Origin of the sequence: Streptomyces guryensis (assembly GCF_021261325.1) — a bacterium.
In the GTDB taxonomy this organism is placed as follows: domain Bacteria; phylum Actinomycetota; class Actinomycetes; order Streptomycetales; family Streptomycetaceae; genus Streptomyces; species Streptomyces guryensis.
On sequence record NZ_JAJSBI010000037.1, the window covers coordinates 1 to 57,114 of the forward strand.

Genomic DNA, 57,114 nt, shown 5'->3' on the forward strand with positions numbered 1-57,114 from the left:
AGCGCGGCCGGCGGCCTGCCGCCGGAAGAGTTCGAACGGACCGTCACCGCAGCACGCAAGAAGAGCGACCAGAGGTGCCAGGCCGCATAGGAGAGGTCTCTACGAAACCAGGGGATTGACAGGGAGACCGGCGGCGTGCAGGTGCAGCAACTTGCATGTCCAGCCGGCACCCCAGTCCTGGCCGGTACCCCCACCCGGAACAGCCAGGAAACCACGGTGAAAGTGACCCTAAAGAACGCAGACGAGGCAACGGTGGTCAGCGCAGTCGGCGGACGGGTCGATGCCTTGCAGGCGTCGAAGAACACAGTCGTGATCGCGGTGAACTTCGGGGAGGACAGCGATCTCATCGAGCTGGACCGGAGAAGCGGGCGTGAACTGCGGCGCGTGACGGTCAAAGGCATGGACAGCTCGTCCCTGCTGCGGCACACGCGGGATGGCTGGGTGATGGTCTCGGACAACACTGCAGCCGTGGTGGACCTGAACAAGGGGACGTCCCGGACGTTCGATCTGCCGGGGACGCTGACGAGCTTCTGAGCCCGTGTGAAAGGGGCCTCCACGCGGCGTCCGGTGCGCAGGCCCCTCTCATTGCGCGAGTCGGGATGCGTGAGCGATGCGTGAGCGGATGATCCGGCAGAGACCATCTCGGTGTGGACGAAGCACGGGGCAGCACCTGCCCTGACCAGTGGTTCCGGACACCGACACAGCGTCCGGAACCACCCAACAAGATCCCGCCAGGACTTTTAATCTGTTGGTTGTGGGTTCGAGTCCCACGCGGCCTACGGGAAACGCCCCTTGACCTGGTGATGACACCCGGTCAGGGGGCGTTGCTGTGTGGCGGGAGGGATGGCTGCCTGGATTCAGGTGAGTGATTCCGGCTGCTTCGTTGTCACGCGGCCAGAGGTGGCGCCGCCTCTGCCTGAGCAGGAGGGGTGAGGAGTGGGAAGGCGCAGTCCTCGGGGCGCCGGCCCAACCGCTGCACTGTGACCGCTGCGAGCAGCGCCACACCGGGGCCGGTCACCGGCGAGCGTTCCATTCCCACGTGGAAGATCCCGTTCTCGTCGGGCTCGGCGTCCACGCGGTCGAGGCTGGCGGACAGGGCGGCGCCACACGGATCCCGACTCCGGCTGGCAGCCGCTTCCCCTCCTCGTACTCTGCTGAGCATGGCGATACTCAACGATGTGGAGTTCGTCCGGCGGCAGGTGGAGCTGCCGGAGGGCACGCTGCCGGTGTACCGGGCGGAGCGTACGGCCAGGCATCACCGGGGCCTGGTCCGAGAGCGAGTCGGTGGCGTATGACCAGGCGGAGGCCGGGCGGATTGCCGAGCAGTCGATCCGCAAGGAGGCCGCAGCGGCCCCGCCCGGGCCCGCCTCCTGATCACCGCCTGCCGGCCCGCATTGATCATCCGTACGTGCGCCGCGCTGGCCGCCCGTCTCGCTCCCCGCCTCGCGCTGCTGGTGGCCCTGGCTGGCGCCGCGATGGAACTGCTACACCTCAAGAGCCCCAAGGCGGTCCGCTACACTCTGCTGCTCGCCGGAGACCTCGGCCATGGCCTGCAACACCAGCCGTCGCGCCAGTCCCCGCCCTACGCGGCTGACGCCGAGGTCTTCCTACTCATTCGCTGGGCAACCGGAACTCCCGCAGGAAAACGTGTAGCTGTTGGTCGGTATGCCCCAGAAGGAGACGTCTTCCTGCCAGACCATGTCGTCGTCGCCATGACCCCCGAGCCACGTGAAGCGGTGAACATAGGTCCCGTCGTTGACGGTGAAGCTGGTGGTGCCAAACAGCCGGGCGTCGCATATCCCGTCCGGCGAACAGGGCCTCACGCTCGATGCGGTCAGCGCCGCGGCCGGCGCGCTGCCGGCGGCCACGGAGGTGAGCGCGATAAGGCAGAGCGCACCCGCGGCCATAGTCCGTCTGATGAATGTCATGTTCTCGAATTCCTTTCGATCAAGGACGAATCCGTCAGGCCCCCTCACGCCGATAAGGGGGGTGCAGAATCGGGGGCGCCTGCGTTGAACCGACCGGATGGCGGTCCACGATGGGTGCCGAGCCGCTGGCCGTAGCCGCCCGTGGCATGGTGTTCAGGTGGCGTCCGGCGGGCGGGACGCCAGGCGAGATAGGGCCGAGCGCCCCAGATGAGGACCGCCTCCGCGATGAGCAGCCCGAGGTGGTCCCCGGCGTGATCGAGCTGTTCGGCGGCGTACCGGCAGTGCGTGCAGCTCGCGATGTGATGCTGGAGATCGGGCACCAGGTGGGTGCCTCCGCGCTGGACTGAGACCTCCAATAGCCGGCTGAACCGCAGACACGTCTCGTCCGGAGCGAGGTCACGGTGCGCCGCGACGCACGCCTGCCGGAAAAGGGCACGGGAGGACTCCAGCCTGATGGCAGCCGTCTCCGGGGCGAGTCCGAGGAGGGCGGTCGGCACCTCCACTCCCTCCGCATCGACCTCGACATGCCACAGCAGGCACCGAGCGGGCTCCACCAGCCGCTGGAAGGCCTGGTAGGCCAGTCGGCGGTTTTCCGGGATGGACGGACGGGCACCCGCATGCCCGTAACGGGAGCGGAGATCCGGGTGGAGACATGCGCCGCGCCTTGGGTCTTGCGCCCAGTCCGCGGCCACGCGGTGGACGGTGGCCAGCAGTTCGGGCCGCCAGGCGGCCGTGGGCCCGGCCAGTCGAAGGGTGTCGACGAAAACTCGGGTGAACGCCGCCGCTGCGAGGACGCCCGCGGCGGCACCCGGCACTGTGCACAACTCGGCGTACTCGAACACCGGCCGCCAGTGGCGGACCAGCAGTTCCTCGTAGGGCCAGGGCGCCTGCTTCCTTCCCGCGGCACCTCTCAACTGACGCGACAGGTCCTCGTCCGAGTGGTCGACACGATGGATGGATTGGGGCGTGTTCAGATTCGGCACGTCCGTCACCGGGTGTTCCTTTCACGCTCAGGGTCACGCGCGGCGGCCACGCGAGATTCCTCCGTTCCGGCTGCCACAGGGCCAATCCCCGCCCATGCCCGGTGCCATCGCGCCCTCGCCGTCGCCGACGGCGGCGCGTTCACTCGACGACGTGCTCAGCCCGTCGCGCCGCTACCGGACGCGGTACTCCCGGTAGTGCCTTCCGAGCTGTAGACGGACACGTAGTCCACGAGCATGGGCACGCCGGACTTGGTGGCCGAATTCGGGGTTGCGTGACCGGCAACGGGGTCGGGGAAGGCGCCGCCCATGGCCAAATTGAGGAGCAGGTAGTGGCCGTGACCGGTCGCCGCATTCCAGGTGGCCGCGTCCATCTGCGATTCCTTCACGGAGTGGTACTGCACCCCGTCGACGTACCAGCGCAGTTCCTGCGGGGAGGTGCTGCGGTCCCACTCGAAGGCGTAGGTGTGGAAGTTGCCCGCGCAGGACGTGCCGGGGCAGGAACGACTGGCGCCGAGGCCGGTGGTCTCGTTGCAGGCGCCGCCGGGGTCGGTGCCGCAGTGGAGGGTTCCGGACACCTTGTTGACTCCGCCTGCGTTCTCCATGACGTCGAACTCCCCGATGCCCGGCCAGTTGGTGAAGTTCCCCCGGAAGGGTGCCCCCAGAGTCCAGAAGGCCGGCCAGTACCCTTCGGCTGCAGCACCGTTGACGCGGGGTACCTGGATACGGCCCTCAATGCGCAGCTTGCCTCCGGCCGGTGGTTCGAAGTCGCTGCGCTTGGTCTCGATCCTGCCGGAGGTCCAGTTGCCGTTGGCGTCCTCAACCGGCGTGATCTTGAGATGCCCCTTGCCGTCCTGCTGCAGGTTGGCGGTGTGTGAGGTATACGTCTCGACCTCGTTGGTGCCCCAGTGAGCGGCGCCGCCGGGGTAGCTGGTCCCCGTGTCGATGTTCCAGTTTGCGCTGGAGGGCAGGGTGCCGGCCGCACCGGAGAAGCCGTCGCTCCAGACGCGGTGCCATCTGTGGGGGGTTGACGGCTCGTCGGCACTGGCAATGCCGTACAGGCCGGCGCCGAGCAGGGCGAGACCGCTCAGTGCCCCGAGCGCGGCCTTGAGCGGCCTGGAGGGACGGCGGGCGTGCTGACGGTTGGTGAAGCGCTTGCGGTGTATCAAGAGATGGCCTCCACGAGAGGGAACGGGAGGTAGCGGCTCCGGGACCAGGAGACAACGGCTCCCACGGAAGAGTGCTTGCGTCGCTGTGGTGCGTCACTGTGGCTCGTTTTCGCGGAACGCGTCAACAGTTATGGCTGAGAGCGCTCACAAATACACAACATGTTCATCTCGTGAAGGTGAGTTGACCAAGCCTCATGAATTGACAGTCTGTCGCGGTGAAGCGCTTCTGAACTGGTCGAACAGGACAGGAACCCACGGATGCAGGCGGGATCCATCGACCATCGATTCGGGACGAAACCTTGACCTGTCCAGTCAGGCAACGACAGAATATGGCTCCTCTTGAGAGCGTTTTCACGTTGAACGCGATGGGACGACAGGCTCTGATGCGTGGTCGTGCGGCCAGCAGCCGACCGTCAGATGGGTTGATGTCTGTTGTTTCTCGGCGGTGGGGCCGAGCGCCAGGCGTTGTGTTCCAGACGCATGAAGAGGACGGATCGGATGGGCAGTGCTGTCCAGAACAACGGTCAGCTGGTGGGCGGACGGTTGGTCAGGGTGCCGCAGGCGCATGAAGGGCTGTCCTCGAGGGCTCCGACCCACGGCAGGGACGAGGCCAACATCGCCCAGCAGATCAAGATCTACGCCTACAACTCCCAGAACTCCACACCGGACGTGCAGGCGCAGGTCAAGGCGGCCAACACCACATTGGCTGACACGACCACCCGGCTCCCACCCGAGGCGAAACTCGGGCCCTTGGCTCACCCTCCACCATCCATAGAAAACGCAACGGTCCGCCGACTCAGTCGGCGGACCGTTGAGCAAGATCGCGGGTTAGGCGTCTTCGAGGACCTCCGCGAATGCGATCACTACGCCCCCGGTGGCGTGCTCGCGTGTAGCGGCGACAAGGGAACCCGCCTCTGCGGCGGCGGCGCTGGCCGCCGCGTAGTCGGCAAAGTACAGGTCCAGCAGCCGGTACGCCGGTGTCGGGCTGCCGTCTTCCTTCGGCCAGACCTTCGACGTCTGCAGCCGAGTCAGACCGGGGAGTTTCCGCGCCAGCGCGAGTTGCTCGGGGTAAGCCGTCTCGAACGCGTCCGGGTCGGTGGGGTTGGAATAGATGAAGCTGATCTTGGTCGGCTTGCCCTGCTCAGTCACGGATGGCCTCCCGGTTGTCATTCTTCGTTGATGCAAATGAGCGGACCCGATCCGGTCGATGGTGTGGGCCGAACGTCCGGTGGCGCGGCTGCCTCACCAACGGACGTGGTGGACAGCGCCCCAGCGTGGGCCCGGGCCCATACGACTCACTCGCTGTTTGTCGAGCCTAGGCAGCGGAACGGGAGGCGGCCATGATCGTTCCGCCGGTAGATTTTGCCGATCGTCCAGCGTCGCAGGTCGATTTACTCCGGCCGCAGCACGGGGTTGCCGATCCTCCTGGGCTTGAGGACGCGGCGCTCGGTCTTGACGTGAATGGTCAGCCGTACGACTTGCTCTCGGAGCTGCTGCGGACCGTCCGTCTGAGCGGAGAACGGATCGCTGCCTACGGTCCGCTGCGCACGTTCTCGGTCGGCTTCTCCGGTACCGGCACCCTGCACATCGTTGACGAGGGCGAGGTCCTGCTTCGGATCGACGGCGCTCCGCATGTCGAGCGCGCGAGTCACGGCGATGTCATCCTGCTCCCGCGCGGCGATCCACACCGCATCAGCGATGCAGGCGAGCGCGCACATGCGAGCGTCGGCGCATCCGGGCACGACGCACCCCTTCCCCAGCCAGCGCGCTGGCTCTGTGGAACCTTCACGATCGGCGACCCGCAGGCGAGCCACCTGCTTGCGAGCCTCCCGGCCGTGATCATTCTGCGCGGCGCCCGCGGCCCAGCGCTCGAAGGACTCGAAGTGGCGCGCAGGATGCTCCTCCTCGAGATGCAATCGCCCTCTCAGGGATCGGCGGTGATGGTGGCTCGCATTCTCGATCTGCTCTTCATTCAGATTCTGCGCGCCTGGGCTGCTGGCACGGGCGCCGAACCGAACTGGCTCGCCGGCGCCCTCGACCCCGAGATCGGTCCGGCCTTGAGCGCTATCCATCGCGACCCCGGCCACCGCTGGACAGTCGAGGAGCTGGCCCGAGCGTGTTGCCTTTCCCGGTCAGCGTTCGCTGCCCGGTTCGTCGCTCGGGTGGGAAAGCCGCCAGCCACCTACCTCGCGCATGTACGCCTCGACGCCGCCGCCGACCTGCTGCGCGACACCTCCCTTCCAGCCGGGTTCATCGGGGAGAACGTCGGATACACGTCGGAGGCTGCATTCAGCCGCGCGTTCAAGCACCGCTACGGCAAACCACCGGCTCTCTGGCGACGAGACACACCAGCAAGACACTCGTGAGCGGTCCGTGCGCCGCGAGGGCGCCCTCGGGGCGATATCTGGCCCAGCGGTTTCGCAATGTGGCTGTCCGAGGGCTGATCAAGAACGCGGAAAATGCTCCTGACCTGACCTCCCAATGAGGTTGTCAAGCCGCAGCTGTAGCGGGGACTGCAGGGTCGTAGCGTCGTCCGTCACGGATCACGGCCCACAGCACGTTGACGCGTCGGCGAGCCAGGGCGAGGACGGCCAGGGTGTGCCGCTTGCCTTCTGTCGACGGTCAGCCGCCAATTCCCCACCGTGAACGTCACGTTATAGGCCAGGGGAACGGTGACGTCGGGACCGTCGTGGAGATGGGGACGATCCCGGCGAGGCTGGCCAGCCGGTCCGGCGTGCCGAAGCGGCTGAGGTCGCCGGCGGTGGCGGCCAGGAACTCGGCGCCCAGCGGCGGTCCGATGCCGGGCATGCTGCCGATCACCTCGGCAAGGTCGTGAGCGCGGAATCGGGCCTCGATGAGCTTGTCGGTCTCGGCGATCTCCTCGCTCAGGTCCAGGACTTCCTTCGCCAGGGCGTGGATCACCTGGGCTGTGATCTTCTCACCGGGGAGGGCGGTGTGCTGGCGTTCGGCGGCGTCCAGCGCAGCCGCGGCCAGGGCTTCGGCGCCGCGGACCTTACGGTTGCGCAGCGAGGTTTCCACGCTTGCGGCCGATTTGGCGCAGGGCGGCCGGGTTCTGGTAGCCGCTCAACAGGATCGGCGGGCCGAGATTGCCCAGCTCCAGCGCCCGTTCCACGGCGGGGAAGATGCTGGCAAGTTGGCCGCGCAGACAGTTGATCTTCCGGGTGCGTTCGCCGACGAGGTCGGCCCGTCGGCTGGTCAGGATCCGTAGTTCGACGACCTGTTCGTCCTCTGTCCGCAGCACGGTCAGGTCGCGGCGCGTCCGGGCCTGGTCGACGATGACGGTGGCATCTGTGGCGTCGGTCTTGCCGGTGCCGCGATAGCCGGCGGAGGCCCGGCTGACCGCGAGGCCGGGTATGCAGACGAGCTGCCGGCCGTGGTTGGGCAGGATGTTGATCCACAGGGCGGCCATGCCGTCCGCGACGTCGACCGCCCAGACGGCGTCCTTGCCCAGGGCCAGGACGTTGGCGGCTCGGTGCCTGCTGTGGCATGTCGAGGTCGATGCGGAGGGAGTGGAGGTGCCGACCGCCCTCCTCGGACTCGCCCCGGAGACGGCTGCCATCAGGCTGGAGTCCTCCCGTGCCCTCTTCCGGCAGGCGTGCGTCGCGGCGCACCGTGACCTCGCTCCGGACGAGACGTGTCTGCGGTTCAGCCGGCTATTGGAGGTCTCAGTCCAGCGCGGAGGCACCCACCTGGTGCCCGATCTCCAGCATCACATCGCGAGCTGCACGCACTGCCGGTACGCCGCCGAACAGCTCGATCACGCCGGGGACCACCTCGGGCTGCTCATCGCGGAGGCGGTCCTCATCTGGGGCGCTCGGCCCTATCTCGCCTGGCGTCCCGCCCGCCGGACGCCACCTGAACACCATGCCACGGGCGGCTACGGCGGTTTCTTACGGCGTCTACGGCTCCTCGGGCCGACGCCCCCGGGCGCTCAGCGGCATCGGCGGTCCGGCTGGTTCGACGGGGGCGCCGCTGAATCGGTGTTCCCCTGATCGGCATCGTCAGGGGAACCCGACGAACTCTGCCGTCCTGACCGACGACCTTCGTGCCAGTGCCCGGCAGCAGCCGACCGGACAGGCACCGCGCCGCAGCACAGGTTGCTTGGCCCATCCCACTACCGCGGGTGCCGACGGGCGGATCTTCCCCCGGGGGTGCCGCGCGGTTCGTGCGGGCACCATCTCCCGGGAGTTGGTCAACCGTTGTAGACCTCGTCGAGGCGACTGATCCGGCCCTTTTCGTCGGTCTGGTAAGTGAAGACGGCAAGGGTACCCTGGTGCCCGTCGAGCCAGGTGAGCAGCCGCTGGAGCGAGATGGGTTGCCCGGTGTTCCCGCTCACGACCGGGGTGGTGGCACTGATCTGTGCGTCCTCCCAAATGACGACGGTCTGTTCCGGTCCGGTGGTGGTGAAACGGGCGGCGTCCAGGTTGCTCTTGTCGGCGCAGACGTACTGCCCGGGCCTGACGATCAGCTCGACGGCGTCCTGGTGGGTGTCATGCCCGCTGAGGGAGACGTAACGGCTCGTACGGGGTCGTCCTGGGCAGGAGCTCGCACCGGGCGCCGAGCCTCGGACCGTAGCCCCACTGGACCTTGAGGCGGCGCCGGCCGCGCCTTTCGAGACCACGGTGATGTTGTGAGTCATGCGGGGCGCTGCGGCCGCGTTGCGCTGGTTCCCGGCGGTGCAGCCCGCCAGCGAACCGACGAGCACGGCCGCAGCCGCTGCGGTTCCGACTGAAAGCATGTTTCGCTGGCTCAACTGTTCCCCCTCAGGGCAATAAGGCGATGGCGTTGATCGAAATGCGCCCACAGTCCACGCGGTTCCCCGGACGCTTGGTGCGAGCCTTGGCTACCGCGCGGATGCGCCACTGATCACCGGTTCCTTCATAACTCCCGGCGGACGCCCCAGACTTCTGTAAGCCCCACTGTTGCGTTGGCCCGCTCGTCTCCTGCGTGCACAACGTGGCCGCGCCGGATCCTGAGAGCGCTCTCACAGATTACATGACCATGGCTCTTTATGGGCCAGGGCAGAGGGCCCGTCGGCGGAGGCGCCCCGATCACGGAGGAGATACTGTTCCGACTCGCGGTAGGTTCGCCGTCTTGCCGCCCCAACTGAACGAGCGGGCAGCGGCGTTCTGGCGGTGGCGCCGAGGCACGGCTACTCGGCCATGGCGGGGTGCGCGCCACTGCCGCGCGGTGTTCTCATGCTCATGCCTCCGGTCCGGATTTGAACGTCGCCGACGCACCCAGAACACCATTCCGGCCGGTTCAGCAGCGGCTTCTCACGTCACACAGCGCGGGTCGGTAGAGCGTTCGCCGAGCACCACTCGATCGTCTTCAGCAGGCCCTCGCGTAGGTTGACCTCAGGCTTCCAGTCCAGGATCGCCTGGGCGCGGGAGATGTCCGGCTTGCGCTGAGTCGGGTCGTCAGCCGGCAGTTCCGAGTACGCGAGATGCACCTGGGTGCCGGTCAGGTCGCCGACGATGCGCGCCAGTTCCAGGACGGTGATCTCCTCCTGGCTGCCAAGGTTCACCGGGCCGAACTCCCCTCTGAGATCGGCCAGCGCCAGAATGCCACGGACCAAGTCGCCGACGTAGCAGAAGCTGCGGGTCTGCGCCCCGGTGCCGTACAAGGTCAGCGGGGTGCCGCTCAACGCCTGGTGCACGAAGTTCGGCACCACGCGGCCGTCGGTCGCGTGCTGGCGCGGGCCGTAGGTGTTGAAGATACGCACGACGCCGACATCGAGCAGGCCGAGTCGGTGGTATGCGCCGAGCAACGCCTCCGCGTAGCGCTTCGACTCGTCGTACACGCTGCGCGGGCCGATCGGGTTGACGTTGCCCCAGTACTCCTCATGCTGAGGATGCACCAGCGGCTCGCCGTAGACCTCGCTGGTCGAGGCCTGGATCAGACGTGCGCCCTTTGCGATGGCCATCTCGGCGACATTACGCATGCCTGTCGCGCCGACCTCGAGGGTCTCCAGTGGGCGCTCAAGGAACTTCTGCGGCGACGCAGGGCTCGCGAAGTTCAGCACCAAGTCGACCTGGCCGTTGACGGTCCATTTACCGCATATGTCGGCCTCGATGAACTCGAAGCGAGGCTCGTCCTGCAGCCGCGTGATGTTGTCCATGAACCCGGAGGACAGGTCGTCCACGACCACGACCGACCAACCGCGACCGAGAGCCGCGTCCACCAAATGCGATCCGACGAAACCCGCACCACCGGTGATAACAGCGCGCATGACGCGCACCAACTCCTCTCCCAGGAATGAAGCCATGAATGGATGAAACAAGCCTTGTACTGGGGCCTGTTGCGAAAGCGACGCCTGCCGTGCGACGCCCCGGCACGCTCTCCCGATCTCTTCGAGCAGCCGACCTTCAAAAGCACGAACCGGGCGCCGCGCGGCCGCCCTTCGGTCGACGCCTCTTTCGCAACACGCCACTCGGCGCATGTCGGGACACCTGTTCAGCGCTGCCTAGATCCGGCGGCCGAGGCGTCCTGTTCCTCACTCGGCAACCAGCACAGTGCCGGGTTGCCGAGTGAGCTGATGCCGGGCGAGGATCCGGGCGCGTTCCCCCGCGGTGGGCTGCCGGAAGTACAAGAGCTCATGGGCTGCGTCGATGCACTGCACCGCACCGGACAGCTCGGCGTGCGTGCTGGCGTCGATCACCAGAAGATCTGTGGTGGCGGCCATTGATGGCAGGCGGTCCAGCATGGTGGTGGCATTCGCGTCATCCGCTTCGAGCAGGTGGTACGTGATGGGCCGCGGCAGCCGCCCCACCAGTGCCCTGGCGGCGTACTCGAAGCGTTGCATGCAGTGCTCCCAAGCCAGTTCCGGGCGCCCGAGGACGGACTGGATCACGATCTCTGGAGCGTTGGCGTGCTTGTCCGAGAAGCGCCGCAGGTTGCGGCGCCACTCGGCGAACATCCGGGTGGTCACCGTTTGCGCACGCTGGTGGTAGACGACGGCGGCAGGGTTGTAGGCGAATGCCAGGCCCCGTCGGCGCAGGCGGTAGCCGAGTTCGGTGTCCTCAAGCCCCCAACCGCGGAAGGACTCGTCGAATCCGCCGACGGCCAGGAGGTGTTCACGACGGACCGAGGCGTTGCAGCTGTAGAGGTGGTGCCAGCATGTCGCCAGGTTGTTCAGGTTGGCCGAGAAGTGGGCGTACACCGCCTCGCGGCTGTCCTCCGCGACGACCGGCGGCAGCGCCTGCATGGTGAAGCGGCGGGCGAGCAGATCCCGGTCGAGCGGGCCCGCGGTCAGTTCGTCGCGTCGGCCGACGACCACAAGATCAGGGCTGAGTTCGTGATAGCGGACGTGCTCGGCCACCAGACCGGGCGTGATGAGCTGGTCGGCGTCGATCATCAGGATGACGTCCCCGGTCGCCTGCTCGACGCCGGCGTTGCGGGCCGCGCTCCGGCTCGACGCCGCCGTGCGTGGAAGAGCGATCCAGCGCATGTCGAACCGCGCCGGGAACGACGCGAGCATCTGGGCCGTGCCGTCGTCGGAGCCGTCGTCCACGATGACGACCTCGTAGGAGTGCGGGGGTGCAAGCTGCATGTGCGCGAGGGTGAGCAGGCAGAGCTCAAGTGCTTGCCGCGAGTTGTAGGCAGGAATGACGATGCTGATCTTCATCGGGCTCTCCGGGAGGCGGCGGGGCTGTCACGCCATGGCGTGGTAGCCGCCGTCGACGTGAATGACGCTGCCGGTAGTGGCGCAGAACTGCGACGACAGCAACGCCACGCACGCCGTGGCGACCGGGCGGGGGTCGGTGGGATCCCATCCCAGCGGGGCGCGCTGCTGCCAGGCAGCCTCCGCCGCCTGTTCGCCCGGGACAGCTGATCCGGCCGCCGTCCGCAGCGGGCCGGCTGACACCAGGTTGATCCGGATTCCGCGGGGCCCGTACTCGGCCGCGAGGGCGCGAGCCGTCGCTCCGAGCCCGGCCTTCGCCACGCCCATCCACCCGTACCCCGGTGACACCCGGGCGGCGTCGAAGTCCAGGCCCACGACCGAGGCTCCCGCCGGCATCAGCGGACGCACCGCCTCGGTGAGCGCTGCCAGGGAGTACGCGGACACCCGCAGGGTCGTGGCCACGTCGGACCATGGTGCGGCGAGGAAACCCGCACCTAGGCAGCTCGCCGGCGCGAAGGCGATCGCATGCACGAGCCCGTCGACGCGGTCGAGGTGCTCGCTCACCCGCCCGGCCAGCGACCTCAGGTCGGACTCGTCGGTCACGTCGAGGTCCACCACGGGTGCGGGCTCGGGCAGCCGCGCACTGAGCCGGCGCACCAGCGTCGGCCGACCATACGCGGTGAGCACGATACGGGCCCCCTGTAGTTGTGCCTCCCGTGCGACGGCGTACGCGATCGACCGGAGCGTGATGACCCCCGTGATCAGCAGCTGCTTTCCGGCCAGCAGCCCCCCGTCAGCCATCGGCGGGCTCGGCGCTGGGCGGCGTGAACGGACGCGCGGCCACGGTCAGAACGTGGTCGATCGACGTGCGCGGCAGGTCCAGCTGTACGAGCCGGCGCTCAAGTTCTCTGGTGAGCTCCCGCGCGGTCCGGCGGGCGTGTGGCGTCTCCCTGGTTCCCCGCTGTTCGATGTGGACAGCAAGCGGCGCACAGTGCTCCAGGACGTCCATCACCTCGTCGTGGCATCCCTCGCGCAGACCCTGGCGAAGTGCGTGCATGCCGTAGCTGACATGCCGGGACTCATCGCGCGCCATGGCGATGAACCCGGCCTGCAGGCCTGGCAGGACCTGCCGGTGCCGCAGCCCTTTGATCAGGTTGCGTTGCGCGTTGAGCGCGAGCACGCCCTCGGTGATCAGGTGGAAATGGGTCACCGCCCGCACCCAGCGGCTGTAGTCGGACGGTTTGTCGGCCAGCTCCCGGATGAGATCCGCCTCCACGACGCTGAGCTCACGGTGGGCCGCCGTCATTTCGGCCCAGATGAGCGGCAGCATGGAGCGCAGATCGGGCTCCATGCCCAGCAGGTCGACGGCGATCTTGGCGAGCAGGACGGTGTGCCGGGACTCGTCGGCGACCTGGGTGCCCAGGTAGATCAGATTCTGTTCGTCGGGACAGCCGCCCAGGATGGGCCCGAGCAGGTCCAGGCCGGTGTACTCACCCACCACGAACGTGTTGACGAGTTCCCGGATCTTGTCGCGGATCATCGGCGGCAGCGCCTCGAACTCCTCTCGGTCGGCCGCCAACGGAACGGACTCGGCCTCCCACTGCTGGGTCTCCCAGCGGCGGTACAGTGCCATGGGCCCAAGCCGCTGATCGAAGATCGACTCGGCGTGGTTGGCGACCTCACCGAGCGGCACCTCTGGCAGGCGGGTCAGGTCGGCCGAGTCCATGAGAAGCGTGCTCCATCGGCTGCTCATCGGGCGATTTCCTCCCGTACAGTGAACTGCTGCGGCAGCTCGGCGGTGTTGACAAGGTCAGCGTTGGGGGCGAGGAGAAACTCGCCGTCGGCAGCAGGAACGAAGCCGGCCCGCACGAAGACGTCCTGGGCGGCATGGTTGCGATCGGTACGCGCGACGCTTCCGGTCACGGTCGTTCCGGCGGTGCGCCGGTTCACGCAGGTGGCCAGGAATCCCGGCCCGACGTCGAGGCCGATGACGCGGCAGCTGACCGCCAGCGCCACGACCGTCGCGTCGGCGACCAGGCAGGCGCCGACCGTCCCGTACTCAGCGAAGCAGTCGGTCACCGCCATGAGGTACAACTCGGCGCCGTCGCCGATCATCTTGGCAAGCTCCGCCTCGGTGGTACGCCACGCCGTGGTGTTGAACTGGTTGGTTCGATTGAGCAGTTCGACGGCGCGTGGCAAGTCGTCAGCGACGGCGAGCCAGACCGTGACGGCGATGTCGAGTTCGCGGAGGAAGTCGTTGCCGCTCTCTTCGATCAGCTCGGCCCGGCGCAACATGGCCCGCGTCGTCCGGGTGCGTTGCTCCGCCTCGTGCGTGGCAGCAGCCGTTTCGAGGCCGGGCTCGGTCAGCAGGAACTCACGGAACTGAGACACTGCCAGCTCCGGAACCCGCACGCCCGGCAGATGCCGCCGAACCTCCGCCCGCTCCACCGGGTTGTCGTCCAGGAAGAGCGTGGCGGATGGCGCCACGCCCAGCCGCGTACAGATGTCGGCGATGTTGGCCGACTTCGCCGCCCAGTTGATCCGGTGGATCACGAAGTCGTCGGGTGTGAGCACCTGACCCGACGGCGCCGACGCCCATGCCTGCAAGGTCGCCGCCTCAGTGCCCTTGCTGCACGTGGCCAGCAGGACCCCGCGGCGGCGCAGGACCCGCAGCGCCTGGTGCAATCCGAGATGGATCCAGCGGCTGGTGACATCGCTCTGCACCCAGGAAAACCCGTCGTCGGCTGCGATGCCCGGCCACAGGGTGTGGTCGAGGTCCACGACCACGCACTTGATCCGGTTCAGGCCATGATGGGCCAGATAGCCCGCGACGTACTCGTCGGCCAAGGCGTCGCCGAGGGCCGCGAGCTGGTTGGGTTCCTCCACCGCCGGATCGGGGCGACCGCCGTGATGACCGAAGGGGAACATCAAGTCGTCGAAGAGGTGCGCGGCGCCATGCCGCGCGGTGATCCGTTCCTCGTCCAACACGAACAGCGACGGATACCGGCGCACCTGCTCGTCCACGTGCCGGTTGAGCTCGGCCACGATCTCGCGGTGGCTCATCTCCTGGCGGAAGTCGTAGCGTCCGAACGGTGACACGGCTAGCGGTGCCACGTTGTGCACCATGCCGAATCGCGTGCCGAGCGACTCCGCGAACTCGGCGATCGCCGAGGTGAGTGCCCGCTTGGTCACAGCCAGCCGGCGCCGTCGCTCGGCCGCTGTGACGAAGACACCGTCGTCCCACAGGCCCGTGAGGAACGGCTGCACCGTTGGCTGGAGCACGGCGAGATCAGGCTCGTGCCGTGCGACGAGCTCCCGCAACCGTCCCCGGACGGACGGCCATTCGTGGGTCGGCGTGATCGCCAGCCCGCGCCGCAGGCCTGCACGTACCAGCGCGTCCACTGCGAACTGCGCGACACACCCACCGATGAGCATCGCCCGGACCGGCCGCAGCCGCTGCTCGCCCGGCGTCAGGTCGGCGGCCGTGATCGCAGTCGGCCGCCAGTAGGAGGCGAGCTCGCCGTCCGCGATGACATCCGGCAGGCCGGCCACCGGATCGGCCGGCCCGTCGCGATCGGTGAGGAAGCCACGCTGGAGCAGGAAGGCGATGAACGTGGGGGCCGCGTCGCGGTGCGCCGGGTCCACCGCGTCGGTGAGGTCCTGCCGGGCGTGCCGACCGGTAGCGGCCCGTTTGCACAGGCCCACCCACTCGGCAGCGATGGTGATGCGCTGCAACTGCACCACGTCGATGAGCACGTGGTGATCGAATACCTGGATCAGCCGGACACCGTCGCCCAGCCGAAGCGGTACGTCCCCCATAATCACTCCTTCATCGCCCGGCGTTCGCGCCGGTGATCGTCGAAAGGTTTCGTTCCCTCCGGCTACAGCGCGGTCACGTCGATCTCATCCGTGAAGGTCACCGCCTCGGCGAGTCTGCGGTCGTGGGTGACCAGCAGGACGGTGCCCGGATAGGTCGCCAGCGCCTGCTCCAACTGCTCGATCGCCTCGATGTCGAGATGGTTGGTGGGCTCGTCGAGGATCAGGCAGTTGGACTGCCGGGCCTGGAACAGAGCCAGTCCTGTCCGGGTCCGTTCGCCCGGGCTCAGCGAGTCGGCCGGGCGCAGGACCACGTCGGCGCCGACGCGGAATTTGGCCAGCAGGGTGCGCGCCTCCTCCGCCGACTGCCCGCTCCGCCGGCGGAAGACGTCGAGCAGCGGCTCGGAACCGCGCAACGCGGCCCTCGTCTGTTCCAGCTCGCCGACGATCACTCCGGGGCCGACATAGCGGCTACCCTCCACGAGCGGCAACCGGCCCAGCAGCGCCTGGATCAGGGTGGACTTGCCGGATCCGTTCGGTCCGTTGATCCGGATGCGGTCACCGGCCGCGATCGTGAGGCCGAAGGGTCCCAGCCGCACGTCGCCGCGGGCGATCACGGCATCGCGCAGCGAGAAGACGATGCGCGAGCCCAGTTCCGCGGCGGCGATGGACAGCCGCAGCTCCCACGGCTCGCGAGGCTCCTCGACCACCTCCATTCGCTCAGCTGCCTCCTTGGTGGCACCGGCCTTGGCGTCGACACCTTGCGCCGAGGTCCTGTTCATGTGCCGGATGAACTTGTCCCGCTCGCCCCCGCCGCCCGCGCTCCGCCGCTGGCCTGCCTCCGCCCACTCGCGCATCCGCCGGACCCGCTCCTGCATCGCCTGTCGGCGAGTGGCGTACTTGGCGTAGTCATGCTCGGCACGGTGGCGGTCGTTGGCACGTTCGGCGAGGTACGCCGCCCAGCCGCCCGTGTACAGCCGCCCGGTGCGGGTGAACTCGTCGATCTCGAAGACGCGGGTGGCAATCCGTTCCGCGAACGCCCGGTCGTGCGACACCGCGATGATCCCGCCGCGAAAGCCGGCGACGTAGTGCTCCATCGCCGCGAGTCCCGGTGCGTCCAGATCGTTGGTGGTCTCGTCGAGCAGCAGCAGGTCGACGCGCATCAACAGCACCACCGCGAGACGCAGACGTGCCTGCTGGCCGCCGGACAGGGCGTCGCCGCCCCGGGAGAGGACCATGTCCGGGAGGCCGAGCCGCGCGCAGACCTTCTCGCACCGCTCCTCGAAGTCGGCGCCACCGGCGGCCAGCCAAGCGTCGAGCGTCCGGGCGTACGCGTCGCCCGCTCCCTGCTCACCGGCGGCGAGGGCCTCGGCCGCCGCCTCCATCGCCGCGGCGGCGCCCGCGACGCCGGTGCGCCGGGCCAGGTACCCGGCGAGGGTCTCACCGGCCATGACCTCGGTCTCCTGGGGCACGTAACCGACCGACGGTCGGGTCACCTCACCCGCGTCGGGCTCGATCTCGCCGGCCAGAGCCTTGAGCAGGGTGGACTTGCCGACACCATTCGGCCCGACGATCAGCATCCGATCGCCCGGCCCGACGGCCAGGTCGATACCGTCCAGAACCGGCACCAGGCCGAAGGTCACGGACAGCCCGCGCGCGGTGAGGAAGCCGCTCATCGCACCACCGGGGCCAGCGGCGCGTACGTTTCCTGGTTGGACTTGCCGCCCATGAAGTAATTCACCGTGACCTGCTCGGTGCACACCACCTCGACGTTGTTCTTGAGCAGCAGATAGTTGAGCAGAGCGTCATCGCCGAGGCCGATCTTCTGCTTCCACCGGGAGAACTCCTCCGGGAACGGAATGCGTTCGAACAGTCGGCGGCGCACCATGAGCTCGTTCGTGTCGACGCGTCCCAGCAACACGCCGTTGAAGTGGACGCGGTCCCGCAGCACGTTGGATCCGGGCACGACGACGCCGGCGTCGACGAGCAGTGCATACGACTTGGCGCCGACCTTCTCGTCGTCGTTCCAGGGATCGACACCCTCGGGTATGTAGAACGGTGACCCGTCGTCGTTGAGCAAACGCCGCCACCCGTGCGCCATTTCGGCGGTCGGGACCGCCTCCAGTGCTGCCACCAGAGAGCTGAGGTGGCCGGTGTCCCAGGTGTTGTCGTCGTCCAGGTGGGCGATCAGGTCAATGTCCGTGGCGGCCGCACCGAGGTTACGGAGCCGCGCGACCCGCGCCCATTGGTAGTCGTGCTGCACCCGCGGATGCGACCGGGGGGTGGCGTTGATGACCGTGACGTGCGGGAACGCTTGGGTGAGCCGCGCGGCGAAACCGTCATCCGCCAGCACGGGGCAGTTGTCGCCGACGATGATGTGCTGGATCGTGACGTCGCGCTGCGCGGCGGCCGATGCCACGGCGCGCCACAACAGTTCCGGGCGGTTGCGGGTCGGGGTGACAACCACGACGTCGGGTGTGCTCATGCGTGCCGCCCGCCCGTCGGCACCGCGGCACCCAGCCGGTCCGCCAGGACTGCGGCCAGGCGGCGGGACAGCGCCATGGTGGTCAGCGAGGGATTCGCCGCGCCGATGCGAGGGAACGTCGCCGGACCACCCGCGTACAGGCCGGGGATTCGGGCGAATTCATGGTTCTCGGTCAGCACGCCGCCCAGGGGCAGCGTCCCACCGTCGTGGTCTTCGGCGCCCAGAGCACTGGACCAGGTCTGGGGTCGGCCGACCGGGTACTTCTCGCGGTTGCGTGGCAGCACGGCGACGTTGGTGGCGAGCGGGTCGTCGTACTCGCCGAACGACAGGTCACCGTTGAGGCCGAAGGCTGTGGCGATGGCCGACCATACTCCGGTGAGTACCTCCCGTTGCGCGGCGACGACCGCCCGGCCGTCCGCCGATACGCTCGCGTGGACCCGAGTGGGCCACGGAAAGCCGTCCGACGGCAGGCATGCGACGTAGCTGTCCGGGTCGGGAGACAACTCGCCGTTGATCTTCACATCCAGCACGAGCTCCTCCCGCGACACCCGCCACAGCGACACGAAGAGATTGCAGCGCGCCTCAGGAACCGGCACGTAGTAGGAGCCGGGCCGGAGTGGCAGGGGCCGCGGCACTGCGCCGGCGTCTATGCGCACGAAAAAGCCCTGGGCAAGATGGTCGGCGAGGCCACCCAACCGCGGCTCGGCACCTGTCTGCGTGCTCAGAGCCTGGATCGCGAGCCGGCTGTTCTCCACCGTGCCGGCACACAGGACGACCGCCTCGGCAGCCACTTCCGTCGGCTGCCCGGTGTGCGCGTCGGCCACCACCGCGCCAGCTGCCCGGCCGCCGCGGAAAGACACGTTCCGCACCTGGCTGTCGACCAGGAAGCGCACGGACCCGGGTATCTCACCAACGACGCCGGTAACCGGGTCGCGCCAGTGATCGAGCGGTGAGTACGCCGACCAGCGACCCGGCACCTCCGGGTGCGTACGGGAGGCGCGGGGTGTTGCTCGCAACGTGTATCCGCCCAGGTGCCGGACCGGGCCGGGAGACGCAACCGTCCCGTCCGACCAGGTGAGCCCGAGCTCTGTGGTCACTCGTTCGTAGAGCGACGGGCCGCCATGCCATGAGGAGCAGAGGTCCTCGACGACCGCCGCCGGCCAGTGCTCGAGGTCCAGCGCCCAGGACTCGAGAGGCAGGGTTACGCCGTACCAGTAGAGGGACCGGCCGCCGACCCGCGCGCGGATGCCGGCGTTTCCGGAGAAGTGCCGGTGACTGCCGGACTCCCAGGGGCGCTGGTGATATCGATCCCGCCCGGGATTGAGCCACAGGTCGACGGCGGTGTCCGGGTCGTGGACGATGTTGGTATGCCGTAGATCACCGGCGGGTCCGCCCTCGATCACGAGGATATCGTCCACGCCGTGCCCGGCGAGGTGGCGGGCCGTCTCAAGTCCGGCGAAACCGGCACCGACGATCACTACGCGGGCCCGTGACGGCGCCGGACCGGCTTCGATCAGGCTGTGTCTCGCGCGGTCATCGGTCATGGTCCTCTGTCCTTCTCGCGGTCGGATGCGTCTCACACCGCATGGGCGGCGCTGGTCGCTGGCGGCGGTCATGTCGGTTTGTGTCCCGGCGCCACCACGTGGGCGGTGATGCCGTCTGGTGCCGACTCCCTGGTGAGCGAACGGGCATAGACCGATCAACCCTCCTCTGGCGGCCGCGTAGTCGAGCCCGACCTCCTGCCATGGCGAGGGAGGAGAGGAACAAGCGCCGGGCGCCGACCCTGGCCGGGGCGGTACGCCGGGCCCCCGGCACACACCGGTCGGGTTTGTGTCCCGATCAGCCGGAACGGATTCAACCTGCGGCGTCGGCGGCCGGCACCGCTCCTTGCGGACGGGCGGCCGTGGTGCGTTCCGGCCGCGGGGTGAAGAAGCTGCGGGTCAGCAGCAGGATCGGCAACGCCATCACGCCAGCGATGACCGCGACCGAGACACCCAGCCGACCCGGTGCGACCAGCAACCCGGCCACGGTGGCTCCGAGCAGGACGAAAACGTCGTTGGTCGGCAGCAGCATCGAGTAGTAATGCGTCAGTTCGCGCTCGGTAAATCGTGCCTGGACCTCGGCCATGTAGACCGCCGTCGCCACGGATTCCAGAATGCCTCCGGCCACCAGCAGACCTATGGCGAGCGCCGGCGCGTGGGCAAGAAGCAGAAGCAACCAGCACACCGCTTCGAGCACGTTGCCGAGAATGTACATCAGGCCCGGACTGAACCGCGTGAGCCGCCCGGCCAGAATACCTCCGACCGCACCACCAAGACCCATCGCGGCGATCAGATATCCCAGCATTCCGTCGATCTGCGGGAACCGGATGCGGGCGAAAGCGGGAACGAAGACGGAATTCATGCCGACGACGAAGACATAGGTGAATGCCGTGAGCGTGAGGCCGAAGACCATCCCATCGCCACGGATGATGGCGAGAAGGTCCCGAGGATTGTCCAGAAACAATCGGCGCAGGATCCCCAGGGGAGACTTTGGCATTCTGGGCGCCGCCGCGCCGGCCACCGAAGTGGGCTTGTCCTTGGGACCGGGAAACGGCCCCACCAGTAGTCCAGACGCGATGAGCGCCGTGGCCGCCTCGGCGAAGAACAACATGGAAATGGTCCCGAAGGCGAGGGTCGGGCCGACCACCACCGGGCCCAACAGGGAGGCTGCCCGCTGGGCCGTGACGATCAACCCGTTCGATGCGAGTTCGCGGCCGTCCGGGGTCACCCGAGTTCGCAGCGCCAGCCGGGCCGGCGCCAGAAACATCGTGGTGAGGCCGATCAGGAACGACAGGACCTGGATCTGCCACAGCGCGCCGGTGAACGGGATCGCGATGGCGATGAGGGCACTCACGACCGAGGCCAGGACGGACACGGCGCGGGGGTCCCGACGCCGGACCACTTCGGACACGACCGTGCCGAGCACGATGTTCGGGATGAGCCGGATCCCGAGCGTGAGCCCGAAGTCGAGTCCCAGGCCGAACCGGTCCAGCAGGAAGATGGGCAGGGCGACGCCGGTTATTGCGGTGCCGAGCTGACTGATCGCGATGCTGACGACCAAGCGGGAGAGGCCGGGCTCGCGCCAGAGGGGCGACTTCGCACGGCTCGCTGACTCAGCGCTCATGCGGACAACTCCGCAGCCAGAGGCGGTGAGAGCGCTCTCATTACGGGCCGGATGAGCATGTGAAGTCCTTTCCACCGTTGAAGCGATCAGGCGCAGGAGCGATGATCCTGCACTGACGGCAGCCGAACCGCCACTGTCCGCCACACCTCAGCGCTCGGCGCCGCATTCGTGGCGCGGCACCTTCTCGAGCGGCCTTGAGACGCCGCGTATCTAGGCCCCTGGTTCGCACGCTGCGGACGCTCACAGGCCGGAACATCGAGAGGTGCTTGCAGGCACGGCCTGTATCTCTACTGGGCCGAGACGCCTCTCGTCAAGATCCGAGAGCGCTCTCAGGCGGAGCCTTGACGTGAACCCACAGTGCTGCGTACAACTGTTCCCAGCCAAGGCGCGACCGCCCGGAAGCGGTCCCAGCGCGAGACCTGACGTGTGTCCGGCGAACTACGCAGCACTTTTCAAAAACTGGCGAGTTTCAGTGCCGCCGACAGGGGATGATCGACGTCTTGGTTTTCTGCGTCGGGGTCAACAGGCTGTCCCGAGTCAGCGGTGCAGGGTCCTCCCACACGAGTCCCCAGCCGGATTTTATTGCCGGGGATTTGAAGTCTCCACACGTTCATTGCTTTCGAGGGTGTCGACGGCGTACTTCCTTGGCCGGACGTCCCACAGCCACTCCCTGATGGAGCGTTCACGGGATGCCGTGGAGGACGGCGCGTTGATCAACTACCATGCGCTCGGCCCTGTTACGGATGGCATTTGCTCTGCCTCCGGAGAAGCGAATGACCAATCTTCCGGCGACCTTTCGGATACATGCCAGCTTCACCGGTCTCTTCTGTCCTCACCGTCAGAACTACGGGGAATCACAATGAACTCCCGCCATACCCGTGCGTCCAACTTCCTCCTGTTCACTCACCGCGACGCCGGCGACGATCGTAATGCAGCCAAATACTGCCAAGACCTCATCGACACGATGCTACGGCGGCAGGACGAGCTCATCGGCGCACTGACCGACATCGCCACCCACGACAGCGCCTCCGACGAATTGCACCGCTCGATCCAGGCCCTCGCCGGGGCCCGCTGGGAACTGGCGCGGAACCGGCCGGAAACGCTTGACCTGCTCGGGGTGTTCTTGCCGTCGAACAACATCCTGTACTCGTACACGCTCATGTGCCTCATCCCGGCCCTGTACTGCCGGCGCATCGAGATCCGGCCGTCCAGCCGCGTGAAGGGCGTCATCGAGACCGTGCACGAGATCCTCGCACCGGTTGTCCGGGAGCGTGGGAGAGGCCAGTTGGCGCTCACGCGCGCATCCCAGCGCGACTTCGTGCGGTCGTGCGGCGAGGCCGACGGCGTCATCTTCACCGGCCGGTACGAGAACGGTCTCGAGATCGCGTCCCGGGTGTCCAGCCGGACCAGGCTGCTGCTGTTCGGATCGGGCCCCAACCCCTTCGTCGTGGGCCCCGAGGCGAGCGCCGACGCAGCCGTCCACGACCTCCTGCGCAGCCGGCTCTACAACTCCGGTCAGGACTGCCTGTGTCCCGACGCGATGTTCGTGCACCGGGACCGGCTCAGCGAGGTGGTGACGCATCTGGGCGAGCGCCTGGCGGAGATACCCATCGCCGACCGGCGCGATCCAGAGGCACGGGTGACGCCGCTCGTCTACGACGACGCCGTCCAGGGCGCCGCGGCGTTCCTCGACCGGCACCGCGACCTGGTCCGGTTCGGCGGGACGGTCGACGTGGCGGCCCGAACGGTCGCACCCTCGATCGTGGTCGCCGACTTGCACCCGGGTCTGCGACCGCCGGAGTTCTTCTCGCCGGTGTTCCTGGTGTGCGCCTACGACGACGCCGCACAGATCACTCAGTGGGCCACCGCCCCGGAGGAGCTGGCCCGCGGCATGTACATGTCCGTGTATGGCGAGCCGGAACTCCAGTCCCCCGTGATCGGCACCAGCATCGTGTGCCGGGACTGCACCACGTTCGACATCGAGGACGGCAACCGGCCGTTCGGCGGCTATGGCGCCCACGCCAGCAGCGTGCACGAACACGGACGGCTGGCCGCCCGCCCGCTGCTGGTCTCGGCGGAGTTCGGCACCGGTCGTCCAGGGCGGGCCCTCGCCACGGCGGGGACGACCGCGGCGAGGGAATCGGCATGATCGGAACGCGCTGCACGGCCGTGCTGGCCGCGCGCTCCGCGGGATCGGCATCGCCGCGTCTCGCCGCTCTCCACCCCGACATCCCGATGCGCGCCCTCACCCCGGTGCCGGCGCGGCAGGTCGTCCGGCAGGTGATGAGGGAGGCCCTCGACCACATCGTCGGCCCGGACCGGCGCCGGGTGCCCGCCTTCGTCGCCGCAGCGCCGTACGTCACGTACACGGCGACGTATTTCGCCGAGCGTCACGAGGATCCGGCCCGACGCCTACGCCCGTCGCATTCGATCCAGATGGAGTGCTCGCGCCTTGTCCAGGGCCTGGACGACGATCTCGACCAGGCGAACCGCTGGGCGGGTGACCTCTTCATCCTCTGCACCCCAGAGTTGGACGTGCGGCAGTCGGTCCAGGGGGCCGAAGCCGCGCTCGCCGTCGGAGCCCAGGCAGCGCTGGTCTGCGACATCACGGTTACTCCCCCCTGGGATCCGGACCGCAAGCCGGCCGCCCTGTCCGCTGCCGCGATGCTGCTGGTGCGCGCAACGGCTGGCGCCGCGACGGGCGACCTTGCGCTGTGGCCACCGGCCGCGGCGGCACATCAGACCACGGCCGCCGAAACACCCGCTTGAGACCCCCCTGTGGGCGTCGGGCCTTCAACCTCCGCCCGGGACCCGGTCTCATGACAGTCCTCGACGGACAAGGACTCAATCATTCCCGGAACGGGACCTCTGATGAAGGAAGGCAGTGCCATCAGCACCCTGGGATCGGTCACCAACCCCGGTACTGCGAGCCCCGAGGCCGCGACGGCGACCTGCTGGCCGGTAGCGGCCCGGACGCTGCGGGACGCCGGCTGCGAGGTCGTGATCGGACTGCCCGCGGACGAGCCGGGTCTGCTCGACGCGGCAGCTTCAACCGACGGCCTCACCGCGGTCCCGGTGCGCGATCAGCGGGTCGGCGCCTGCGCCGCCGTGGCGGCCGCGATGCTGACCCGCCGTCCGGTCGTTCTCGCGCTCACCACCGGACCGGCTTTCACCAACGCTCTCACGGGCCTGCTCGAGGGCATGTCGCTGGGGGCGCCGGTCATCGTTGTGACTGTTCGTATCGCCGCGAATGAGATCGGCAGGGGAGGGTTCCAGGAGACCGATCACCGCTCGCTGGCCCAGTCGGTGGTCAAGGACCATCTCGTCGTCGCCACCGGAGACACCCTGCAGTGGGCGCTCCGCCGAGCGGCCCACCTCGCTGTGAACGGCAAGCCGGGACCGGTGCTGGTCGAGATCAGTGCCGAGACCGCAACGTCGACCGACGCTGTCGCTTGCGCGCCGTACGCCGCCCCGGTGAGGGCGTTGCGGTCCCACCCCGATCCCGCCGATGTCGCCGAAGCGCTGGCCGTGATGGCGCAGGCACGCCGGCCTCTGGTACTCGCCGGCGGAGGTGTCCGCGCGGCGGACGCAGCGGCATCGCTGCGCATGCTGGCGACGGAGTGGGGCGCGGCCACCGCCACGACGGCCTCCGGGCGCGGCACCTTCGACGAACTGGATCCGCACTGCTTCGGCCTCGTCGGCCTGTACGCCACTCCGCCGCTGACCACCGCGCTCGCCGACGTCGACGTCGTGCTGGCCATCGGCACGGCGCTGGAGGAGACCGTCCGCATGGGATGGGACCTCGATCGCGTCCGGCTCATCCACGCCGACGTCGACGCATCGACGTTCCACCGGGCCGTACCCGCCGAGATCACGCTGCTGGGCGACGCCAGGCTCACCACCGAGGCTCTGCGGGCGGCGTGGGCCAGGCAGGGCGACGACATCGCGGGGCAGGACGGTCGTACCGGGTGGCGGAGGACGGTGGCCGCTGCGCGGCGAGCGCTGGATGCCGACGCAAAGGCGGTGACGTTCGCTGAGTCACCTACCCGGGCCGTCCTGCGTGTCCTTCCGGACCTGTTCCCCGACGCCGTGCTGGTGCAGGAGAACGGGCTGCACGACATCTGGGGCTACCACATCTCGGCTCTGACCCTGCCCGCCGACTTTCCCATCGTCGGCCCGGGCGAGCAGACCATGATGGGTTTCGGCCTCCCGGCAGCCGTCGGTGTGGCCGCCACGCGGCCGGGCCGCCCGGTCGTGCTCGTCTGCGGTGACGGCGCGTTCGCCATGAGCGCGAATACGCTGCCGACCGCCGCCGAACTCGGGTGCCCGCTGGTGATGGTGGTCTTCGACAACAACGGATTCGGCTGGCCACGATTCCTGCGGCGGCAGGACGGACATCCCTCCGCCCAGGTCGACTTCCGTACTTGTCTGCCCATGGCTGCCCTGGTGGAGGCCATCGGCGGGATCACTGCGACCGTCACCGACGAGGAATCCCTGCGCTCGGTCATGGAGCGTGCCCGCACCGCGGTTGACGCCGGGCGACCGGCGCTCGTGGTCGTGCCGGTGGACGACGACGACGTTCCGGTGGGCATCCGCCGGATCTTCGGTATGGAGGGAGCGGAATCATGCTGACCGGATCGCTCGACATCGACGGCATACCCGTCGATGCGGCGTCCCTGCGGCGTACTTTCGACGACGTCGAGCGGTGCTGTGCGAATCTCGGTGCCGGTCCCGGTCACGCGGTCGTGACGGCCTGCCGCACGGGACTCGGGGTCCTGGCGACTGTTGTGGCCGCGCGCCGCCTTGGGGCGGCCGTCGCCTTTGCACCGCCCGCCGCGGACCGCGGCCTGACAGCTCGGCTGGAGGAGGTCAGCGCCGCCCAGGTCGTCGAGCGCGGCGGCACACTGGAGGTGCTGCCCCGAGCCCGCGCCGGAGAAGCCGTCCTGCCACCCGGAGCCGCCGCGGTGTTCCCGACGTCGGGAAGCACGGGACGGCCTCGCCTCGTGGTGCTGTCGCACGCCGGCCTGGCGTACCAGTCAGGTGAGACAGCGTCCCGACTGGGCCTGAGCGAGGCGGACTCCTTGCTCGTGCCGCTTCCGCTGGCCCACGCGTACGGCATGGGCATCGTCATGATGTGGCTGGAGAGAGGCGGCAGGCTCCTGCTGGAGACGTCGTTCTCGGCGGCCGACGTCACCGGCCGGCTGCTGAGCCGCGACGTCACGACGCTGGACGGCGTCCCGTCCATGTACTCCATTCTGCTCAAGACCGCCACCCGCGAGCCTGAGGTCGCGGCACGACTGCGACGGTTGCGCATCCGCGGGATCGGTGGCGATGTGCTGCATCCTGCCATGGCCGCACGCTTCTCCGCGCTCGGCGCCGACCTGCACGACGGTTACGGGCTGACTGAGGCCGGGCCGAACGTTGCGATCAGCGCACCCGGCGCCATGCGCCCCGGGACCGTCGGCACGCCTCTGTCTGGGACCGAGGTACGCCGCGACGCGGCAACCGGGGAACTGCTGATCCGTACACCGAGCCTCATGCTGGGCTATCTCGGTGAGCCGGACGCCACGGCGGCGGCGTTGACCGCCGACGGCTGGCTGCGCTCCGGGGACGTGGGCGAGGTCGAGCCCGACGGTCACGTGCGGGTGCTGGGACGCCTGAAGGAGGTGCTCATCGTAGACGGCGAGACACATGCGCCCACTCTGATAGAGGACGTCTTCCGCGCGTTGCCCGGTGTGGCCGAGGCCTGCGTCCTCGGTGTTCGCTCCGCGGACGACGCCTCGGGCCGGGGCGATCGCATTGTGGCGTTCGTCGAGCTGGCCGATCCGGTCTCCGTGACCGACCTGCGTACTCTCTGCCGTCGGGATCTCCCACCGCGGCTGCGGCCGCGCGACATCCATGTCGACGTTCCGCTGCCCCGGACCGGCACCGGGAAGGTCGACCGTACGGCGCTGCGCCGGTGGGTAACTCGGGAAACATCGGCCCGCCATGCCTGAGTACCTTGGCGAGACCGGGCTCGTCGTAACGGGGATGGGCCTGGTCACTGCATTCGGCTGCGGCGTGGAACGCTACTGGGCAGAACTCGTGAGCGGTGCTTCGGCACTCGAGGAAGCGACACCGGCCGTGGGCCCGCTCATCGCCGCTGCGCCCGGCCCGAGCGCTCAGCCGGACGATCCCGAACGGCAGCCGTGGCTGGTACGTCGCGCCCTGGCGGAAGCGCTCGCTGACGCCGGTCACACCGCCATGCCGCCCAGGGCGGTCGTCGTCCTGGTCGGGCAGACCCCGGCGTTGGACCAGGTGACGCCGCGCCGGCTGTCTTTCCTGGGTGCCGATCCGCTCGCCTCGGCGGTGCGCGATGCCGCGGAGCCGATCTTCGTGTCGCATGCCTGCGCGTCGGTGCTGTTCGGGATCGCCCTCGGTGGCAGGTGGCTGCGGGCCGGCTTGGCCGACACCGCGATCGTGCTGGGCGGCTGGACCGCCGGGGAGTACAGCGTCGCTTCGATGGAGGTGGTGAAGGCGCTCAGCCCCGACGTGGCCCGGCCGTTCGACCGGGATCGCCGCGGCACCACGCTCGGCGAGGGCAGCGGGGCGATCCTGCTCGAACGGGCGGCGGACGCTCGCCGGCGCGGTGCCGTACCGCGGGCCGCGGTCGGCGGCCTGGCCTGCCGGATCGCCGGCAGCGAGGCCGCGGCCTCCGACGCCGGGTCGGCGACCGCCGTGATGAGCGAGGCGCTGCACCTGGCCGGATCACCGCGTGCGGACCACATCCACGCCCACGCCGCCGGAACATTTCAAGGCGACGACGCCGAACTTTCCGCGATGGACCAACTCGCCCGCGACGGCGCGTGGCCCGGCACAACGGTGAGCAGCCACAAGGGAGCCGTCGGCCACCTGATGCACTGCTCCGGCTTCCCGGCGACCGCGGCTGCAGTCCGGACCCTGGAGACCGGCACCGTTCCGGGAACCGCCGGGCTGCGGCACCCGGTGCAGCGCGGTGCCCTAACGGTACTGACCGCCTCCGAACAGCTCGCGGCGGTCAGCAACGTGCTTGTGAACAGCTTCGGATTCGGCGGCAACACCGCCGCCATGGTCCTCACCCAACCCTAGCCATCACCAAGCACCGGCTGCCCATGGGCCGTTGCCGCGGGCCAGCCGTGCCAAACCTGAGACTCGAAACCCGAGGAACCCGTATGTCCCTCTTCCCCGGCCTTCCCCTCGTCACTGTGGTGACCCCGACCAGGAACCGCCCCGCCGAGCTTGCCCGGGCGATGGCCTCCGTCGCGGGCCAGCGCGGCATACGCGTCGAGCACCTGGTGATCGGCGACGATTGCCCGGCGCTGGCAGATCCGTCGATCGTCCGAGACCTCTCAGAGCGGTTTCCCTACGCCGTCATCAAAAACGTCACCGGCGCCGAGCACGCCGGCCTGCCACGCGACTACCTGCCGGCGCGGCTCGCTGCCCTGCGCAACACGGGCATAGCCGCTGCGAACGGCGACTGGATCGCCCAGCTCGACGACGACAATGAGTTTGAACCTGATCATCTGAGCTCACTGCTGGAATGCCTGGCCGCCAGCCCGGGCGTCGAGATTGCGCACAGTTGGCGCCGGCTCTTCTCGCCGGACGGCTCTCCCTACGAGGTCGCCGGAGAGAACCCGTGGCATCCCGATCCGGAGCTGCGGGCTTCCTCGTACGCGCGCTTGGTCGAGCTTGGGGTCTTCCGGCCGGGCTCCTCGGTGGTACGCGACGCCCTGCGCGCAGGCGGCGAGGAATTCAACGGCGTGGACACCAGCGAGCTCCTTGTAAGCCGCGAAATGCACGAGAGATTCCCCTTCCCGACCACGTACTCGCGATGGTGGAGGAAACTCGAATGGACAGAGGACTACGCGTGGTGCGTGCTGCTGGATCGCGCGAAGGTGCCAATGGTCTGCAGCGAGAAGCCAACCCTCCGGTACTTCATGGGCGGGTACTCGAACGCCTCGGTGACGCGGTGAGCACCTCCGCGACGCAGGACATCCCCGCTCCCGTCTTCCGCACCGCGACAACCCTCCTCGCAGACCTCAAGCAGGACGACACCACCGCGGTCGGCATCCTGGCCCGGCACCTGCAGCATCTGGACGTTGTCGATCCCGCGCTCAACACCGTCGTTCTGACCGACCGGCCGGGCGCAACGGGGAGCGCTCACCGTGCCGACGAGGAACGCCGCCGCGGGGTGCGCAGGCCGCTGCTCGGTGTCCCGGTCACCGTCAAGGAACACATCGCGGTGACCGGGCTGCCGGCGACCTCCGGCGACCCGGGACGGGCCGACCTGCGCCCCCCGGACGCACCGTGCGTGTCTCGGCTACGAGAGGCCGGCGCTGTCGTCGTCGGAAAGACCAACCAGTCGGCACATGGCAGGGACTGGCAGACCTACAACGCGGTCTACGGGATCACGAACAACCCGTGGGACCTCACCCGGACGCCGGGCGGCAGCAGCGGAGGCGGGGCCGCCGCAGTGGCAGCCGGCATCGTGCCCATCGATCTGGGTACGGACACAGCCGGATCGCTACGCCTGCCCGCGGCCTTCTGCGGCGTCTACGCCCACCGGCCGACGGAGGGCAGCGTGGCCGGACTGAGACCGGCACCGGCACGTCCCCTCCCGCTGCCGCGTATGACGGAGGTCGGCCCGATCGCTCGCAGCGCCGACGATCTACGCATGGTGCTGGACGTACTCGCCCCGGCGGTCCCCGGCACGCACCGCGAGGCGAGCAACCTGCGCGGTTTGCGCGTGGCGCTGCTGAGCCCGCCGCGCTGGTTCGACATGCACCCCGATGTCGAGAGCGCCTACCACAGGCTCGCCGACGTCCTCGCATCGCACGTCCGCGCGCTGACCTGGTGCACACCCGACCTGCCAGGCGGCCTGACCGCCCAGCACGACACCTTCCTGGCTGTGCTCGCCGCGCAGGGCGCCCGTCTGACCCCCCAGGAGGAGCGGGAGGCGTTCGCGGCGGCGTTGAGCTCCAGCGGCGATCCCCGCGACGACGCCTGGGCATCTGGCCTGTTCCCCACCTCCGGCACCCGGGCATGCTGGGCGAGGCACCGCCACCAGTTGCGGCTCGCCTGGGACGACTTCTTCGACACCTGGGACCTGCTGATTGCACCGGTCACATCGGTCGTGGCGTTCCGGCACGACCCCGGCAAGGCAGCCGACTGGTTCTCCACCCTGGACCTCGGCGGACGGACCGGCCGCTACAACGACCTGTTCTTCCCGGCATCCCTGGCTGCGCTGCCCGGCCTGCCGGCCACAGTCTTCCCTGCAGGCACGTCCCCGGAAGGGCTGCCCGTGGGCCTTCAGGTCCTCGCCCGGCCCGGGGACGACCGCCTCAGCATCGGCTTCGCCGGTCTGCTGGCAGACCTCATAGGCGGATACCGGCCTCCCCCAGCACTCGAAGGAGGACAGGGGCACCGCACCCCTCGTGAACCCAAGCGGCGGATGGTGTGTTCCGCTCGTTCGACGAGTCGCTCGAAGCCGTCGTGGTGATCGCCGTCGCCGACGGCGGCGAGTTCCGAAGATCACCCGCCGGGCACCCCTCGGGACCGGCACCGCCGCCGCGGCGCTGTCGGTGTTCGACACCGGCGTGGCACGTGCGGCCACCAGCGCCGTGGGAGCAACTGCGCCGGGAGACGCCCGCACTGCGGATACGCCGTCCTCGACGCGGCCGTGGCCGGCTGCCCCGGCCACGGCACGACCCGGCCGGCGCAGAGCTACACCGACCAGGCAGCTTGTTCAGCACCGCGTTCACCTATGACTGGTTCGAGGGCAGCTCCCACCTCGCGCCGGCCCTGGGGGAACGACTCAGTACGGACACCCATCTTGATCGCGCCGGCCTCGCCGCCCGGCGGCGGCCGGGTTGGGCCGCGCTCGGTGCCGTCACACCGTCATCGCCGATCAGCTCTGACAGGGGTGGCCGTCGACGGTGATGTACTCGGGCGCCGAGTTGTAGGTGCTCGAGGTGCCTAGGTAGCCCAGCGAGAGGGTGTCGCCGGCTGCGACGGTGCCGTCGTAGTCGGCGGGGGTGATCAGGACCGTATCGCCGTCCTGCGCGAATTCTCCGTTCCACATCTGTGTCACGCGCTGACCGTCCGTATACGTCCACCGGACCGTCCAGTCGGTCATCGTTGACCGCGGCGTGATCCGGACTTCGGCCTGGAAGCCTCCGGGCCACTGTTTCACCAACGTGTAAATCGCCGTGCAGTAGGCGCCCGGTTCCTCCGTCGAGCCGGCCGAAAGCGACGGCGACACGCCGCTCGTGACGGGCATGGGAGCGGCGTGTGTCGCCGACGCGGTCGCGCGTCTGATCGGGGGTGTCTGCGGCGCGACGGCGCTGACGGCTTCCCCTGTCGCCCCCTGGTCCGACCCGGGCGTCGATTCCCACGGCATGCTGCTGAGGACGCTGACCATCCCGATCGTGGCCAGCAGGACTGCGGCGCTCGCCCAGACCGGCCGTCCCCGCAGGGAGACCTGCCACCCCGTCGCCCTGTGCCGCCGCTCCATGGACGCCGGCCCGCCTTGGTGCCGCCTCGCCGCGATCTTGCGTCGTTCCAGGTACGCTTCCCCGCCCCAGCCCAGGACGGCAGTGACCAGCACGCCGGGCAGGTCGTCGGACACCCTCAGGCACACAGCGGTCTCGGCGCACCGCGCGCACCCTGCCAGATGCTGCTGCAGGTCGTCCGGGGACCGCTCGTGCGGCGACCGCGTCACCGCCTCCAGCAGGCCCACGTAGCCACGGCACCGGCCGTCCGATTCCACCACTTCGACCGCGCGCGCCCACAGGCAGCGCTGACGGAATGCGGCTTTGACCCGGGCAACCTCCCGCTCCCTGTTCGGCGCCCACGTGCTGGCTCCGGCGTCACCGCGGATATTCAGGCCCTCGACCAGCGCGGCCCAGAGCAGCTCCGCGTCCGCCGGCGCCATCCGCTGCAACGCCTGCAGTGCCAGCGGTTGCTGTTCCGGGGCGCGGGACTGCTGCGCCGACCGCTCGCACAGCCAGCCGCTCAGCTCCGTGCTGAGCCACGCGCCCTGCCCCTGCGTCAGCCACCCGTCCGCCGTCTCGAGCACCGCCATGAGCAGCAGGGGCAACCACGGCAGGTGCTCGCCCTGACGCCGCCATTCGACAGCCAGCGAGAACGCCTCGTCCGCCAGTTGCTCGGCCTCCGCGAGACCCGCCGTGCACAAGCGGGCGTAGCACAGGACCGCTTCCCGGTAACCCTCCAGGCATGCTCCTTCCAACCCGTCCTCGGGTGCGGACATCTGCGGCGGCGCCGGAGGCGACGAATGGTCGGCCATGAAAGTACTCATTCCGAATCTCCCCACGCGTTACGGGGATGACGCTCGTACGGGTTGAGGGACGCCGTCGGAAGGGAGCATCCCTGAACGGCTACGGGCCGGTGGCCCTGGCCCCGCGGCTGCCGGCGAGGTGACGCGGCCGGTGTCAGCCGGTGGCGCTCGAGACAGGCACGTACTCCACCTTCATGGGGGTGCCTGAGACGGTGCCGGAGGTGGGGGTGGCCGCGCCGCTGGAAAGCTGGTCGGGGAAGCTGCCGCCCATAGCGGGGTTCAGCAGGATGAAGTCGCCGTGGTTGGCCGCCGGGTTCCAGGTGGCGGCATCCATCTGGTCGGAGGTCACGGACTGGTAGAGCACACCGTCGACGTACCAGCGCCGCTGCTGGGGGCTGCCTGGTGTGCTCCCACTCGAAGCTGTAGATGTGGAAGTTGCCGGCGCAGGCCGTGTTCAGGCAGGCATGGCCCGCGCGCAGAGGCCGCTCGTCTCTTTGCATGAGTCCGCCGGGGTCGATACCGCAGTGCGGGGTGCCGGACAACTTCGGTCATTCGGCGGGCGGGACGCCACGCGAGATATGACCCGGGCACCCCAAGTGAGAACCGCCTCGGCGATCAGTACACCAAGGCGGTCCCCGGGGTGATCGAACTGCTCGGCGCGTACTCGAACACCGCGGCCCCTTGGCACGGGCCGGCAGTTCCTCGTAGGACCACCGGGCCGGCTTCTTTCCCAGGCCATTTCTCAACTGACCCGACAGGAACTCGTCCGAGTGGTCGATGCGATGGAGGAATCGGGGGGTGTTTCTTTTCGGCGCATCCCACACCGCGTGTTCCTTTCACGTTGGTGTCATGTGCGGCGGCCCGGCGGTAGTCCTTCCGTTCCCGCTGCCCCAGGGCCTTGCGCGAAGCCCCCGTCCGGGGCGTTCTCAGCCCGGCCAGGAACGTAACCAGGCCTGGCCGGGCTGCGGTTCGCGCCGCGTGCTCAGCCCGCCGGGCTGCTGCTGGACGTGGTGCTGGTAGTGCCGCCGTCCGAGCTGGAGACGGACACGTAGTCCACGAGCATGGGCACGCCCGACTTGGTGGCCGAGCTGGGGGTGGCGTGTCCGGCCACGGGGTCGGGGAAGGCGCCGCCCATGGCCAGGTTCAGCAGCAGGTAGTGGCCATGGGCGGTTGCTGCGGCCCAGGTCGCCTCATCGACCTGCGATTCGTTCACGGAGTGATATTGCACCCCGTCGACGTACCAGCGCAGTTCCTGCGGGGAGACGCTGCGGTCCCACTCGAAGGCATAGGTGTGGAAGTTGCCCGCGCAGGCGGAGTCAGGGCAGGAGTGGCTTTCGCCCAGGCCAGTCGTCTCGTTGCAGGGGCCGCCGGGGTCCGTGCCGCAATGCAGGGTGCCGGACACCTTGTCGGCTCCATTGGCGTTCTCCATGATGTCGAACTCCCCGATGCCGGGCCAGTTGGCGAAGTTCCCGCGGAACGCGCCACCCAGAGTCCAGAACGCCGGCCAGTACCCGTCCGCTGCATCGCCCGTGACGGCTGGAATCTGGATCCGGCTTTCGACGCGCAGCTTGCCCCCGGCAGGCGGTTCGAAGTCGCTGCGCTTGGTCTCGATCCGGCCGGAGGTCCAGTTTCCCTCCGCGTCCTCGATCGGGGTGATCTCGAGGTTTCCGTTGCCGTCCTGCTGAAGGTTCGCCGTGTTCGACGTGTACGTCTCGACCTCGCCGGTGCCCCAGTGAGCCGCACCGCCCGGGTAGCTGGTGCCCGTGTCGATGATCCAGTTGTCGCTCGACGGCGAGGTGCCGGCCGCACCGGAGAAACCGTCGCTCCAGACGAGGTGCCAGCCATCGGGTGCTGAGGGCTCGTCGGCGCTGGCAAAGCCGTACAGGCCGCCGCCGAGCAGGACCAGACCGCTCAGTGCCCCGAGCGCGGCCCTGAGTGGCTGAAGGGAGCGGCGGGCGTGTCGACGCCCGGTGAAGCGCTTTCGGTACATCAAGAGATGACCTCCACGAGAGGGGAACGGGAGGTGCGGCTCCGGGACCAGGAGGCAACGGCTCCCAACGAGAAGAGTGCTCGCGTCGCTGTGGTGGGCAACTGTGACCCCTCTTGGTTGAAGGCGTCAATAGTTACGCCTGAGAGCGCTCCCGGAAACACAGAATGTTCAATTCGTGAAGATAAGTTGAGCAACTCTCACCATTTGCCCGACCGCAGGCTGATGTTAGGGGCGATCTTGAATGCAGAGGCCGGAGCATTGGGAACGTCGACTGGCCGATGGAACAGAGATCGAGGCGAACCTTGACCCACCCGGCGTGGAGCAGCACAATGTGGGCCATTCTTGAGAGCGTTCTCAAGTTGAATCGCATACAAGGCGAGGAGCCCCCGCATGACTGACGTTCGACGTCACGACGAGGACCGCATGTCTGCGGACCGCCGCAATCCGAGGATCACCCGTCGGACACTCATCGGGACCGGCACCGCCGTCGCAGCACTGTCTGTCCTGGGCACCGGGGTGGCACGTGCGACCATCGCTGCTCCAAGAGCCACCGCACGTGCAGGCGCCTGCGCACGCGGATACGCCTTCCTCGACGCGGCCATGGACAGCTACCCAGGTCAGGGCACCACCCGCCTGGCCCAGAGCTACACCGACCAGGCAGGCCTGTTCAGCACCGCTTTCACCTACGACAACGCCCTCGCGGTCCTCGGCTACCTGGCTCACCCCGGCCCCGCCTCACGGGCCAGAGCCATGACGCTCGGTGATGCGCTGCTGTACGCGCAGGCCCACGACCCTCAGTTCGACGACGGCAGGCTGCGTCAGGCCTACAACGTGGGCCCGTACGTCTTCTACGACGGCTCCTCGCAGCCGGACGGCTTCGTGCATGCGGATGGCACCGTCAATGTGGGCACTCAGTTCGGCTTCACCGGCACGGCCGTCGGAGACATGGCGTGGGCGGGCATCGCCCTGGCCGCCCTGGCCGAACGCACGGGCGCCCGCCGCTTCCTGGCAGGTGCCGTGCGCATCGGCACATGGGTCGAGAACAACGCCCGCACCGATCAGCCCCTCGGCGGCTACACGTTCGGCGTGGACGGCGCGGGCAACAAGCTGCCCTACAGCGGCACCGAGCACAACATCGATCTGACCTGCCTCTTCGGACGGCTCGCCCGGCTGACCGGCAACGGTGTCTGGCTGAACCGGCGGAGACGCGCCGCGGCGTTCGTCAGCAGGATGTGGGAAAGCTCGGGCGGGTTCTTCTACACCGGCACCAACGACGGCGTCACCATCAACACCTCTCCGATCCCGGAGGACACCCAGACATGGAGCTACCTGGCCCTCCACGACCGCCGCCGTGCCAGGTCCCTGGACTGGGCCGCGGCCAACCTGAAGGTGCTGGACGATGCCAGCCGGCCCAACAGTACGGTGCCCTCGGGGCAGGCGTACGAGGGCGTCACGTTCAGTTCTGCGTCCCTCGTCGCGAACGAGGACGTTCCCATCGCGCAGTTCCAGCCCAGGCCCGACCGCAACGGGGTGTGGTTCGAGGGCACCGCCCACCTCGCGCTGGCCCTGCGAGAGCGCCACACGCCCGGCGACGCACAGCGGGCCGAGCGCCTCATCGCGTCCATCGAGCGCGCCCAGGACAACCTCGGTCAGGGACAGACCGTCGGCGGCACAGCGCTTCCCGCACGGTCGGGCGTGGTGTCGGCCAGCAGCCCCCTGGACACCGGTTTCGGCTTCGGCTACTACCCGTACCGGCACCTCGGCGCCACGGCCTGGTACCTGCTCGCCGCGGCTCGCGCCAATCCGCTCCGCGGGCTCTGAACCCGCGGCGGCACCTGGTGTCGGCTCGCGAGTGCCGACACCCTCGCTCCCGTCATCCGCTCACCGGTGGACGGGAGTTCGACCGCACGCTGTTCCCGGGGGTAGGACATGCGTTGCGGAGAAGACTGAGAAAGAAGGCGGATCGGATGGACACCGTCCAAGACAACGATCAGCTGAAGGATCAACCGCTGGAAGCGATGTCGGAGGCTTATGAGGGCAGCCCTCGTGACCCTGCCCGCGCTCGCAGGACGGCCGGCGCCTTCCTCACACGGTTGCAGTCGGTTCACAGGCTGGTGATGCCCGATCACACCTTGGACACGGTGCAACTCGTGGTCAGCGAGCTGGTGACGAACGCATGCAAGTACGCATCGGGGCCATGCCTGCTCCGCCTTGAGCTGACCGGAGACCGCGTCGAGATGTCAGTCTGGGACAGCGACCCAGTGCTGCCTGTGGCCATGGCCACCGATCCGCACAGGGCTGGACAGCACGGTCTGGAGATCGTTGTCGCGGTCTGCCAGACCTTCGAGGTGCGCCGGGAGCCGGTGGGCAAACGCATCACCGCAACAGTCATGCTCGCGGCCGACACAGGAGACCGTCCAGCAGATCACTCCGCCGCGGGCGGATCCGGCACACCCCTGGGCGGCCTGCCATCGCTCGCCGACTGCCCCGAACTCCTGGTGAGCCGGGGAGAGCACCATGGCGTCGCCCCTCGGTAGCAGCTGATCCGTCAGTACCCTTTCGTCTACACACCCTCAGGCGGCCTACGGCAGGCTCGAATTCACCAGCAGCCCCGTCCGCTCGGGGGCAGATGCGAACGAGACCGGTGCCCGGGGCATGATCGCAGAGGCCTGCTCAGGCGGTGGCCCGCCGGATCAGCCGGGTCGGGGTGATCACGGAGGACAACGGCCGGCCTGCGCTCTCCCCCTTCGCCCGCCGCTCCAGGTCGCGCAGCAGCAGCCGGACCATCAGACGGCCCATTTCCTCGATCTCCTGACGGACCGTGGTCAACGGCGGGTCGGTCAGCTCGGCCACCGAGGCCATGTCGTCGAAGCCGACGACCGCGACATCCTCCGGCACCCGGAGTCCGCGCTCCCGCAACACGCGCAGCGCGCCCGAGGCCATGAGGTCGGAGGCGACAAAGACGGCATCCAGGTCCGGTGCTCTCTCCAACAACTCCGCCATCGCCCGCGCGCCACCTGTGTCGGTGAAGTCGCCTTCGACGATGAGCTTCGGGTCGGCGTCCAAGAGCATGTCGTGATAGCCGTCGAGCCGGTCCACGGAGGCCGTCTGGTCCATCGGTCCGGTGATCGTCGCTATGTGTTGGCGCTTCAGTGAAAGCAGATGACGGACCGCCTCGCGAGCTCCGCCGCGGTTGTCGGAGTCGACGTAAAGGAGGCTGCGGTCTCCCTCCGCCCCCGGCCACCCGGGTCTACCACCGAAGACGGTGGGAATCCCGATGCGGAGGGTGATGTCGGGGAGCGGGTCCTCGGCGTGCAGCGAAAACAGCAAGGCGCCGTCCACGTGGCCGCCGGCCAGGTAACGGCCCACGCGGTCGTAGTCCGCGTTGCCCTCCACCAGCAGCAGCACCAGCTGCAGGTCCTGACCGGTCAGCTCGCGGCTGATGCCGAGCAGCTGCTCGGCGAAGAAGGGATTGGTGAAGACCTTGGTCTCCGGCTCGGCGACGATGACGGCGACTGCTCCCGTACGCCGGGTGACCAGCGTACGGGCCGCCTGGTTCGGTACGTACCCCAGCTCCTCGACGGCGCGGCGGACCTTCTCGACCAGGGCCTCGCGCACCCCGCTGCCCCCGTTGACGACCCGGGAGACAGTGGCTCGGGAGACGCCGGCCCGTTCGGCGACCGCCTCCAGAGTGGGGCGGGATGCGGAGGTCTGATGCAAGGAAGGCTCCTATCGGGACGGCACCACTGTAGCTGCCGGTCAGCGGGCGGGGCACACTCGGTAAGAGCGCTCTCACCCGCTAGCACCTTACGGAGACAAACCCCTATCGCCGGAAGCCGCTGCAGCAGGCCAGCAATGCACGCAATGCGCCTCTGATCCCTCCCGTTACGCCAGCCCTGGTTGATCGCAGTTCACGCCGGGCAGCCGGCCGTGTGCCGCGACGTCCGCGTACCAGCGGGCGCTGTTTTTGGGTGTGCGGCGCTGGCTGGCGAAGTCGACGTGGACCATGCCGAAGCGCTTGCTGTAGCCGTACGCCCACTCGAAGTTGTCCAGCAGGGACCACAAGAAGTAGCCGCGGACGTCCGCGCCTTCGGCCATCGCCCGGTGCACCGCCTTGAGGTGCGAGCGCAGGTACGCGATCCGTTCCGGGTCGTGGACCTCGCCCTCCGGGTCGGTGTAGTCGTCGTAGGCGGCGCCGTTCTCCGTGACGATCAGCGGCGTGTCCGGCAGCTCGTCGCGCAGGCGGGTCAGCAGTTCGTACAGGCCGCCGGCGTCCACCGGCCAGTCCATGGCGGTGCGCGGACCCGGTGCCTGCAGGAAGCGTGCGTGTGCCGGTGCGGCGGGCCAGGGCGAGGGCACGGGATGGGAGCCGGCGGCGACCACCGTGGGCGTGTAGTAGTTGATGCCGAGGGCGTCGATGGGCCGGGAGGTGATCTCCAGATCGCCGTCCCGGACGAAGGACCAGTCGGTGAGTAGCCCAGTGTCGGCCCGCAGATCCTGCGCGTAGTGCCCGCGGAACACAGGGTCCAGGAAGATCCGGTTGGCCAGCGCGTCGATCCGGCGGGCCGCGTCCCGGTCGGCGGGGCCGTCGGTCAGCGGGCGCACCGCGGCGAGGTTCAGGGTCAGCGACACCTCGGACGACGGGTGCACCAGGTCGCGCAGTACGCCGACGGCCAGGCCGTGGGCGAGATTCAGGTGGTGCGCGGCCCGCAGTGCGGCTTCCGGCTCGGTCCGGCCGGGTGCGTGGACGCCTTCGGCGTAGCCGAGGAACGCCGCGCACCATGGTTCGTTGAGCGTCGTCCAGGTCCGTACGCGGTCGCCGAGTGCCTCGGCGACGAGCGCGGTGTAGTCCGCGAACCGCTGGGCCGTGTCGCGCTCGGGCCAGCCGCCGGCGTCCTCGAGTTCCTGCGGGAGGTCCCAGTGGTAGAGGGTCAGTACGGGGCGGATGTGGTGGGCGTGGAGCTCGTCGACCAGGGCGCGGTAGAAGTCCAGGCCCTTCTGGTTGGCGGGGCCGCGGCCCGTCGGCTGGATGCGGGGCCAGGACACGGAGAAGCGGTAGTCGGTCAGGCCCAGCTCGGCCATGAGCGCGACGTCTTCACGCATGCGGTGGTAGTGGTCGGCTGCGATGTCTCCGGTGTCGCCGTTGCGGACCTTCCCCGGTGTTCTGCTGAAGGTGTCCCAGATCGACGCCGTCCGGCCGCCCTCGTTCGCGGCCCCTTCGATCTGGTAGGCGGCGGTGGCGGCACCCCAGCGGAACGTCGGGGGGAACGTCAACGGGGAGGCGGTAGCCAGGTGAGGGGCAGTCGTGGTCATCAGGGCTCCGTGGGGGTCGTCGGGGGCGTGGATTGGCGCTGCATGGCCTTGTAGCTCTCAGGGAGACGAACCGGGCATCGGCCGGCCAGGGCTCGCCCCCGGTTGTGCACCGTGCGGGGAGTGCGTTTCCGTTGTGGTTCTGCGCCCCGTCATCGAGGCAGGTTGATCGGCCCCCGCCCTACGGCTGTTCGGCCCGAGCGCCGGGGGCGGGGCGTGATGGCGCGCGTCGGGCAGAGGGCTCGAAGAGCGGGGGCCGGCTTGAGGGAGCGCTGTGCGCCCGGGGGATGTCAGTGCAGTGGGGGGTGTGGGAGTCGGCTATCCCTTCACGGCGCCGTGCATGATGCCGCCCACGATGTGCCGGCCGAGCAAGCCGAAGACGAGCAGCACGGGCAGCGTTCCGAGCAGGGTGCCGGCCATGATGACGGACTGGTCGTGGACGTATCCCCCGCCGAGCTGTCGCAGGGCGACCTGCACGGTCGGCTCTTGCGAGGACAGGGCGATGATGGGCCAGAAGAAGTCGTTCCACGAGGCCATGAAGGTGAGCATGCCGAGTACGGCCATGCCGGGCCGCGCGATCGGTACGACGATGCTCCAGAAGATGCGCCGCGTGGAGGCGCCGTCGACCCGGCCGGCCTCGATCAGCTCGTCGGGCAGCGTCTGCACGAGGTACTGCCGCATGAAGAACACGCCGAAGGCCGACACGAGTCCGGGCAGGATGACCGCCTGCAGCTGGTTCACCCAGTGCAGCTTGGCGACGACCATGAACAGCGGGATCACACCGAGCTGCGGCGGGATCATCATCGTGCCGATGGTGAGCGCCAGCAGCGCGTTACGGCCCTTGAACTGCAGCTTGGCGAAGGCGAAGCCGGCGAGCGTGGAGAACAGCACGGTCCCGACCGTCACCGCCCCCGAGACGATCAGGGAGTTGAGCAGCGCCTTGCCGATGTCGGCCTGCTCAAGCACCTGCTGGAAGTTGTGCATCAGGTTGCCGCCGGGCAGCAGCGTCGGCGGGGTCTTGGCCAGCTCCGCGTTGGAGCGCGTGGCCGCCACAATCGTCCAGTAGAAGGGGAACGCGGAGACGAGCGCGGCGACGATGAGGATCGCGTAGGCGAGACGGCCCCCGTGCTGGTGGCCTCCCGCCCGCCCCCCGCGCGGGCGGGAGGCACGATGGGAGGGACCGGCGGCCTCTTCGGTGCGCTGCGGCGCGGCGAGTGTGGTCATCGCGCGGTCTCCTTGCGGGTGCGGCGGCGGGCGAGGGCGGTGTTGACCAGCACCAGCAGCACGATGAGGACGAACATCACCCAGGCGGTCGCGGCGGCGCGGCCGAGGTGGAAGAAGCCCCAGCCCTGCTCGTACATGTACAGGCCGAGGGTCTGGTACTGGTGCGAGATGCCGCCGGAGATACTGCCCTCGAACAGCAGCGGCTCACCGAACAGCTGGGTGGCTCCGATCGTGGACACCACGACGGTGAACAGGATGGTGGGCCGTAGCCCGGGCAGGGTGACGTGCAGGAACTGCCGCCAGCGGGAGGCGCCGTCCAGCTCGGCGGCCTCGTACAGCTCGGCGGGGATGGACTGCATGCCGGCCAGGTAGATCAGCGCGTTGTAGCCGGTCCAGCGCCAGACGACGATCGTGGAGACGGCGATCTGCGAGGCCAGCGTGCCCGATTGCCAGTCCACCGGCTGGACGCCGACCAGGCCGAGCAGATAGTTGATGAGGCCGAAGTCGCGGCCGAAGAGCTGCGCGAAGACCAGGGTCGCGGCGGCCACCGACGTGGCGTACGGCAGAAGCATGGTGACGCGGAAGACGGTGCGGCCGCGCAGCTTGTAGTTGAGCAGGTGGGCAAGTCCCAGCGCCATCATCAGCTGCGGAACGGTGGACAGGACACCGATGGTGAAGGTGTTGCGCAGCGCGGTCCAGAAGTAGTCGTCGCCGAACAGCGCGCTGTAGTTGCCCAGACCCCGCCACTGCATCTGCCCCGGGGTCTGCAGCTCGACCCGGTAGAGCGAGACGTACGCGGTGTAGAGCAGCGGGAACAGCCCGAAGGCGGCGAACAGCGCGAAGAACGGGGCGATGTAGGTGTACGGCGACAGCTTGGCCAGGCGCCGCCTCAGGAGGGCCGGCGGCCGCGCGGTCCGCGGCGGGGCGGCGGCGGTCAGGGTCATGGGTCAGACCTTCGGTCGGGGGCAGATCGTGGGGTCGGGGCACGCACGTCGGATGTGGGGCGCGAAGGACCGCTTGGGGGCGGTCCTTCGCGCCCGGGAGACAGCCGGCTGACCGGGCGCGCAGGGCGGCGGGTCGGGGGCGTGCCCTGCACACCCGAGGAGGCGTCAGCCGACCGCGTTGTCGATGCCCTTCTGCGCGTGGCTCCAGGCGGTGGCGGAACTGGTGCCCTTCTGCTCGACCTCACCGAGGGCATTGGTGATCTGCTGGTCCACGTCCCTGTCGTGCACGCCGAGCACCTGCACGGGAGAGGTCTGCGCCGCCGTGCCGAACAGCTCACCGATCGGCGCGTTGCTGAAGTAGGGGTCCTTGACGCCCTGGACTCCGGCGATGGCTCCCAGGTTCGAGGGGAAGCTGCCCTGCTTCTTGAAGAGCTTCTCCTGCTGCGGTGCCGCCGTCAGCCACTTGATGAAGGCGTACGCCTGCTTCGCGTGCGGCGAGGTCTTGGGGATGGACAGGTAGGAGCCGCCCCAGTTGCCGGAGACTCCGCCCGGCAGCGGGGCGACGTCCCACGTGCCCTTGCCGGCGGTGCCGGCCTGGCCCTTGATGTAGCCCAGCATCCAGGCGGGGCAGCCGATGGTGGCGAAGGAACCGCTGCTGAAGGCCTGGTTCCAGGAGGGGGACCACTGGGTGAGCTTGGCGCTCAGCCCGTCCTTGGCGGCCTTGACCGAGGTGTCCCAGGCGCTCTTCACGGCCGCGTTCTTGTCGTAGACGAGCTTGCCGGAGGCGTCGTAGTAGCGCTCCTTCTGCTGGCCGATCATCAGCGTGTACAGGCTGCTGATGCTGTCCATCCAGTGGCTCTTGGCACCGGCCTTGGCCTTGTACTGCTCGCCCAGCTTCAGGTAGCCGTCCCAGGTGGCCCACTTCTTGGCCAGCTCGGTCCGGTTGGTGGGCAGCCCGGCCTTCTTGAACAGGTCGCTGCGGTAGCAGATCGCCTCCGGCCCGACATCGGTGCCCAGGCCCAGCGTCTGGCCGCCGGCCGTGGTGGCGGCCGCCCACTTGGCCTTGGAGTAGTCACCCTGGAGGTCCTTGGCGCCCAGCGTGTTCAGGTCCACGAACTTGTCGGACATCTGCTGGGTGACCGAGGCGGTGCGGCCCACCTCGATGCCCTGAATGTCGGCGAGACCGCCGCCGCCGGCGAGGTGGGTGTTCAGGGCCTTCCAGTAGTCGTTCTCCTGCTCGGTGCTGGTCTCCTTGATCGTGACATTCGGGTGGAGCTTCTTGTACTCCTGGTACAGGCCGGCTTCCTTGAAGCCGAAGGTGCCGAACAGGTCGATGGTGAGCGTGACCTTGCCGTTGTTGTCCGCGGACGATCCGGACGACCCGGATCCGCAGGCAGCGAGCAGGGCACCGGCAAGTGCGACCGCCCCGAGTCTGAGGGTGGCGCGTCTGGCGGCTCGGGAGATGGGCATGGAAGCCTCCCATGGCTTCGGGACGGGATGAGAGACATGTGGTGCGAGCGCAACCATTGAGAGCGCTCTCAAGCTGTCCAGGACGTTGCCGCAGAGGTCCCGCCTGCGTCAAGGGTTGAATTGGTAACGGATTGGATCCAGCCAACCCCCGAGAGGCTGCCGGGACCCCCTGACCAGTCGAGCTGCGCTTTACGACGGTTCGTGGTGGGCCGGCCTTGAGGCGCCGACCTCGATGTCTGCGCCATGCCGGGGTCCGTACCTGGCCAGCTCCCGGCCTGGCGTGAAACAGGCAGGTCCGACACTGGAAGTCGAAGGCGACTGAGCGGATCTTGTCGTCTGAGTGGAGCCACTTCGGTGCCTGTCTCGTCGGTTCAGTCTGACGGTGTCCGGCGCCGGTGCAAGGTCCGGCTGAAGGCTGCCCTGCTCAGCCGGTCGAGGGGCGGACAGACCAGCAAGGTCCACCTCGCCGCCGACCGGAAGTCCCGTCCGCTGGCGTTGCTGCTGACTGCGGGACAGGCGGCGGACAGTCCGCAGGTCATCCCCGTCCTGAAGAAGGTGCGAGTGCGCGTTCCCGTCGGCCTTCGACGTCGTGCTGCCCCGCACCCGGCCCGACGCGGTCGCCGGGGACAAGCCCACTCGTCCCGTGGTGACCGCGCCGACCTACGGAAACGTCACATCAAGGCGCTACATCGGCCCCGGCATCCTCGCCGAGTGCCTCTCCAGCAAGTCAGCCGAGCCGGGGAACAGCCCACCGCCGTCGGCCACTGAGCCATGCGAGGGATCGCCTCCGGCGGCCCTCACATGCTCAGCCGTACACCACGTCCGTGGACGTGACCAACGCTTCACTGATCTGACGGTACCTATTGATCAGGAGTGCTGGTCCCGGGAGGCTGCGGCTGCGGCCGCCGCCTGTGCTTCCCGCTGCTTCTGCCGGTGATCCGAAGCGCCGTGCGTGTGCTGGTCCCGGGAGGCTGCGGCTGCGGCCGCCGCCTGTGCCTCTCGCTGCTGCTGCTCTGTCTGACCCACGGAATGCGATGAAGGCGTCGCCGCTTGCGACTGAGACTGAGCCACAAACAGCAGGCCGCCTGTAGCGAGAGTGCCGACGGTAAAGTTCCTCACGATTTTCTCTGCCTTGCTGGGCTTACGACGCGCTGCGTGACGCATGGAGAACTCCTCATACTGTGTCGGTCGAGCATGAACAGCCGATAGACGCGCCCCGGGCGGTCTTCCGCGACACCTGACTACGGTGACATGGATCACACCTGTCGGCTGTGCCCCTGGCAGCCCCGCCATACGTCTCCTCACGGAGGTCGCGACTTGCTGCATAGGTGTCAGCAAATAGCAAAGGAGCAATCTTGGACGGCAAAGAAAAGGAGTTCGATGCGTTCTATATCGCAGCTTTCCCGCGGATCGTTCGACAGGTATACGCGATGACTGGCGATTTACCGGAGGCGCAGGACGTCGTCCAGGAAGCATTTATCAGGGCCTGGAGTCGGCGCGAAATATTGCCGCTCGATTCATGTTTGGAAGCGTGGATCCGTACAACGGCTTGGCGCCTAGCGGTTTCACGCTTTCGTCGTATACGTCGCGGACTATATTTGGCGCAGCGTAGCAGCGAGTTGCGAAACCAGGAGGGACCTTCACCTGATCATATTCTACTTGTCGAAGCACTCAGAACCCTCCCCGCCAAGCACCGTAGAGTGGTTGTTCTTCACCACCTGTGCGACCTCAGTGTTGACCAGATAAGCGCTGAAACCGGTTGGCCTGCCGGTAGCATCAGAGCTTGGCTGGTCCGCGGACGCAATTCGCTCGCCAAGTGTCTATCGACCCTTCCGGGGAAGGAGGATGATCGTGTCTAGCGAGGAAGGCATCAGCAATTGGATCAATGAGCAGGCGGATCAACTCGCCGAAGTTCGAGTAACTCCAAGCATGCTTGGACATGAGGTGCGGCAGCAGGCTGTACGACGACGCAGGCGGAGGGCGGTTCTAGTAACTACGACAGCGATTGTCGCAGTATCGGCGACTTTGGTCCTCGGCAGGCCGCTTGCACCTCAATCGCGAGACACACAACCTCCCACTTCAGCCGATGTGCGTACAGCACAAGCAGCTCGCGCGCGACTACAGTTTTATTACTCGAAACTGCCGCATCTCCTTACATCAGCGAACCCATCAGTTTCAACGGTGGACCTGATGAGAACCTATTTGACCATCGAGGCCCAAGCGCATGCAGCCGCACAAAAAGGGACCGGGGGTTCCGAATTTGGTGCAGTGTGCGGGAAGGTAGACAAGGAGACCACGTTCGGCGTAGGTGGAATGCGCCGAATTGGAAGGTCCACGTTGCGTTTTCATGTCACAACCAACGCGGGACCGCAACCAGTTGATGTCGATGTTGACGCTCGCAGTCTAAAAATCACAAACTGGGTTTGTTCGCCTGTCGGTGGGTGATGGCGTCCTGTCGAATGCACCACGCGGGACGCCATCCACCCCGGAGAAGACGTGGGGCTACGGCGCCTTACGCGTCCGCGACGGTCAAGCGGTCACGATGACCGCCACCTCCCGCAACAGCGCCTTCTACCGGCAGTTCCTCCAATTGGTCGTGGAAGCCAACCGCCGGGGACATCTACGTGGTCATGGACAACCTGTCCTCGCACAACAGCCTGTCCACGCGCACCTGGCTCGAGGACCACCCAAGCATCAAGCACGTCTTCATCCCGGTCGGCGCCTGCTGGCTCAACCTCCAAGAAGGCTGGTGGCGCATCTTCCGCACCGCCCTGGCCGGTCGCTCCTTCGGCGACCGCGACGACGTCATCCACGCAACCGGCGTCGCCACCGATCAGCAGCCGCGGCCTGCCCTGCGCGGTCAGCAACCTCGCCGCCCACGACCTGCTCGCCGCATTCGTCGACGACAAGGCCATGTGGACGAAACCCCAGCCAGCGCGGCGGTCACCGTAGTCACGACAGAGTGCCCATCCTCGCGACACCATGCACACCAGGCCCCACTGGACAAGGTCCAGTGGGGCCCGCAAGTTGGTGCCCAGCCGCATCGGCAGTGTCGCCGTCATCGTCAAAACGAACGTCGGGCACCGCTCGGACAGGAAGAACTGCAGCCGCTGCACTCCTGGCATCCCGCGCCGGTCACCGGCTGCGCCCGGCCGGGCAGATGATCGTCTCGTTCCGCTCCCGCGGCGCCGGCAGGTCAGATACTCACGTCGCTGTGCCAGGCTGAAGGACAGGTCGTCGAACCGGGCCGCGTACTCCTCCAACAGCCCCGGCGCGGGCGGATACGGACGGCGAGCAGTCATCTCCAGCCCCCAGCAGGGCAATTGACTCCTGCCACCGGCCCACGACCAACCCAACCTGCCGTCAACCCACACCACTGCCAGATGTAACGAACTACCGGTAAGAAGTGTGGATGGAACAGTAACCGGGGTTGAACAGCACCACAGTGCCGGCCCGGGCATCGAGGTAGTACCAGACGCCGGTGTCGCTGCGGCTGCTGCGCTGATCGTCGACTCGCCAGCGGTCCAGGCCGGTCTCCCGCAGGCTGCTCTGCGCCGCGGCGTGCACGGAGGCGTAGGACGCGCAGGGGGCATACGGTTTGCCGCGGGACGCCGCGCCTAGGCGGGCGTCGATTCGGTGCTGCAACTGGCTGACCTGGAGGAGGGTTGCCCCCGCGTAGATCGGGCCGTCCGGAGGTCGTACCAGGCCCAGGACCCCGCAGGCCTGTGCGTCGGTCAGGTCGGCGGGGCGCGGGTAGACGGTGATCAAGCCGCTGCTGGCCTCTGCGACGCAGGCCACCAGATGCGCAGGGGCGCTCCGGGGCGACATGCCGCCCGTGGATTGCTGCCCGACGGACTTGGGCCATTGGGCACGGCAGGCTTCTTCCGGCGTGGCCGCGTCGCCGAGGTCGGTGACGAACCCGGGTGAATGGAAGAACGAGAAGTCGGTGGCGCACAGGATCGAGGTGACCGGCGCGGGGGGAGCGGGTTTACGGGCGACGACGGCAAGCGCGGCCGTGCCGCCGACGACTGCGAGAGTCGAGGCCAGGATGGCGACCCGCCAGGTCGGCCGCCTGCGTTTGCCCCCCGGCCGGTCGAGCGCGTGCTGGGCACTGTCGAGGATGTGCTCCAGGCCGGTTTGCTTCCTTCCCGCATCGGAAATGACGCTGCGGGCGGGGTCGGCGTCCTGCATCAGGGTCCGCACCTGCTCAGTCATGCGCATCGGGCATCTCCCTTCACTACGGCGTTGGCCAGATCAGACGTGTGTTCCGCGTCCTGCTGAGACAGGGCCTGGTGAAGTCGCCTGCGTGCGCGGTGCAAACGCACCGCGCACGCCGCGGCCGTACAGCCGAGCACCTTCGCGGCGTCGCGCACGGACAGCCCCTCCCATCCGATCAACGCGAGAAGTTCCCGGTCCGCCTCGCTCAGTCCCTGCCAGGCCCGGTGCACCCGGTGACGGGCAGTCACCTGCTCGGCGACATCCCGGGACACAAGAACCGCATCCGCCATTGGGCCGGGCAGCTCCTCGCTCCTGTTCTGCTCGCGCAGATGGTTCGCCACGACCTTCCGGGCCACCCCGTACAGCCACGGAAGCGGCTGCTGCGCCGGCACCTCTCCCATCCGCCGCCAGGCCACCATGAACACCTCGGCCGTGACATCGGCTGCCGCGTCGGCGCCTGTTCGCCGCCAGGCGTAGCGCAGCACCCGGTCATAATGCTCGGCATACATCACCCGGAACTGATCCGGATCCGGTGTAGCCACAAGCTCTCCTTCCCTGGGCCCCCACACCCTCTCTATGTCGGCGAGGGGCGGATCCTTACAGGCGTGAGCGAGTCGATGCGACGGCCGCCACCAGAAATCCCTTCCTCTCGGCGAACGCCAGGAACTCAGCCCTCTGCTGATCGGTGAACGCCTCCTTGGGCAGGATGAGGGCCTGATGTGTGGACAGCTTCAGCAACCAGGCGTCGCGATGGTCGACAACACGTTGGACAGCTGCCCACCGCCAGTTGCTGCTCCGGTCGGGAAGTGACAACCGGAGGCTGTCCTCCGTCAGTTCGGCGGTCATGCGGCTTCGCCGGATGTACCGCACTCCCAGCCTTGCTCTCCATTCGAGAGTCAGCCCGAGGATCACGGGTGTCGAGATCATCAAGGCGATCGAGACGACGCCGTGCAGCCCACCCGTCACGGAGACGATGAGCACGTCTCCGACAACCGACACACAGGTGAGTTTCAAGAACAAGGGCCGCACCAGGTAGCGCGAGATCCGCAGCGTACGCCGCGGATCCGGCTCAATGACGAGTGTGATGTCCAAGCGGTCCTCCCGCGGAAGCCCGAGAATGTCCGAAGAGCTGACGAACCGGCCCCAGTGTTCGGCGGCCTCAGTCAGGCCGGGCTCCGTCCGCGTCCGCCTGGAGCAGGGCCCACGGAGCGGCTGCCGGGCTTCCCCTGACGAGGGAGCAATCCGGGCTCGTCCCAGTGGCCGGCTGACTCTTAGGAGATTCGGTTTTCAGCGTGCTCAATCGATCCCCACCAGGGTCGGCAGGGCGGAGGCCGACGAACGGTGCAGCGACTCTCGCTGACACCGCTCCGACTCTGTCACGGCAGGGATCGGCTGCCTTTGTCGCTTACTGACAGATGTTTGAACGTGTGCGCCTGGCCGCTCAAGATGCGGTGATCACGCGTGGTCGGCGCACTGGCAGGTGTGGCCGGCAGCCGCCCCTCCCCAGGCCGGGTTGACACCATCGGGCTGGCCGGCGACGTGGTGCAGTGCACGCCAGGCACCAGGTGTGATGCCGTAAGCCGCCTTGAACGCCCTGGACAGGTGGGCGCCATCGGCGAAGCACCACCGTCGGGCGATCGCGCCGATGGGCTGACCGGCCAGGCTGGGCGTGGTCAGATCGCGGCGGCAGCGCTCCAGGCGGCGTTGCCGCATCCAGCCCGCCACGGTGAGCCCGTGCTGCTCGAACAGCCGGTGCAGGGTCCGGGCACCGATGTGGTGGGCGGCGGCGATCGTGGCCGGGGACAGGTCGGCATCGCCGAGCCGCTGGTCGACGAATGACTGGATCCGGACCATCAGCAGGCGCCGCTCGGCGTCGCGGGTCGGCTCCCCCGGAGCGTCCGAGACGTGGGCCACGAGCAGACCGACCAGGTCCGTGAGGACCCCGGACAGTTGTACCGCCTCCGCAGGGGAATAGTGCTCCGTGTCATCTGCCATCCGGGTGACCGTCGCCCTGAGCAGCGAGGGGATGCCGACTTCTCCGGAGATCCGTACCGCGGTCACACGTGCGGCCCTGTCCGGTGGGACGGGAACGAGGCTTCGCGGCAAGTCCACCATCAGCAACCGAGCGGGACCGGCCTCGACGCCGCGCCAGCCTCCCAGCGGCCGAGAGGTGTCATACAAGGCCATGTCCCCAGAACCCAGGGTGGCTTCGCGTCCGCCCTGGCACACTCCGGTGTGTCCGCGCAGGCCGAGGAGCAGACGATAGCCCTCCGGATCGGACTGCCGAATCAGACGGGGACCTCGTCGCACCTCCATGGAGATCGGGCCCAGAGCGGTGAAATCCGTGACGGCGATGGCGCCGAAGGAGGTCATCCGCACTCTCGCGGCGAAGTCGGCGATGTCGCTGCGCACGTCGATGGGCTCGGGCACGTGACGGGTGGCCTCCTGAAAGTAGGCGAAACGTTCCTCGGGCGGAAGATGCTCGGTGGTCAGCAACACGTGCAGTACTCCTGGAGAGACAACGCCGGGCGAACACCGTGGCCTTCGCCGCACCGTTGACAGCGTCACGGGCTCACGGCACTTCAGGTAGTCGCATCCACAAGAGGAAACCGGGAGAAGCAGCGGCGATCCACGGACGCCGCCTCAGTCACCCCGATCTCTTCGGTGGAGGCGTCACCTCATTATTGCTGAGAGCGCTCCCAAAGAGACGAACAGGCACAGCGACAGACGTTCCGTCGAGCATCGGGCTGGGGCACCGGACGCCCGACCTCCCCGCCGTCGCTTCTTCGCGCTCCGTGCTGCACCCGTTGACCCTGGGCGCGGACCTGCGCGAGCGCGGGATCGGACTGCACGTCATCGAGCAGGGCATCGACACGTCCACCATGGAGGGGACGGCGATGTTCGGGATGCTCTCTGTACTCGCCGAGCTCCTGATGCTGACGGAAATCCCCCGTCGAGCGCGACCACCTGATCCGCCGCCTCGACCATCTTCCGCACCTACGGTGTCCCGCGCATCCACGCCGAACTGCGGCGTCTGGGGCGGCGGGTGAACCGCAAGCGCATCGCCCGAGTGATGCGCGAGCGCGACATCCGAGGCGTCACCCGGCGCAAGCGCCACTCGTTGACCCGGCCCGACAAGAAGGCGAAGCCGGCTCCTGATCTGATCGGCCGCGACTTCCACGCCGAGCGGCCCGGGATCAAGCTGGTCGGCGACATCACCTGCCTGCCCACCGCCGAGGGCTGGCTCTACCTCGCCTGCTGGCTGGACCTGGCCACCCGCGAGGTCGTCGGTTATGCCATGGCCGATCATCACCGCGCCGAACTGGTCGTGGACGCCCTCGACATGGCCGACGGCCGAGGGAACCTGGAGCCCGGCTGTGTGATCCACAGTGACCGCGGCAGCGAATACACTTCGACCCAATTCCGCGACCGAATAAGGCAGTTGGGACTGCGGAGCAGCTGCGGACGCACCGGATCCTGCTTCGACAACGCCGCCGCGGAGAGTTTCTGGGCCCTGCTCAAGGAAGAGATCGGCAACCGCATCTGACCCGACCGGGCCAGAGCCCGCGCCGAGGTCTTCACCTTCATCGAGACCTTCTGCAACCGCCGCCGCCTGCGCAAGCACAAGACCTTCGGCTACCTCACCCCGGCCGAGACCAGGCAGCGGCATCAACACGCCCTCGCGGGATAACCAACGAGTGTCCAAGATCACGGGGAATCTTCACTCCTTCCGCTTCCCCAAGGGAGCCGACGCCCGCCAGCGGTGGGCACTGACCGTGGGACGGGACGGATTTACGCTGCTTCAGGCCCTCTACGCGCCTGACACACCAGCCTGGCTGTGTCACGTCGAGGAGGTGCAGGTCCTGCGGACCGCGTGGGTGCAGCAGTACCACCGCGACGAGAAGGGGGGTGCGCTGGCGGGAGGCAAGGACCTCCCGCCGGGCAGGCTGAGGCTGTCCAGCCCCTACGACATCGATACCCGCTACAGCGTCAAGCGCGGCGCGGGCTGGGACGGCTACAAGGTTCACTTCACCGAGACGTGCGAGCCAAACGCCCTGCATCTGATCACGAACGTGGTCACCACCGACGCCACCGTTCCCGACGTGGAGATCACGGCGCCCGTCCACGACGCGCTGGCCGCACGCCGCCTGCTGCCCGCTGTACATCTGGTCGACTCCGGCTATACCTCCGCCGCGCTGCTGGTGGCCGCCGCCGGGCAGAACATCGAGCTGATGGGGCCGGTCCGCGGCGATACCGCGGCCCAGGGCCGGGCCGGGGGCGGCCTGGGGCAGGACGCCTGCACCGTCGACTGGCCGGCCCTCACCGCCACCTGTCCCCGCGGGCAGCGCAGTATCAGCTGGTCCGCTCAGCGCAAGCCCACCGGCACCGAGATCATCCGGGTCCACTTCGCCAAGACCGACTGCGACGCCTGCCCGGTGCGCGCGGCGTGCACCAGTGCCAAGAGCAAGTGGGGCCGCAGCCTGCCCTTGCTCACCCAGCCCCAGCAGCAAGCTCTCGACCAACGCAGACGCGAGCAGAAGACCGACGAGTGGCAGGCCGCCTACGGCACCCGCGCCGGAGTCGAGGGCACCATCTCCCAGGCCGTCCGGGTGACACGGACACGCACCACCCCCTACCGCGGGCTGCGCAAGACCCACCTCGGTCACGCCCTGATCGCCGCCGGACTCAACCTCTACCGCCTCGACGCCTGGTGGACCGGCACCCCCATCCGCACCACCCACATCAGCCGATTCGCCCACCTCGGCCTCGAACTGATCGCCTGAGCAACCGGATCCGCCAACAAAGTCCTGATCGTGCGTGCTGGAAGCCTAGAGAACTCCCATCATCGCAGGTCACAAGGCACTTCCTCGTTTCCCGGAGAAGTATCCACAGGCGGCAAGCCGGTGAATCCGGGCTCAGTCACGTCGCGCACCTTCAAGCACTTGGCACTGACGTACAAGAGATTAACCCACCACCACATTACGGTTGGAATCGGCTGGCCACCGGGTTAGACGTGTATGCGGAGAGTGTCAGGCGCCACGCCTCGCACCATCCCCTACTGACAGGAGAACGAAATGCGCTCATGGAACGTTTGGCTGACCGCACTGGGAACGGCGGCGCTACTGTCGACTACGGGGGTCGCTTCAGCGGCGGAGCATTCAACCGCGACGGGGAATTCGGTTGCAGCCGCCAAGGTGAAAGGCCCGGGCGAAATCAACACAGTCAGTACGATGGCGAACAGTGTCCAACCGAAGACACCGCCCCCCAACAAGACGTGCGGCTTTTTCAAGATCACCGGTCGTGGCGTGTGGAATTTTACCTCGAGGGGCGGCCAGAAGATTTGGATCGACGTCATCAACTCCAGCTTGGCGCCGGTGAACATCTCCGCGCAGCAGGTTTCTGGTGAAGTCGGAACCAACCTTTACAACGGTGTGTTGGGAATCAACGAGTCAACTACGTTTACAGCCACACTGTTTGGACAAGAACCAGTAACTTACAGTGACTTGAGGTTCGCCGTCGATGGCCCAAGCATCGGAACCATCGGCGTAAAAGTGCGGTCCTACATCTGCTGAGTGAGTGCGTTGTGACAAAGGGAGCCCCTGTTCGATGAGCAGGGGCTTCTTCGTGTGCGGGGAATGATCGCGGAGGGGTAGGGGCAGGCAGCGGACGGCTTCCGAGGTTTTCGTTTCGGGGTGACGTGGTCGTCGTGGGTGGTGTATGCCGGTCTCATGCGGTATCTCGATGGGGGCGGCCTGACCGGGTGCGGCGGGCCCAGTGGGAGCGCGTGCGGTTCCAGGCCGCCGAGATGTTCGCGGCGGGGCTCAAGCCGCCGTAGGTCGCGAGGGCGTTACGGGTGTCGCGGAAGTCGGCCTATGCTTGGCGCGCCAGCTGGCGGGAGGGCGGGGTGGACGCGTTGCGGTCCAAGGGGCCCTCGGGGGTGGCGTCGAGGATGCGACCGTCCTGGCGGGCCTGGCTTGCGGGGGCGTTGGGGGAGGGGCCATGCAGGGCGACGGGAATCTGGTGGTCTACAGCAGCGCCAATAAAGCCCTCTGGGCGTCAAACACCAACGCTCACGCCGGCGCTTATCTGACCCTTCAGAGTGACGGGAACACCGTCGTCTACAGCAACACCAACAAACCCTTGTGGGCCGCGGGCACCAACATCGTTGTCGGCGGCAGCAACGACTACCCGTACGCCAACAGCAGCATCGATGTCAGCGACGGAGCGGGCTTCCTGACCAGAGAGTGCACTTCGTTCGTCGCCTGGCGGATACGCCACAACCTCAAGATCGCAGACTTCAGCAATGGCTGGCGCGGCGGCTGGTTCGGCCACGCCGGAACCTGGGTGGCAAACGCGCGCAACCTCGGCCTGGTCGTCAACAGCACGCCCGCGGTGAACAGCGTCGCCGTCCTGCCGACGGGAGTCGATGGTGCAGGCTCCATGGGCCATGTTGGCTTCGTGCTGGGCGTGGGCAACGGCACGGTCGACGTAGAGGACTACAACTACGCCGACAGCTATGCTCGACGGCCGCGTCCTGCGCTCCCGCAGCATCGATTCGTGGCCTTGATCGAAAAATGGGTAGTTTCCGCCTGCCACCTGCGGTGATAGAGATCAACGAGCTCGGCGGCCGGAAAGCGGACGGGGTCCAGCAGGTTTGTGATCAGCCGCCACTGCTCGGTGCGGACGGTGCCATCGGCCGAGGTGGCGGTGAGGGTCGCCTCGATCACGCGCACCGACAGCAGTACCCCGGCCTGCCCGGGGCGGGCGACGGGCCCGGCAAGCGCCTCGAACGGACGCCGCAGAGGTGCAGCCCCCACCCTGCGCATAGCCGCGTCACCGAAGAGACCGCAGGACGCACCAGGGCCAGCGGGGTCAGGGCGGCGGTCAGCTTGGACTACACCGTGCGGTACGAGCGGTGTTCGAACAGCGCGAGAGCGAGGACGAAGTACACCCCCACCAGCGTCCTGAACGTCGGCGAGTTGCCCGACCCCCAGCCCGGCGACGGGTGAGGTCCGCTTCCGCGTGACCGTCTCCGGTGTCAACCGCGGCGACACCAAGAAACGGCGTGGCTGGCTCGGCTCATCGATGCCCCTACCCTCGCGTCACGTCATTCCGCACAGTGACGCCGCCGGCGTGGTCGACGCTGTCGGAAGCGGAGTCGACGCCCGCCGCGTGGGGCAGCGGGTATGGATATACGGGGCGGGCGGGCAGACCCCCGGCCGTCGTCCCGCACGCTGGCTGAAAATGCCTCCGAGGAGAGTGGGAACAAGGAGTTCAGTCCCACTGGGTGTTGTGGTTCAGGAGGCGGTTGTGGGCGTCGTATTCATCCACCGCGGCGATGGTCTGTCCGGAGGCGATGGGGATTGCGTAGGCACGGTAGGCGGTGCCGGGGACGGCGGTCACCTTCGCGGTCGCGTGCCGGCCGTCGCGGAAGGTCATCGTGGCATGGGCGACGGCGGCGTCGGGATGGACCAGGAACAGCCGACTGCCGGTGGTGCCCTTGTCGGTGTTGCCCTCCAGTGAGGCGCCGGTGGGGTGGTCGGTGTCGCGGGCGCCGTCGACCATGGTGCAGCCTGCCCAGGGGTCGGTTGTATGTCCCTCCGGCGCGCCGTCGATGACGACGTTCGTGCACAGCAGGCTGTGCCCCTTGAGTGCCGGGCTGTGCAGCAAGCCGGGCGGAGAGGGCGGGGTGAAGCCCTTGGGGAACGTGGCGTAGTACGTCAGCGTCACCGACCACGGCTTGCCTCCCAGCACACCCCGCCCCACCACAACACTCCGCGGCACCGTCGATGGAGAGGGCCGGGGGGAGGAAGCGGTGGTTGTCTGCTGCTGCGGGCGAATACTCTCCGCCTCAGTGCCGCGTAGGAAAAGAGTCACGGTCAGGCAGACGGCGAGGACTGCACCTGCGGACGCCACGGCGGCGCGGCGGCGGGCGCGGCGAGACCGGCCGGCCTTGAGGATCTGCTGCACGGGGACGGCGGACGGCTGCCGATGGTAGGCCATGCGTGTCAGAGCGCGGCGCAGGGCCTGCTCATGCTGGGGGGTGCTGTCGCTGTCTGCTGCGGGGGACGGCCGGGTCACGGGGCATCTCCGAGGCTGGTGAGGGACTGGATGGCCAGTGCTGGGTGGGTTCTGAGCTTGGCCAGCGCACGCGAGGCCTGACTCTTGACCGTCCCCTCGGAGCAGCCCAGTGCATAAGCGACTTCTTCGATGCTCAGATCTTCCCAGTAGCGCAGTACGACGACGGTGCGCTGCCGCGGGGGCAACTCGGCCAGAGCCCTGAGCAGCACATCCCGCTTTTCGCTGCCCGAGGCCTCATCGGGTTCCGTGGCGTCCGGCAGGAAGGGCATCAGCAGGTGCACGACGCGGTGCTTGCGATGGCGGCTGCGATTGTTGTTGATCAGGGCGCGTCGCACGTACGCGTCCGTCTCGTCCCTGCGCAGCCGCCGCCACTGCGTATACACCTTGATCAGCGTCGTCTGCACAAGGTCCTCGGCTTCGTGGAAGTCGCCGGTGAGCATGTAGGCGGTGCGCACCAGTTGCGACCAGCGCGTGGTGGCGAACTGGACGAATTCGGTGTCGTCGTCGCCGTTCCTGCCGAGGTACACGAAGTGCCTGTCCCTGCCGTCTGAGATCGTCGAAATGTCCTGCATCCCGTGGTCGGGGGCCGGTGGTCGGCCCCGGCCCCCGACCGGACACGGGGTCAGCGCCACTGGGTGTTGTGGTTCAGGAGGCGGTTGTGGGCGTCGTATTCATCCACCGCGGCGATGGTCTGTCCGGAGGCGATGGGGATTGCGTAGGCACGGTAGGCGGTGCCGGGGACGGCGGTCACCTTCGCGGTCGCGTGCCGGCCGTCGCGGAAGGTCATCGTGGCATGGGCGACGGCGGCGTCGGGATGGACCAGGAACAGCCGACTGCCGGTGGTGCCCTTGTCGGTGTTGCCCTCCAGTGAGGCGCCGGTGGGGTGGTCGGTGTCGCGGGCGCCGTCGACCATGGTGCAGCCTGCCCAGGGGTCGGTTGTATGTCCCTCCGGCGCGCCGTCGATGACGACGTTCGTGCACAGCAGGCTGTGCCCCTTGAGTGCCGGGCTGTGCAGCAAGCCGGGCGGAGAGGGCGGGGTGAAGCCCTTGGGGAACGTGGCGTAGTACGTCAGCGTCACCGACCACGGCTTGCCTCCCAGCACACCCCGCCCCACCACAACACTCGGCAGCGCTGGAGCTCCAGGCGGTGTGGGGTGGCCAACGGACTGCCGCGCAGCCGAGGCGGCGCGGTGGCTGACAGCGGGGGTGCTGGAGCGATGAGAGGTGTCGGAGGCGGCTGCAGCGGCAGCGGTGATGCCTACCGCCGCGACACCCGCAGCGACCGCGGTCGCGAGCTTCTTGACCCTTGTCACGGACACAGTTCTCCTTCTGCAGACGGGTAGATGAGGGAGTGGCGCCTCTCCGCCTTGGAATA

49 protein-coding genes and 6 pseudogenes are annotated in these 57,114 nt (G+C 68.2%); 23 read left to right on the forward strand and 32 right to left on the reverse strand.

The window, feature by feature from the left end:
• Positions 1 to 135 precede the first annotated feature (135 nt).
• On the forward strand, positions 136 to 534 hold the full coding sequence (locus tag LJ657_RS42830) for a hypothetical protein (protein ID WP_232655122.1): 399 nt from the start codon (positions 136 to 138) through the stop codon (positions 532 to 534).
• Between the two features lie 352 nt (positions 535 to 886).
• Here the strand turns inward: LJ657_RS42830 and LJ657_RS42835 are convergent, their stop codons facing one another.
• Positions 887 to 1,075 (reverse strand): hypothetical protein, encoded by a 189-nt coding sequence (locus LJ657_RS42835; RefSeq protein WP_232655123.1) that lies wholly within the window; start codon positions 1,073 to 1,075, stop codon positions 887 to 889.
• Positions 1,076 to 1,160: 85 nt separating this feature from the next.
• Between LJ657_RS42835 and LJ657_RS48410 the strand changes: the two genes are divergently transcribed.
• Complete coding sequence (locus LJ657_RS48410) at positions 1,161 to 1,295, forward strand: hypothetical protein (RefSeq protein WP_269787584.1); 135 nt, start codon at positions 1,161 to 1,163, stop codon at positions 1,293 to 1,295.
• Between the two features lie 312 nt (positions 1,296 to 1,607).
• Here the strand turns inward: LJ657_RS48410 and LJ657_RS42840 are convergent, their stop codons facing one another.
• The 4 genes from LJ657_RS42840 to LJ657_RS42855 all read right to left on the reverse strand — a co-directional run bounded on the left by LJ657_RS42840 (position 1,608) and on the right by LJ657_RS42855 (position 5,226).
• Positions 1,608 to 1,928 (reverse strand): hypothetical protein, encoded by a 321-nt coding sequence (locus LJ657_RS42840; protein WP_232655124.1) that lies wholly within the window; start codon positions 1,926 to 1,928, stop codon positions 1,608 to 1,610.
• A gap of 44 nt (positions 1,929 to 1,972) precedes the next feature.
• Positions 1,973 to 2,920, reverse strand: a complete 948-nt coding sequence (locus tag LJ657_RS42845) for a hypothetical protein (protein WP_232655125.1) — start codon at positions 2,918 to 2,920, stop codon at positions 1,973 to 1,975.
• 146 nt (positions 2,921 to 3,066) lie between these two features.
• A complete protein-coding gene (locus tag LJ657_RS42850; protein ID WP_308117134.1) occupies positions 3,067 to 4,077 on the reverse strand; it encodes a glycoside hydrolase family 16 protein in 1,011 nt (336 codons plus the stop codon).
• 828 nt (positions 4,078 to 4,905) lie between these two features.
• The gene (locus LJ657_RS42855) at positions 4,906 to 5,226 is read right to left on the reverse strand and encodes an EthD family reductase (RefSeq protein ID WP_232655126.1); all 321 of its coding nucleotides are present in this window, start codon (positions 5,224 to 5,226) and stop codon (positions 4,906 to 4,908) included.
• 191 nt (positions 5,227 to 5,417) lie between these two features.
• Between LJ657_RS42855 and LJ657_RS42860 the strand changes: the two genes are divergently transcribed.
• Positions 5,418 to 6,443 (forward strand): AraC family transcriptional regulator, encoded by a 1,026-nt coding sequence (locus LJ657_RS42860; RefSeq protein WP_232655127.1) that lies wholly within the window; start codon positions 5,418 to 5,420, stop codon positions 6,441 to 6,443.
• 124 nt (positions 6,444 to 6,567) lie between these two features.
• On the opposite strand, the pseudogene LJ657_RS49435 reads toward LJ657_RS42860, so the two are convergent.
• A pseudogene (locus tag LJ657_RS49435) lies at positions 6,568 to 7,564 on the reverse strand (IS110 family transposase); the annotation flags it as partial.
• A 49-nt stretch (positions 7,565 to 7,613) separates the two neighbouring features.
• On the opposite strand from LJ657_RS49435, the gene LJ657_RS42875 reads away from it, so the two are divergent.
• Complete coding sequence (locus LJ657_RS42875) at positions 7,614 to 8,090, forward strand: hypothetical protein (RefSeq protein WP_232655130.1); 477 nt, start codon at positions 7,614 to 7,616, stop codon at positions 8,088 to 8,090.
• A 200-nt stretch (positions 8,091 to 8,290) separates the two neighbouring features.
• Here the strand turns inward: LJ657_RS42875 and LJ657_RS42880 are convergent, their stop codons facing one another.
• The 10 genes from LJ657_RS42880 to LJ657_RS42925 form a co-directional block, all read right to left on the reverse strand.
• The gene (locus LJ657_RS42880) at positions 8,291 to 8,836 is read right to left on the reverse strand and encodes a hypothetical protein (RefSeq protein WP_232655131.1); all 546 of its coding nucleotides are present in this window, start codon (positions 8,834 to 8,836) and stop codon (positions 8,291 to 8,293) included.
• A gap of 543 nt (positions 8,837 to 9,379) precedes the next feature.
• A complete protein-coding gene (locus LJ657_RS42885) occupies positions 9,380 to 10,366 on the reverse strand; it encodes an NAD-dependent epimerase/dehydratase family protein (RefSeq protein WP_232655132.1) in 987 nt (328 codons plus the stop codon).
• 228 nt (positions 10,367 to 10,594) lie between these two features.
• Positions 10,595 to 11,725 (reverse strand): glycosyltransferase family 2 protein, encoded by a 1,131-nt coding sequence (locus LJ657_RS42890; protein ID WP_232655133.1) that lies wholly within the window; start codon positions 11,723 to 11,725, stop codon positions 10,595 to 10,597.
• Positions 11,726 to 11,752: 27 nt separating this feature from the next.
• The gene (gene fabI, locus LJ657_RS42895) at positions 11,753 to 12,523 is read right to left on the reverse strand and encodes an enoyl-ACP reductase FabI (RefSeq protein ID WP_232655134.1); all 771 of its coding nucleotides are present in this window, start codon (positions 12,521 to 12,523) and stop codon (positions 11,753 to 11,755) included.
• Positions 12,516 to 13,475, reverse strand: coding sequence for a ribonucleotide-diphosphate reductase subunit beta (locus LJ657_RS42900; protein ID WP_232655135.1), 960 nt, complete (start codon positions 13,473 to 13,475; stop codon positions 12,516 to 12,518). The genes fabI and LJ657_RS42900 overlap by 8 nt, the downstream gene beginning before the upstream one ends.
• Positions 13,472 to 15,541: an HAD-IIIC family phosphatase gene (locus LJ657_RS42905; protein WP_232655136.1), complete on the reverse strand. Its 2,070-nt coding sequence runs from the start codon at positions 15,539 to 15,541 to the stop codon at positions 13,472 to 13,474. Before LJ657_RS42905 ends, LJ657_RS42900 begins: the two co-directional genes overlap by 4 nt.
• A gap of 62 nt (positions 15,542 to 15,603) precedes the next feature.
• Positions 15,604 to 17,214, reverse strand: coding sequence for an ABC-F family ATP-binding cassette domain-containing protein (locus LJ657_RS42910; protein WP_232655137.1), 1,611 nt, complete (start codon positions 17,212 to 17,214; stop codon positions 15,604 to 15,606).
• A complete protein-coding gene (locus tag LJ657_RS42915; protein ID WP_232655138.1) occupies positions 17,211 to 18,023 on the reverse strand; it encodes a glycosyltransferase family 2 protein in 813 nt (270 codons plus the stop codon). The genes LJ657_RS42910 and LJ657_RS42915 overlap by 4 nt, the downstream gene beginning before the upstream one ends.
• Positions 18,020 to 19,567, reverse strand: a complete 1,548-nt coding sequence (locus LJ657_RS42920) for a GMC family oxidoreductase (RefSeq protein ID WP_232655139.1) — start codon at positions 19,565 to 19,567, stop codon at positions 18,020 to 18,022. The genes LJ657_RS42915 and LJ657_RS42920 overlap by 4 nt, the downstream gene beginning before the upstream one ends.
• Positions 19,568 to 19,877: 310 nt before the next feature.
• Positions 19,878 to 21,125, reverse strand: a complete 1,248-nt coding sequence (locus LJ657_RS42925; RefSeq protein ID WP_232655140.1) for an MFS transporter — start codon at positions 21,123 to 21,125, stop codon at positions 19,878 to 19,880.
• A 1,027-nt stretch (positions 21,126 to 22,152) separates the two neighbouring features.
• On the opposite strand from LJ657_RS42925, the gene LJ657_RS42930 reads away from it, so the two are divergent.
• From LJ657_RS42930 to LJ657_RS42960, 7 genes are all read left to right on the forward strand, one after another.
• Complete coding sequence (locus LJ657_RS42930; protein ID WP_232655141.1) at positions 22,153 to 23,337, forward strand: aldehyde dehydrogenase family protein; 1,185 nt, start codon at positions 22,153 to 22,155, stop codon at positions 23,335 to 23,337.
• Positions 23,334 to 23,957, forward strand: coding sequence for a hypothetical protein (locus LJ657_RS42935; protein WP_232655142.1), 624 nt, complete (start codon positions 23,334 to 23,336; stop codon positions 23,955 to 23,957). Before LJ657_RS42930 ends, LJ657_RS42935 begins: the two co-directional genes overlap by 4 nt.
• A gap of 102 nt (positions 23,958 to 24,059) precedes the next feature.
• Positions 24,060 to 25,820, forward strand: coding sequence for a thiamine pyrophosphate-binding protein (locus tag LJ657_RS42940; RefSeq protein WP_232655143.1), 1,761 nt, complete (start codon positions 24,060 to 24,062; stop codon positions 25,818 to 25,820).
• The gene (locus LJ657_RS42945) at positions 25,814 to 27,184 is read left to right on the forward strand and encodes a class I adenylate-forming enzyme family protein (protein WP_232655144.1); all 1,371 of its coding nucleotides are present in this window, start codon (positions 25,814 to 25,816) and stop codon (positions 27,182 to 27,184) included. The genes LJ657_RS42940 and LJ657_RS42945 overlap by 7 nt, the downstream gene beginning before the upstream one ends.
• Positions 27,177 to 28,295: a beta-ketoacyl synthase N-terminal-like domain-containing protein gene (locus tag LJ657_RS42950; protein ID WP_232655145.1), complete on the forward strand. Its 1,119-nt coding sequence runs from the start codon at positions 27,177 to 27,179 to the stop codon at positions 28,293 to 28,295. The genes LJ657_RS42945 and LJ657_RS42950 overlap by 8 nt, the downstream gene beginning before the upstream one ends.
• A gap of 83 nt (positions 28,296 to 28,378) precedes the next feature.
• Positions 28,379 to 29,179: a glycosyltransferase family 2 protein gene (locus LJ657_RS42955; protein ID WP_232655146.1), complete on the forward strand. Its 801-nt coding sequence runs from the start codon at positions 28,379 to 28,381 to the stop codon at positions 29,177 to 29,179.
• Entirely contained in the window at positions 29,176 to 30,705 is a 1,530-nt protein-coding gene (locus LJ657_RS42960; protein WP_232655147.1) for an amidase family protein, read from the forward strand. The genes LJ657_RS42955 and LJ657_RS42960 overlap by 4 nt, the downstream gene beginning before the upstream one ends.
• Positions 30,706 to 31,113: 408 nt before the next feature.
• On the opposite strand, the gene LJ657_RS42965 is transcribed toward LJ657_RS42960, so the two are convergent.
• The 3 genes from LJ657_RS42965 to LJ657_RS42975 all read right to left on the reverse strand — a co-directional run bounded on the left by LJ657_RS42965 (position 31,114) and on the right by LJ657_RS42975 (position 34,492).
• Complete coding sequence (locus LJ657_RS42965; RefSeq protein WP_232655148.1) at positions 31,114 to 32,511, reverse strand: cellulose-binding domain-containing protein; 1,398 nt, start codon at positions 32,509 to 32,511, stop codon at positions 31,114 to 31,116.
• A 145-nt stretch (positions 32,512 to 32,656) separates the two neighbouring features.
• A complete protein-coding gene (locus tag LJ657_RS42970) occupies positions 32,657 to 32,866 on the reverse strand; it encodes a LamG domain-containing protein (protein WP_232655149.1) in 210 nt (69 codons plus the stop codon).
• A 618-nt stretch (positions 32,867 to 33,484) separates the two neighbouring features.
• The gene (locus LJ657_RS42975) at positions 33,485 to 34,492 is read right to left on the reverse strand and encodes a glycoside hydrolase family 16 protein (protein WP_372488054.1); all 1,008 of its coding nucleotides are present in this window, start codon (positions 34,490 to 34,492) and stop codon (positions 33,485 to 33,487) included.
• Positions 34,493 to 34,882: 390 nt separating this feature from the next.
• Here LJ657_RS42975 and LJ657_RS42980 point away from each other — a divergent pair, with 390 nt between their 5' ends.
• Together LJ657_RS42980 and LJ657_RS42985 are read left to right on the forward strand one after the other, a co-directional pair.
• Positions 34,883 to 36,313: a Tat pathway signal sequence domain protein gene (locus tag LJ657_RS42980; RefSeq protein WP_372488055.1), complete on the forward strand. Its 1,431-nt coding sequence runs from the start codon at positions 34,883 to 34,885 to the stop codon at positions 36,311 to 36,313.
• Positions 36,314 to 36,459: 146 nt separating this feature from the next.
• Complete coding sequence (locus LJ657_RS42985) at positions 36,460 to 37,029, forward strand: ATP-binding protein (RefSeq protein ID WP_308117135.1); 570 nt, start codon at positions 36,460 to 36,462, stop codon at positions 37,027 to 37,029.
• Positions 37,030 to 37,165: 136 nt separating this feature from the next.
• Here the strand turns inward: LJ657_RS42985 and LJ657_RS42990 are convergent, their stop codons facing one another.
• The 5 genes from LJ657_RS42990 to LJ657_RS43010 all read right to left on the reverse strand — a co-directional run bounded on the left by LJ657_RS42990 (position 37,166) and on the right by LJ657_RS43010 (position 43,440).
• Positions 37,166 to 38,212 carry a LacI family DNA-binding transcriptional regulator gene (locus LJ657_RS42990; RefSeq protein WP_232655150.1) on the reverse strand — a complete coding sequence of 349 codons (1,047 nt, stop codon included), beginning with the start codon at positions 38,210 to 38,212 and terminating at the stop codon, positions 37,166 to 37,168.
• Between the two features lie 165 nt (positions 38,213 to 38,377).
• On the reverse strand, positions 38,378 to 39,805 hold the full coding sequence (locus LJ657_RS42995) for a GH1 family beta-glucosidase (protein ID WP_232655151.1): 1,428 nt from the start codon (positions 39,803 to 39,805) through the stop codon (positions 38,378 to 38,380).
• Between the two features lie 315 nt (positions 39,806 to 40,120).
• Entirely contained in the window at positions 40,121 to 41,026 is a 906-nt protein-coding gene (locus tag LJ657_RS43000) for a carbohydrate ABC transporter permease (protein ID WP_232655152.1), read from the reverse strand.
• Positions 41,023 to 41,970 carry a carbohydrate ABC transporter permease gene (locus LJ657_RS43005; protein ID WP_232655153.1) on the reverse strand — a complete coding sequence of 316 codons (948 nt, stop codon included), beginning with the start codon at positions 41,968 to 41,970 and terminating at the stop codon, positions 41,023 to 41,025. Before LJ657_RS43005 ends, LJ657_RS43000 begins: the two co-directional genes overlap by 4 nt.
• A gap of 165 nt (positions 41,971 to 42,135) precedes the next feature.
• Positions 42,136 to 43,440, reverse strand: coding sequence for an ABC transporter substrate-binding protein (locus tag LJ657_RS43010; protein WP_232655154.1), 1,305 nt, complete (start codon positions 43,438 to 43,440; stop codon positions 42,136 to 42,138).
• A gap of 384 nt (positions 43,441 to 43,824) precedes the next feature.
• Between LJ657_RS43010 and LJ657_RS49235 the strand changes: the two are divergent.
• The 3 genes and pseudogenes from LJ657_RS49235 to LJ657_RS49440 all read left to right on the forward strand — a co-directional run.
• Positions 43,825 to 44,127: pseudogene (locus tag LJ657_RS49235) on the forward strand (IS5/IS1182 family transposase); the annotation flags it as partial.
• 641 nt (positions 44,128 to 44,768) lie between these two features.
• Positions 44,769 to 45,299, forward strand: coding sequence for a SigE family RNA polymerase sigma factor (locus LJ657_RS43020; RefSeq protein WP_308117136.1), 531 nt, complete (start codon positions 44,769 to 44,771; stop codon positions 45,297 to 45,299).
• A gap of 771 nt (positions 45,300 to 46,070) precedes the next feature.
• Positions 46,071 to 46,187: pseudogene (locus LJ657_RS49440) on the forward strand (transposase); the annotation flags it as partial.
• A 339-nt stretch (positions 46,188 to 46,526) separates the two neighbouring features.
• Here the strand turns inward: LJ657_RS49440 and LJ657_RS49445 are convergent.
• The 5 genes and pseudogenes from LJ657_RS49445 to LJ657_RS43045 form a co-directional block, all read right to left on the reverse strand.
• Positions 46,527 to 46,742, reverse strand: a pseudogene (locus tag LJ657_RS49445) (IS701 family transposase); the annotation flags it as partial.
• A gap of 91 nt (positions 46,743 to 46,833) precedes the next feature.
• Positions 46,834 to 47,661 (reverse strand): hypothetical protein, encoded by an 828-nt coding sequence (locus tag LJ657_RS43030; protein WP_232655157.1) that lies wholly within the window; start codon positions 47,659 to 47,661, stop codon positions 46,834 to 46,836.
• On the reverse strand, positions 47,652 to 48,167 hold the full coding sequence (locus LJ657_RS43035; protein WP_232655186.1) for an RNA polymerase sigma factor: 516 nt from the start codon (positions 48,165 to 48,167) through the stop codon (positions 47,652 to 47,654). Before LJ657_RS43035 ends, LJ657_RS43030 begins: the two co-directional genes overlap by 10 nt.
• Positions 48,168 to 48,255: 88 nt before the next feature.
• On the reverse strand, positions 48,256 to 48,750 hold the full coding sequence (locus LJ657_RS43040) for a YcxB family protein (protein WP_232655158.1): 495 nt from the start codon (positions 48,748 to 48,750) through the stop codon (positions 48,256 to 48,258).
• 363 nt (positions 48,751 to 49,113) lie between these two features.
• A complete protein-coding gene (locus tag LJ657_RS43045) occupies positions 49,114 to 50,157 on the reverse strand; it encodes a helix-turn-helix domain-containing protein (RefSeq protein ID WP_232655159.1) in 1,044 nt (347 codons plus the stop codon).
• A gap of 296 nt (positions 50,158 to 50,453) precedes the next feature.
• Between LJ657_RS43045 and LJ657_RS43050 the strand changes: the two genes are divergently transcribed.
• The 7 genes and pseudogenes from LJ657_RS43050 to LJ657_RS43080 form a co-directional block, all read left to right on the forward strand.
• Positions 50,454 to 50,708, forward strand: coding sequence for a recombinase family protein (locus LJ657_RS43050; protein WP_232655160.1), 255 nt, complete (start codon positions 50,454 to 50,456; stop codon positions 50,706 to 50,708).
• Complete coding sequence (locus LJ657_RS43055; protein ID WP_308117140.1) at positions 50,645 to 51,205, forward strand: IS3 family transposase; 561 nt, start codon at positions 50,645 to 50,647, stop codon at positions 51,203 to 51,205. Before LJ657_RS43050 ends, LJ657_RS43055 begins: the two co-directional genes overlap by 64 nt.
• Before the next feature lie 151 nt (positions 51,206 to 51,356).
• A complete protein-coding gene (locus LJ657_RS43060) occupies positions 51,357 to 52,442 on the forward strand; it encodes a transposase (RefSeq protein WP_232655162.1) in 1,086 nt (361 codons plus the stop codon).
• Positions 52,443 to 52,733: 291 nt separating this feature from the next.
• Positions 52,734 to 53,231, forward strand: a complete 498-nt coding sequence (locus tag LJ657_RS43065; RefSeq protein WP_232655163.1) for a hypothetical protein — start codon at positions 52,734 to 52,736, stop codon at positions 53,229 to 53,231.
• A gap of 156 nt (positions 53,232 to 53,387) precedes the next feature.
• A pseudogene (locus LJ657_RS49450) lies at positions 53,388 to 53,665 on the forward strand (helix-turn-helix domain-containing protein); the annotation flags it as partial.
• Positions 53,659 to 54,264 carry a CHAP domain-containing protein gene (locus tag LJ657_RS43075; protein ID WP_232655164.1) on the forward strand — a complete coding sequence of 202 codons (606 nt, stop codon included), beginning with the start codon at positions 53,659 to 53,661 and terminating at the stop codon, positions 54,262 to 54,264. The pseudogene LJ657_RS49450 and the gene LJ657_RS43075, both read left to right, overlap by 7 nt.
• 296 nt (positions 54,265 to 54,560) lie before the next feature.
• Positions 54,561 to 54,868 (forward strand): annotated as a pseudogene (locus LJ657_RS43080) (alcohol dehydrogenase catalytic domain-containing protein); the annotation flags it as partial.
• Between the two features lie 65 nt (positions 54,869 to 54,933).
• Here the strand turns inward: LJ657_RS43080 and LJ657_RS43085 are convergent.
• The 3 genes from LJ657_RS43085 to LJ657_RS43095 all read right to left on the reverse strand — a co-directional run bounded on the left by LJ657_RS43085 (position 54,934) and on the right by LJ657_RS43095 (position 57,052).
• A complete protein-coding gene (locus LJ657_RS43085) occupies positions 54,934 to 55,413 on the reverse strand; it encodes a hypothetical protein (RefSeq protein ID WP_232655188.1) in 480 nt (159 codons plus the stop codon).
• 323 nt (positions 55,414 to 55,736) lie between these two features.
• Positions 55,737 to 56,267 (reverse strand): SigE family RNA polymerase sigma factor, encoded by a 531-nt coding sequence (locus LJ657_RS43090; RefSeq protein WP_232655165.1) that lies wholly within the window; start codon positions 56,265 to 56,267, stop codon positions 55,737 to 55,739.
• Between the two features lie 95 nt (positions 56,268 to 56,362).
• Positions 56,363 to 57,052, reverse strand: coding sequence for a hypothetical protein (locus LJ657_RS43095; protein WP_232655166.1), 690 nt, complete (start codon positions 57,050 to 57,052; stop codon positions 56,363 to 56,365).
• Positions 57,053 to 57,114: the final 62 nt, after the last annotated feature.

Excerpts from the sequence above, each read along its gene's own strand:
- LJ657_RS48410 (WP_269787584.1), top strand. The coding sequence starts at position 1,161 with ATGGCGATACTCAACGATGTGGAGTTCGTCCGGCGGCAGGTGGAGCTG.
- LJ657_RS42840 (WP_232655124.1), bottom strand. The coding sequence starts at position 1,928 with ATGACATTCATCAGACGGACTATGGCCGCGGGTGCGCTCTGCCTTATC.
- LJ657_RS42860 (WP_232655127.1), top strand. The coding sequence starts at position 5,418 with ATGATCGTTCCGCCGGTAGATTTTGCCGATCGTCCAGCGTCGCAGGTC.
- LJ657_RS42880 (WP_232655131.1), bottom strand. The coding sequence starts at position 8,836 with ATGCTTTCAGTCGGAACCGCAGCGGCTGCGGCCGTGCTCGTCGGTTCG.
- LJ657_RS42885 (WP_232655132.1), bottom strand. The coding sequence starts at position 10,366 with ATGGCTTCATTCCTGGGAGAGGAGTTGGTGCGCGTCATGCGCGCTGTT.
- LJ657_RS42890 (WP_232655133.1), bottom strand. The coding sequence starts at position 11,725 with ATGAAGATCAGCATCGTCATTCCTGCCTACAACTCGCGGCAAGCACTT.
- fabI (WP_232655134.1), bottom strand. The coding sequence starts at position 12,523 with ATGGCTGACGGGGGGCTGCTGGCCGGAAAGCAGCTGCTGATCACGGGG.
- LJ657_RS42900 (WP_232655135.1), bottom strand. The coding sequence starts at position 13,475 with ATGAGCAGCCGATGGAGCACGCTTCTCATGGACTCGGCCGACCTGACC.
- LJ657_RS42905 (WP_232655136.1), bottom strand. The coding sequence starts at position 15,541 with ATGGGGGACGTACCGCTTCGGCTGGGCGACGGTGTCCGGCTGATCCAG.
- LJ657_RS42910 (WP_232655137.1), bottom strand. The coding sequence starts at position 17,214 with ATGAGCGGCTTCCTCACCGCGCGCGGGCTGTCCGTGACCTTCGGCCTG.
- LJ657_RS42915 (WP_232655138.1), bottom strand. The coding sequence starts at position 18,023 with ATGAGCACACCCGACGTCGTGGTTGTCACCCCGACCCGCAACCGCCCG.
- LJ657_RS42920 (WP_232655139.1), bottom strand. The coding sequence starts at position 19,567 with ATGACCGATGACCGCGCGAGACACAGCCTGATCGAAGCCGGTCCGGCG.
- LJ657_RS42930 (WP_232655141.1), top strand. The coding sequence starts at position 22,153 with ATGCTACGGCGGCAGGACGAGCTCATCGGCGCACTGACCGACATCGCC.
- LJ657_RS42935 (WP_232655142.1), top strand. The coding sequence starts at position 23,334 with ATGATCGGAACGCGCTGCACGGCCGTGCTGGCCGCGCGCTCCGCGGGA.
- LJ657_RS42940 (WP_232655143.1), top strand. The coding sequence starts at position 24,060 with ATGAAGGAAGGCAGTGCCATCAGCACCCTGGGATCGGTCACCAACCCC.
- LJ657_RS42945 (WP_232655144.1), top strand. The coding sequence starts at position 25,814 with ATGCTGACCGGATCGCTCGACATCGACGGCATACCCGTCGATGCGGCG.
- LJ657_RS42950 (WP_232655145.1), top strand. The coding sequence starts at position 27,177 with ATGCCTGAGTACCTTGGCGAGACCGGGCTCGTCGTAACGGGGATGGGC.
- LJ657_RS42955 (WP_232655146.1), top strand. The coding sequence starts at position 28,379 with ATGTCCCTCTTCCCCGGCCTTCCCCTCGTCACTGTGGTGACCCCGACC.
- LJ657_RS42965 (WP_232655148.1), bottom strand. The coding sequence starts at position 32,511 with ATGGCCGACCATTCGTCGCCTCCGGCGCCGCCGCAGATGTCCGCACCC.
- LJ657_RS42975 (WP_372488054.1), bottom strand. The coding sequence starts at position 34,492 with ATGTACCGAAAGCGCTTCACCGGGCGTCGACACGCCCGCCGCTCCCTT.
- LJ657_RS42980 (WP_372488055.1), top strand. The coding sequence starts at position 34,883 with ATGACTGACGTTCGACGTCACGACGAGGACCGCATGTCTGCGGACCGC.
- LJ657_RS42985 (WP_308117135.1), top strand. The coding sequence starts at position 36,460 with ATGGACACCGTCCAAGACAACGATCAGCTGAAGGATCAACCGCTGGAA.
- LJ657_RS42995 (WP_232655151.1), bottom strand. The coding sequence starts at position 39,805 with ATGACCACGACTGCCCCTCACCTGGCTACCGCCTCCCCGTTGACGTTC.
- LJ657_RS43000 (WP_232655152.1), bottom strand. The coding sequence starts at position 41,026 with ATGACCACACTCGCCGCGCCGCAGCGCACCGAAGAGGCCGCCGGTCCC.
- LJ657_RS43005 (WP_232655153.1), bottom strand. The coding sequence starts at position 41,970 with ATGACCCTGACCGCCGCCGCCCCGCCGCGGACCGCGCGGCCGCCGGCC.
- LJ657_RS43010 (WP_232655154.1), bottom strand. The coding sequence starts at position 43,440 with ATGCCCATCTCCCGAGCCGCCAGACGCGCCACCCTCAGACTCGGGGCG.
- LJ657_RS43030 (WP_232655157.1), bottom strand. The coding sequence starts at position 47,661 with ATGCGCATGACTGAGCAGGTGCGGACCCTGATGCAGGACGCCGACCCC.
- LJ657_RS43035 (WP_232655186.1), bottom strand. The coding sequence starts at position 48,167 with ATGTATGCCGAGCATTATGACCGGGTGCTGCGCTACGCCTGGCGGCGA.
- LJ657_RS43065 (WP_232655163.1), top strand. The coding sequence starts at position 52,734 with ATGCGCTCATGGAACGTTTGGCTGACCGCACTGGGAACGGCGGCGCTA.
- LJ657_RS43075 (WP_232655164.1), top strand. The coding sequence starts at position 53,659 with ATGCAGGGCGACGGGAATCTGGTGGTCTACAGCAGCGCCAATAAAGCC.